The sequence below is a fragment of the Nonomuraea sp. B19D2 genome (assembly GCF_040137845.1).
Classification (GTDB): Bacteria; Actinomycetota; Actinomycetes; order Streptosporangiales; family Streptosporangiaceae; genus Nonomuraea.
This window is the reverse complement of the sequence record NZ_JBEFAK010000066.1, coordinates 1-42,671: the sequence shown is the minus strand read 5'-3', so window position 1 is coordinate 42,671 and position 42,671 is coordinate 1. Positions and strand designations below refer to the sequence as shown.

Annotated in this window: 37 protein-coding genes and 2 pseudogenes; 25 read left to right on the top strand and 14 right to left on the bottom strand. The window is 73.0% G+C overall.

Translation table 11 applies throughout. The annotated features are described in order from the left end of the window. Positions 1–1,201 (top strand): annotated as a pseudogene (locus ABN273_RS53935) (hypothetical protein); the annotation flags it as partial. Between the two features lie 5 nt (positions 1,202–1,206). On the opposite strand, the gene ABN273_RS53930 reads toward ABN273_RS53935, so the two are convergent. The 3 genes from ABN273_RS53930 to ABN273_RS53920 all read right to left on the bottom strand — a co-directional run bounded on the left by ABN273_RS53930 (position 1,207) and on the right by ABN273_RS53920 (position 3,842). Then, a complete protein-coding gene (locus ABN273_RS53930; protein ID WP_349457536.1) occupies positions 1,207–2,241 on the bottom strand; it encodes an aldo/keto reductase in 1,035 nt (344 codons plus the stop codon). 54 nt (positions 2,242–2,295) lie between these two features. Next, on the bottom strand, positions 2,296–2,763 hold the full coding sequence (locus ABN273_RS53925) for a hypothetical protein (RefSeq protein WP_349457535.1): 468 nt from the start codon (positions 2,761–2,763) through the stop codon (positions 2,296–2,298). 104 nt (positions 2,764–2,867) lie between these two features. Then, positions 2,868–3,842: an aldo/keto reductase gene (locus tag ABN273_RS53920; RefSeq protein WP_349457534.1), complete on the bottom strand. Its 975-nt coding sequence runs from the start codon at positions 3,840–3,842 to the stop codon at positions 2,868–2,870. 144 nt (positions 3,843–3,986) lie between these two features. Between ABN273_RS53920 and ABN273_RS53915 the strand changes: the two genes are divergently transcribed. The 4 genes and pseudogenes from ABN273_RS53915 to ABN273_RS60060 all read left to right on the top strand — a co-directional run. After that, entirely contained in the window at positions 3,987–4,538 is a 552-nt protein-coding gene (locus tag ABN273_RS53915) for a hypothetical protein (protein ID WP_349457533.1), read from the top strand. Positions 4,539–4,623: 85 nt separating this feature from the next. Beyond that, entirely contained in the window at positions 4,624–5,007 is a 384-nt protein-coding gene (locus ABN273_RS53910) for a hypothetical protein (protein ID WP_349457532.1), read from the top strand. Between the two features lie 42 nt (positions 5,008–5,049). Continuing rightward, positions 5,050–5,628: a TetR/AcrR family transcriptional regulator gene (locus ABN273_RS53905; protein WP_349457531.1), complete on the top strand. Its 579-nt coding sequence runs from the start codon at positions 5,050–5,052 to the stop codon at positions 5,626–5,628. Between the two features lie 83 nt (positions 5,629–5,711). Next, positions 5,712–6,674: pseudogene (locus ABN273_RS60060) on the top strand (MFS transporter); the annotation flags it as partial. Between the two features lie 130 nt (positions 6,675–6,804). Here ABN273_RS60060 and ABN273_RS53895 read toward each other — a convergent pair. Beyond that, complete coding sequence (locus ABN273_RS53895) at positions 6,805–7,245, bottom strand: MarR family winged helix-turn-helix transcriptional regulator (RefSeq protein WP_349457529.1); 441 nt, start codon at positions 7,243–7,245, stop codon at positions 6,805–6,807. Between the two features lie 123 nt (positions 7,246–7,368). On the opposite strand from ABN273_RS53895, the gene ABN273_RS53890 reads away from it, so the two are divergent. The 6 genes from ABN273_RS53890 to ABN273_RS53865 all read left to right on the top strand — a co-directional run bounded on the left by ABN273_RS53890 (position 7,369) and on the right by ABN273_RS53865 (position 13,125). After that, positions 7,369–8,109 (top strand): phytanoyl-CoA dioxygenase family protein, encoded by a 741-nt coding sequence (locus ABN273_RS53890; protein WP_349457528.1) that lies wholly within the window; start codon positions 7,369–7,371, stop codon positions 8,107–8,109. A 101-nt stretch (positions 8,110–8,210) separates the two neighbouring features. Then, positions 8,211–9,752, top strand: coding sequence for an ABC transporter substrate-binding protein (locus tag ABN273_RS53885; RefSeq protein ID WP_349457527.1), 1,542 nt, complete (start codon positions 8,211–8,213; stop codon positions 9,750–9,752). Beyond that, positions 9,749–10,726, top strand: coding sequence for an ABC transporter permease (locus ABN273_RS53880; RefSeq protein WP_349457526.1), 978 nt, complete (start codon positions 9,749–9,751; stop codon positions 10,724–10,726). The genes ABN273_RS53885 and ABN273_RS53880 overlap by 4 nt, the downstream gene beginning before the upstream one ends. Before the next feature lie 26 nt (positions 10,727–10,752). Continuing rightward, positions 10,753–11,598: an ABC transporter permease gene (locus ABN273_RS53875; RefSeq protein ID WP_349457525.1), complete on the top strand. Its 846-nt coding sequence runs from the start codon at positions 10,753–10,755 to the stop codon at positions 11,596–11,598. Continuing rightward, on the top strand, positions 11,595–12,491 hold the full coding sequence (locus ABN273_RS53870; RefSeq protein WP_349457524.1) for an ABC transporter ATP-binding protein: 897 nt from the start codon (positions 11,595–11,597) through the stop codon (positions 12,489–12,491). The genes ABN273_RS53875 and ABN273_RS53870 overlap by 4 nt, the downstream gene beginning before the upstream one ends. After that, positions 12,484–13,125: an ABC transporter ATP-binding protein gene (locus ABN273_RS53865; RefSeq protein ID WP_349457523.1), complete on the top strand. Its 642-nt coding sequence runs from the start codon at positions 12,484–12,486 to the stop codon at positions 13,123–13,125. Before ABN273_RS53870 ends, ABN273_RS53865 begins: the two co-directional genes overlap by 8 nt. A gap of 93 nt (positions 13,126–13,218) precedes the next feature. Here ABN273_RS53865 and ABN273_RS53860 read toward each other — a convergent pair whose 3' ends face one another. The 3 genes from ABN273_RS53860 to ABN273_RS53850 all read right to left on the bottom strand — a co-directional run bounded on the left by ABN273_RS53860 (position 13,219) and on the right by ABN273_RS53850 (position 15,619). Next, a complete protein-coding gene (locus ABN273_RS53860; RefSeq protein WP_349457522.1) occupies positions 13,219–13,662 on the bottom strand; it encodes an SPW repeat protein in 444 nt (147 codons plus the stop codon). A 150-nt stretch (positions 13,663–13,812) separates the two neighbouring features. Next, entirely contained in the window at positions 13,813–14,256 is a 444-nt protein-coding gene (locus tag ABN273_RS53855) for a CBS domain-containing protein (protein WP_349457521.1), read from the bottom strand. A 214-nt stretch (positions 14,257–14,470) separates the two neighbouring features. Continuing rightward, positions 14,471–15,619, bottom strand: a complete 1,149-nt coding sequence (locus tag ABN273_RS53850; protein ID WP_349457520.1) for an epoxide hydrolase family protein — start codon at positions 15,617–15,619, stop codon at positions 14,471–14,473. A gap of 63 nt (positions 15,620–15,682) precedes the next feature. Between ABN273_RS53850 and ABN273_RS53845 the strand changes: the two genes are divergently transcribed. Continuing rightward, positions 15,683–16,639, top strand: a complete 957-nt coding sequence (locus ABN273_RS53845) for a helix-turn-helix transcriptional regulator (protein ID WP_349457519.1) — start codon at positions 15,683–15,685, stop codon at positions 16,637–16,639. A 109-nt stretch (positions 16,640–16,748) separates the two neighbouring features. Here ABN273_RS53845 and ABN273_RS53840 read toward each other — a convergent pair whose 3' ends face one another. Beyond that, on the bottom strand, positions 16,749–17,720 hold the full coding sequence (locus tag ABN273_RS53840; RefSeq protein WP_349457518.1) for an ArsR/SmtB family transcription factor: 972 nt from the start codon (positions 17,718–17,720) through the stop codon (positions 16,749–16,751). A 64-nt stretch (positions 17,721–17,784) separates the two neighbouring features. Between ABN273_RS53840 and ABN273_RS53835 the strand changes: the two genes are divergently transcribed. The 7 genes from ABN273_RS53835 to mnhG all read left to right on the top strand — a co-directional run bounded on the left by ABN273_RS53835 (position 17,785) and on the right by mnhG (position 25,475). After that, positions 17,785–18,987 (top strand): MFS transporter, encoded by a 1,203-nt coding sequence (locus ABN273_RS53835; protein ID WP_349457517.1) that lies wholly within the window; start codon positions 17,785–17,787, stop codon positions 18,985–18,987. Positions 18,988–19,122: 135 nt separating this feature from the next. After that, positions 19,123–21,864: a Na+/H+ antiporter subunit A gene (locus tag ABN273_RS53830; protein WP_349457516.1), complete on the top strand. Its 2,742-nt coding sequence runs from the start codon at positions 19,123–19,125 to the stop codon at positions 21,862–21,864. Then, positions 21,861–22,667 carry a Na(+)/H(+) antiporter subunit C gene (locus ABN273_RS53825; protein ID WP_349457515.1) on the top strand — a complete coding sequence of 269 codons (807 nt, stop codon included), beginning with the start codon at positions 21,861–21,863 and terminating at the stop codon, positions 22,665–22,667. The genes ABN273_RS53830 and ABN273_RS53825 overlap by 4 nt, the downstream gene beginning before the upstream one ends. Before the next feature lie 122 nt (positions 22,668–22,789). Further along, positions 22,790–24,340: a Na+/H+ antiporter subunit D gene (locus tag ABN273_RS53820; RefSeq protein ID WP_349457514.1), complete on the top strand. Its 1,551-nt coding sequence runs from the start codon at positions 22,790–22,792 to the stop codon at positions 24,338–24,340. Next, positions 24,337–24,840: a Na+/H+ antiporter subunit E gene (locus ABN273_RS53815; protein WP_349457513.1), complete on the top strand. Its 504-nt coding sequence runs from the start codon at positions 24,337–24,339 to the stop codon at positions 24,838–24,840. Before ABN273_RS53820 ends, ABN273_RS53815 begins: the two co-directional genes overlap by 4 nt. Beyond that, a complete protein-coding gene (locus tag ABN273_RS53810) occupies positions 24,837–25,133 on the top strand; it encodes an MrpF/PhaF family protein (RefSeq protein WP_349457512.1) in 297 nt (98 codons plus the stop codon). The genes ABN273_RS53815 and ABN273_RS53810 overlap by 4 nt, the downstream gene beginning before the upstream one ends. A 24-nt stretch (positions 25,134–25,157) precedes the next feature. Beyond that, entirely contained in the window at positions 25,158–25,475 is a 318-nt protein-coding gene (mnhG, locus tag ABN273_RS53805) for a monovalent cation/H(+) antiporter subunit G (RefSeq protein WP_349457511.1), read from the top strand. Here the strand turns inward: mnhG and ABN273_RS53800 are convergent. The 4 genes from ABN273_RS53800 to ABN273_RS53785 are packed head-to-tail and all read right to left on the bottom strand — an operon-like array spanning position 25,424 to position 29,462. Continuing rightward, positions 25,424–25,930, bottom strand: coding sequence for a DUF6328 family protein (locus ABN273_RS53800; RefSeq protein ID WP_349457510.1), 507 nt, complete (start codon positions 25,928–25,930; stop codon positions 25,424–25,426). The two genes, mnhG and ABN273_RS53800, sit on opposite strands and share 52 nt — an antisense overlap. 51 nt (positions 25,931–25,981) lie before the next feature. Then, positions 25,982–28,012: a xanthine dehydrogenase family protein molybdopterin-binding subunit gene (locus ABN273_RS53795; RefSeq protein ID WP_349457509.1), complete on the bottom strand. Its 2,031-nt coding sequence runs from the start codon at positions 28,010–28,012 to the stop codon at positions 25,982–25,984. Then, the gene (locus ABN273_RS53790; protein ID WP_349457508.1) at positions 28,009–28,977 is read right to left on the bottom strand and encodes an FAD binding domain-containing protein; all 969 of its coding nucleotides are present in this window, start codon (positions 28,975–28,977) and stop codon (positions 28,009–28,011) included. Before ABN273_RS53790 ends, ABN273_RS53795 begins: the two co-directional genes overlap by 4 nt. Further along, positions 28,974–29,462, bottom strand: coding sequence for a (2Fe-2S)-binding protein (locus ABN273_RS53785; protein WP_349457507.1), 489 nt, complete (start codon positions 29,460–29,462; stop codon positions 28,974–28,976). The genes ABN273_RS53790 and ABN273_RS53785 overlap by 4 nt, the downstream gene beginning before the upstream one ends. 109 nt (positions 29,463–29,571) lie before the next feature. Between ABN273_RS53785 and ABN273_RS53780 the strand changes: the two genes are divergently transcribed. From ABN273_RS53780 to recD2, 3 genes are read left to right on the top strand one after another with little or no spacing between them, the layout of a single operon-like run. After that, positions 29,572–30,717 carry an acetate/propionate family kinase gene (locus ABN273_RS53780; RefSeq protein ID WP_349457506.1) on the top strand — a complete coding sequence of 382 codons (1,146 nt, stop codon included), beginning with the start codon at positions 29,572–29,574 and terminating at the stop codon, positions 30,715–30,717. After that, positions 30,714–31,997, top strand: a complete 1,284-nt coding sequence (locus ABN273_RS53775; RefSeq protein WP_349457505.1) for an erythromycin esterase family protein — start codon at positions 30,714–30,716, stop codon at positions 31,995–31,997. Before ABN273_RS53780 ends, ABN273_RS53775 begins: the two co-directional genes overlap by 4 nt. A 50-nt stretch (positions 31,998–32,047) precedes the next feature. Beyond that, a complete protein-coding gene (recD2, locus tag ABN273_RS53770) occupies positions 32,048–34,180 on the top strand; it encodes an SF1B family DNA helicase RecD2 (RefSeq protein WP_349457504.1) in 2,133 nt (710 codons plus the stop codon). A 45-nt stretch (positions 34,181–34,225) separates the two neighbouring features. Here the strand turns inward: recD2 and ABN273_RS53765 are convergent, their stop codons facing one another. Then, the gene (locus ABN273_RS53765; protein ID WP_349457503.1) at positions 34,226–34,639 is read right to left on the bottom strand and encodes an SRPBCC family protein; all 414 of its coding nucleotides are present in this window, start codon (positions 34,637–34,639) and stop codon (positions 34,226–34,228) included. A 123-nt stretch (positions 34,640–34,762) separates the two neighbouring features. Between ABN273_RS53765 and ABN273_RS53760 the strand changes: the two genes are divergently transcribed. From ABN273_RS53760 to ABN273_RS53750, 3 genes are read left to right on the top strand one after another with little or no spacing between them, the layout of a single operon-like run. Then, positions 34,763–36,325, top strand: coding sequence for a TIGR02677 family protein (locus ABN273_RS53760; protein WP_349457502.1), 1,563 nt, complete (start codon positions 34,763–34,765; stop codon positions 36,323–36,325). Then, positions 36,322–37,512: a TIGR02678 family protein gene (locus ABN273_RS53755; protein WP_349457501.1), complete on the top strand. Its 1,191-nt coding sequence runs from the start codon at positions 36,322–36,324 to the stop codon at positions 37,510–37,512. The genes ABN273_RS53760 and ABN273_RS53755 overlap by 4 nt, the downstream gene beginning before the upstream one ends. Beyond that, positions 37,509–41,735: a TIGR02680 family protein gene (locus ABN273_RS53750; RefSeq protein ID WP_349457500.1), complete on the top strand. Its 4,227-nt coding sequence runs from the start codon at positions 37,509–37,511 to the stop codon at positions 41,733–41,735. The genes ABN273_RS53755 and ABN273_RS53750 overlap by 4 nt, the downstream gene beginning before the upstream one ends. Positions 41,736–41,753: 18 nt before the next feature. On the opposite strand, the gene ABN273_RS53745 is transcribed toward ABN273_RS53750, so the two are convergent. Further along, positions 41,754–42,671: carbohydrate kinase family protein (locus ABN273_RS53745; protein WP_502911311.1), on the bottom strand; the 918-nt coding region annotated here is incomplete at its 5' end.

Below are 42,671 nucleotides of genomic sequence, written 5' to 3'. Positions count from 1 at the left end.
CGTCCCGGGCGTGTTCCTGGCCTGCGGGCAGGTGCGCGCGGGGGAGGAGGCGCGCTTCCGCAGCGTGCTCACCGTCCCGCGCACCGGCTGGCTGGCGGTCGGGGCCGGGGCGGCGAAGACCGTGTGGCTGGACGGCGAGGAGCTGCCGCTGGTCGACACCGGGTACGCCGCGGTCTCGCGCTCGCCGCTCGCGCCCGGCGAGCACCTGCTGGAGCTGCGGCTCGTCCCGGACGAGGAGCTCGACCTGCGTGCCTACGCCTGCGTGGTCGCCGACCCGTCCGACGCGGCGCGGCCCGAATGGATCGGCGGGCCGATGGAGACCACCGTGCGCGCCGGCGAGCCGCCGTACGAGGTGCTGCAGGTGGCCTCGACCGCGTACTGCCGGGTGCTGGTGAACGGGCAGGAGGCGGGCAGACAGGGCGGCTTCGACCCGTACGCGGAGGCGGACATCCCGCGCGTGCGCCGCTACGACGTGTCCCACCTGCTCCGGCCCGGTGACAACACGATCACGGTGGAGTCCGGCGGCTGGGTCCTGGTCGACGGCCTCGTGGTCTCCGGCCCCGGCTGGCGGTCGAGTCCGCGGGTGCGGCGGCGCCAGCACGGCGACCCGGCCGCGCTCCATCTGCGTCCCCGGCCGCATCCGCTGCCCGAGGCGGGCTGGCTCGATGGCCGCGTGACCGCGTTGCCCGCCACGTTCGCCATGCCAGGCAGCCGTCCGCGCACCGAGCGCTTCCTGCTCGATCCGCCGCCCGGCATGACCGGGGTCGAGGTGGACGCGGCGGGTCCCGTGCGGATCCACGGAACCGAGCTGGCGGTGACGGGGGCCCTGACCGGCCCCGTCCGCTTCACCTGTGGCCCCGGCCGGATGCGGCTCGGCGACTGGGAGGAGCGCGGGCTGTCCGGCTACAGCGGCGGCGTCCGCTACCGCACCACGATCAGCGCCGCCGCCGGGCCGGGCGTGGTCGATCTCGGCAGGGTCCGGGGCACGGCCGAGGTGACGGTGAACGGGCGGTCCTGCGGGATCAGGGTGTGCTCGCCCTACACCTTCGACGTGCGGCTGGACGAAGGCGAGAACACCGTGGAGGTCCTCGTCCTCGGCACCCTCGCCCCGTACCTGGACGAGATCAGCCCCACGCACTTCGTTTTCCCCGGCCAGCGCAGCACCGGCCTGTTCGGCCCCGTCCGCCTGCGCACGGCATAGCTCACTTACACGGCCGGCGGATTGAGCCGGGCGAAGCCCTCCTGGCGCCGGTACGGGAAGTACGGGTACGGCGCCGTCACCGTGCCGGCCGCGTCCAGCCGCGCCACCTGGTCGGGCGTCAGGTTCCAGCCGATCGCCCCCAGGTTCTCCCGGAGCTGCGACTCGTCGCGGGCGCCGACGATGACCGAGGAGACGGTCGGGCGCTGGAGCAGCCAGTTCAGTGCGACCTGCGGGATGGACCTGCCGGTCTCCGCGGCGATCTCGTCGAGGGCGTCCACCACCGTGTACAGGTGCTCGTCCGCCACCGGCGGCCCGAAGGCGGCCGTCTTGTGCAGGCGGCTGCCCGCGGGGAGGGGGTGGCCGCGGCGGATCCGGCCGGTGAGGCGGCCCCAGCCGAGCGGGCTCCACACCACCGCGCCGACGCCCTGGTCGAGGCCGAGCGGCATCAGCTCCCACTCGTAGTCCCGCCCGACCAGCGAGTAGTAGACCTGGTGCGCCACGTAACGCGGGTAGCCGTACCGCTCGGCGGTGGCGAGCGACTTCATGAGCTGCCAGCCGGAGAAGTTCGAGACGCCCACGTACCGCAGCTTGCCCGCCCTGACCAGGTCGTCGAGCGTGGACAGCACCTCCTCCACCGGGGTGAACGCGTCGAAGGCGTGCAACTGGAAGAGGTCGATGTGGCCGGTGCCGAGGCGGCGCAGCGCGTCGTCGACCGCCTTGACCAGCCGGGGCCGCGAGGTGCCCGCGTCACCGGGTCCGTCGCCTGTGGGCAGGCCCGCCTTGGTGGAGATGAGGGCCCGGTCCCGCCGCCCCTTGAGCGCCTGGCCCAGCACCTCCTCCGAGGCGCCGTCGGAGTAGACGTCGGCCGTGTCGAACATCGTGACCCCGGCGTCCAGCGAGATGTCCACCAGCCGCCGGGCCTCCGCCACGTCGGTGCTGCCCCAGGCGCCGAACAACTCGCCCTTCCCGGCGAAGGTGCCGGCGCCGAAGCTCAACGCCGGCACCTTCAGCCCGGACGCCCCCAACTGCCGATATTCCATGAAAAATCACTCCTTAATGGGATCAATGTTCCTTTAAGGAGTCAACGTAGCACACTAACGGGATATATGTTCCATTATGGCGGCGGCGTGCGGGACGGGGCGGCGGCGGTGGAAGGAGAGGGTGGCCAGGCAGAGCAGCACGGCCCACACCGCGCAGTAGCCGCCGAAGAGGGCGCCGCCCCGGTCGGTGAGCAGGGCGCCCCCGGTCATGCCGATCCCGCCCGCGGCGGCCACCGCCGTGCACAGCCAAAGCAGCGCGGCCATCGCCCGGCGGAGGAACGGCCGCCGGATCGGCACCAGGGAGGCCAGCACGAGGGCGGCCACGAACAGGCCGGAGGCGGCGTTGGCCCATTGGGCGCGCGCGACCTCGCCGGGCCCGTACTTCAGATAGCTCTCGGGGGCCACGTGCGGGCCGCCGGTCACACTGAGGCGGTCGGTGAGCGCGAAGTGAATCTTGGATGCGACGTACAGCAGGGTCCAGGAGGCCGCCGCCCAGGCAGTCCATCGTCCGGTCGTGGTCATGCCACGATCGTGCCGGTCGCCCGGGTGGCGGCGGTTCCCCGCCAGGAGCGAAGGTCCTAGCTCTTACGAGGGATATCCCCTATGCGCTCCCGCGGGGAGATGCTCTATGCCTCGATGCCCGCCTCCTTGGCGGCGCGGTCGATGGCGGCCAGCTCGTCGTCGCTGAAGTCGAGCCGGTCCACGGCGGCCACGTTCGCCTCCAGCTGCTCGGGGCTGGAGGCGCCGACCAGCACCGACGTGACGCGCGGGTCCCTGAGCGCCCAGGCCAGGGCGAGCTGCGCCACCGTCTGCCCGCGGGAGGAGGCCAGCTCGGCGAGCGTCCGCACGAACGTCAGCACCTGCGGCGTGACCCTGTCGGGGGTGAGGAAGCGCCCTTCCGCCGCCCGCGAGTCGGCGGGGATGCCGTCGAGGTAGCGGTCGGTGAGCAGGCCCTGGGCCAGCGGCGAGTAGACCACGCAGCCGACGCCCTCCTGCTCGAGCACGCCCAGCAGGTCCTGCTCGATCCACCGGTTGAGCAGCGAGTAGGACGGCTGGTGGATCAGCAGCGGGGTGCCGAGTTCGCGCAGCAGCCGGGCGGCCTGCGCGGTGCGCTCGGGCGAGAAGTTGGACACGCCCACGTACAGCGTGCGCCCGGTGCGGACCATGTGGTCGAGCGTGGCCACCTGCTCTTCGAGCGGGGTGTCCTCGTCGTCGCGGTGCAGGTAGAAGATGTCCACGTAGTCGAGGCCGAGCCGCTTCAGCGACCGGTCGAGCGTGGCCAGCAGATGCTTGCGCGAGTTGCCCTTGCCGTACGGGCCGTCCCACATGGGGTTGCTGCCCTTGGTGGTGACGACCACCTCGTCACGCAGCGACCGCGGCAGCAGCCGGTTGAACGTCTCCTCCGCGGCGCCGAACGGCGGGCCGTAGCGGTCGGCGATGTCGAAGTGCGTGATGCCGAGGTCGAGTGCCTTGTTGAAGATGGCGCGCTGGCTGTCGAGGGATTTGCCCCCGCCGAAGTTGTGCCACAGGCCGAGCGACACGGCGGGGAGGAGGAGACCGCTACGGCCGCACCTTCTGTACGGCTGGCGTTCGTAGTCCAACGATTACCTTCCTGCGATCGGAGATCTAGGGCGCGGACCCCTGCCTTCAGCTATGGGGGAAGCCCTTCTATCGAATCTATCGAATCTTTGAGCGGTCGCGCCTGCTGAGGCCCCGCCCGCTCCGGGAGCAGGTAGAACGGGTGGATGGGATTCGGCGTACGGGAGTTCGAGCTGTCCTTGATGCACCGGATGCGCGACCTCAACCCCGAGCGGGTGGAGGAGGCGCTGGACGCCATGGGCGCGTCCAGGGCCGAGCTGCGTGCCGCCCACGCCCAGTGGACGCGGATGCTCCACTCGCCGAGGCCCCCGAAGGGGCTGCGGAGGCTGCTCGGCCCTCCGTCGTACGCCGGCACGACCTCCATGGGCAGCCTGACCTGTGACGTGGCCCGCTGGGCCCTGCCCGCCTGGCCGGGGCTGGAGTTCGAGGTCCTGACCGGCCCCGGCGGCGAGGTGTGGAACCAGTGGTTCGTCCGCCCCGCGGGCCCGAGGGCGTTCTCCTTCGACGAGCTGGCTCCCTGGGGATGCGTCGTCGGCGACGTCAGCGCGAGCTTCCCCGGCGCCGTCCACCTCGAAGGCCAGGCCCCGCACCACTGGGCGGTCGATCTCACCCACGACGGCGCGAGTTACCGCGCCCGCTTCGTCCACGGCCTCTGCCAGCGCATCGACGTCCTCCAGACAGCTGGCAAGGCCGGATGATCGATCGCATGATGATGTTGCGACCTGTCGTCCCGGCCCCCCGGGGGCGGGACGCTTTCATGCCCCGGTCAGGAAGGTGACGAGCATGCCCCCCAAGCCAGAGTCCCGTCTTCCCCGCCGCCTCGCCGTCGTGGCGGCCGTGATCTCGGGAATCCTCGCGTTCGGGGGACTGTCCCCGGCCGCCTCCGCGCAGGAGGACCTCGTCTGCGCGCCCGAGGCGACGGTCTGCCAGGAGATCCGGGGAGTCCCCGCCGACTACCGCTACTGGTTCATGATCCGGCCCGCGCCGGTGACGGCCACCTTCTCCTTCACCGTCAACGACGTCCCCACCCCCGGCTCCCTGGACACCACCGTCGCCGGCACGGCGCTCGAAGGGGACTTCCGGCCCGCCGTGGTGCTGGTCAGCGGGGACCGGGTGTGCATGCGCCACAGCGGCGGCACCGGCGAGTACTGCGCCACCACGCCATAGCCGTTCTTTACTGAGCTGTACAAAATGAGCTAGCCTCCTGCCATGGGCAGGCCGCGTGAGTTCAGCGATGAGGCAGTCGTCGACGCAGCGATGGCGGTGTTCTGGGAGAAGGGTTACGAAGCGACCAGCACCCAGGACTTGTGTGAGCGCACCGGACTCGGGCGCGGCAGCCTCTACAACGCCTTCGGCAGCAAGCACCGCCTGTACGAGGCGGCGATCCGCCGCTACGCCGAGACCAAGGCCGAGGCGCAGCTGGCGATGCTGGCCGAGGCCGGGTCGGTGCGCGAGCGGCTCAGGGATCTCATGCTCGGCGTGATCGACGCCGACATGGCCGACCCCGGCCGGCGCGGGTGCCTGGCGCTCAACGCCGCCACCGAGTCCAGCGGGCGCACCACGGCCGTCGCTGGACTGGTGCGCCGCCAGTTCACCGACCTGGAGCAGGCGCTGTGCCGGCTGGTGGAGATCGGGCAGAGCACGGGCGAGCTGTCAGTCGAGCGCACGCCGCTCCAGGTGGCGCGCGCGTTCCAGAGCGCGTACTACGGCCTGCGCGTGCTCGCCAAGGTCACCGACGACAGGAACGCCCTCCTGGACGTCGTCGAGGGGGCCGTCGCCGCCCTGTAGAGATCCGGCCGCGGTCCGTCGAGCCGCGGCCATTTTTACGCCCTCATTTTGTACTGATCTGTAAAGAAGGAGAGCTGAGGCTGATGAGACCCACTGTGCCGTCCCTGATGGTGTGTGTTTTCGGGATCACGACCGGCGAGTTCGTCATCGCCGGGATCCTCCCGGACATCGCCGCCGACCTGGCCGTCTCCATCCCGGCCGCCGGGCTGCTGGTGACGGCGTACGCCATCGGGATGATCGTCGGCGGGCCCGTGCTGACGGCGCTCACCGCCCGCTTTCCGCGCAAGCCGCTCATCCTGGTCATGCTCGGGATCACCGTCGCCGGTAACCTCGCCTCCGCGCTCGCGCCCGCGTACGGCGTGCTCTTCGCGGCCCGGATCGTCACGTCGCTGGTGACGTCCACGTTCTTCGCGAACGCGATCGTCATCGCGGTGTCCACCGCCCCGCCCGGCAAGCAGGCCTCCACGGTCTCCAAGCTCGTCTTCGGGATGAACCTGTCGATGATCCTCGGCGCGCCCATCGGCACGTTCATCGGCGCCGACCATGGCTGGCGGGCCACGTTCCTGGCCGTCGCGGCGTGCTGCGCGGCCGGGTTCCTGCTGGTGTGGCGGGTGGTGCCGGACGTGCGCGACGAGGTGGCCGGGACGTCGGCCGTGGCCGAGCTGCGGGTGTTCCGCGCCCGTGACGTGCAGCTCGCCATCGCGGTCACGGCCGTGGGCAACGCGGGGCTGTTGATGGTGTTCACCTTCTTCGCGCCCCTGGTCACGGATGTCACGGGCTTCCCGGCCGCGGCGGTGGCCGTCCTGCTGCTGGTGTACGGGGTCGGCGCGGCCGCCGGCAATTTCGCCGGCGGCCGGCTGGCGGATCGGGCGCCGATGCGGTCGCAGCTCGGGCTGCTGGGTGCGCTCGCGGCGGCACTCGTCCTCATGTGGGCGGTCAGCGCCAGCATGGTGATCACCGCGGTGATGGTGTTCGTGCTCGGTGCGGTGGGATTCTCGGTCATCCCCGGCATGCAGGCGCGCGTCCTGTCCGCCGCCTCGGCGGCGCCGACCCTGGCCATGGCGGTGAACGCCTCCGCGTACCAGCTCGCCGCGGCCTTCGCCGCCTGGCTCGGCGCCCGCGCGGCACCGGCGGGGCGGCGCCGCCTGGCGGGCCGGGCGGCGCCCCCGCGCACGATCAAGGTGTGCGGAAGGCCGCCTGCACCGCGTCGGCGATCTGGCGCTGGATCGGGTCCGCGTCCGGGCCGAACAGCAGCTCGTCCACCCCGGCCACCGCCTGTTGCGCCGCCTCGAGCAGCCGCGCGCCCTCGGGCGTCACCTCGATCGTCGAGGCCGACCCGGCGCGGGCCGTGCTGTCGCGCACCAGCCCCGCGCCGGCGAGCGCCTTCACCGCGGTGTGCACGCTCTGCACCGTCGTCCCCGACATCCGCGCCAGCTCGCTGAACGACACCCCGGGCACGCCGGAGATGTGACCGAGCAGCGCCAGCCGGCTGACCGTGAGATCGAGCGGGGCCAGCGCGGCGCCCAGCTCGGTCTCGATCCGGCGTGCCAGCGTGAGCAGGATGATGGAAGTGCTGGTCACGGGCGGGCCGGGGCGATCGTCGTTCTCGATGGTCACCCCGCTAGTTTCCCGCACCGGCGGCTCGCGGCCACACCACCTGGTGTTTCCGGAAAAGGTGTCAAGGGCCGCCCGGCGGTGGGCATCACCGAGATGGGCCACGTACGCGGCGGGAGAACGCGAATGACCGATTCGGCAATGGTGCGGTACTACAGGGACAACGGTTACCTGCTGGTCAAAGGGCTGCTCAGCAAGGGTGAGGCGCGGACGTACCGGGAGGAGTGCCACGGGGTGCTCGCGCGGTTGCGCCCGACGGATCCGACCTGGGGGAGCGCGCGGCAGCTCGGCGGGGGCGCGACCGAGCTGCGGCACTGCCACGACGCGCAGTTCTACTCGGCCGCGTTCGCCCGGCTCATGGTCGATCCGCGCTTCACCGACGTGGCGGCGGCCCTGATGGGCTCGGAGAACGTCCAGCTCCACCACACCAAGATCTTCGTGAAGCCCGCCGAGAAGGGTTCGCCGTTCCCCATGCACCAGGACGCCGCCCATTTCCCGCACACGCGCCACACCATGGGCGCGGCCATCTTCCACTTCGACGACGCGCCCGAGGAGAAGGGGTGCGTGCGGGTGGTGCCGGGGAGCCACAGGAACGGGCCGCTGCCGCACATCGAGGAGGGCGGATGGCACCTGCCGCTGTCGCAATGGCCGCTGGAGTCGGCCGTCCCGGTCGAGGCCGAGGCGGGCGACGTGCTGTTCCTCAGCTACCTCACCGTGCACGGGTCGGGCGTCAACCGGGCGGACGAGGCCCGTACGACCCTGCTCATCCAGTACCGCGACCCGCGGGACCTGCCCGCCGGCGACGTGCACCGCTCCAGGGGGCAGGGGATGATGTTGCGCGGGGTCGATCCGGCACGCTACGCCTGAGCCCAGCGCGTGCCACGACGCCGCCTGGAAGCCCCGTTCGCGGGGGTGCAGCAATTGCGAGCTTCTTGCAATAGCGATATCTTCGCCTTAAGGTCGCCTGCATGAGGCGAAGATCGGCCCTGTTCGGGGTAATTGTCCTGGCGTTAACGGCGTGCTCGACTCCCTCGCAGCCCGTGGCGGCGCCCGCGCAGGGCACGGCCGTGCTGGGGCTGGGGTCCGAGCCCGACTCGCTCAACCCGGTGCTCGGTTACGCCCCGGACGGCGGGGCGCTGGTCTTCGACGGCCTGGTCCGCCGTACCCCCGGCCTGAAGCTGGAGCCCGCGCTGGCCGAGTCGCTGCCTCCGGTGGACGGCGAGAAGGTCACCTTCACGCTGCGCCAGGGTGTCACGTTCCACGACGGCAGAGCGCTGACCAGCGCCGACGTCGTCTACACGTACGAGCAGGTGCTGAAGCCCGCCAACAACTCGCCCATCAGGGGCGACTACGCCGCCATCGAGAAGGTGGCGGCGCCCGACCCGCGCACCGTCGTCTTCCACCTCAAACACCCGTACGCCCCCATCCTCCAGCGGGCCACACTCGGCATCGTCCCCGACGGCTCCGGCCTGTCCGGCACGCCCGTCGGCACCGGACCCTACGCGTTCGTGTCCTGGACCAAGGGCGACAAGATCACGCTCAAGGCCAACGAGGGCTACTGGGGCGACGCCCCGGCGATCAAGAACCTGGTCCTCGCGTACACCTCCGACGACAACGCGCGGGCGACCAGGATGGCGGCGGGCGAGTTCACCGCCACCGAGCTGCCGCCCAAGGCGGTCGCCCGGTTCAGGAATCAGCAGGGGATGACCGTTCACGAGGTGCCGACCGCCGACTACAGAGGGGTGATGTTCCCGCTCGAGCAGCCCGTGACCGGCGACCTGGCCATCCGCAAGGCGCTCGGCCTGGCCGTGGACCGCGCCGCGATGGTGTCGGCGATCCTGGCCGGCGCGGGCAGCCCGGCGTTCGGGCCCGTCGCGCCCGACACGAGCTGGCACAACCCCGCCGTGGCCGGCTCGCCCGCACCCGACCGGGCCACGGCCGTGGCCACGCTGGAGCAGGCCGGATGGAAGCCGGGCGCGGACGGCATCAGGGTGAAGGACGGCACGGCGGCCAGGTTCACGCTCATGTACCCGGCGGGCGACTCGCTGCGCAAGGAGCTCGCGCTGGCCGTGGCCTCGGACGCCAAGCAGGTCGGCATCGACGTGCGGCTCGCCGGGCTCGACTGGGACGCCATCGACCAGCGCCTGTCGAAGGACGCGCTGATCATGGGCTGGGGCAGCCCGTACGACCCCGACTACACCAACTACGAGCTGTTCCACTCGTCCTTCTCCGGCCAGGGCTACTTCAACCCCGGCCGCTACCAGAACCCCGACGTGGACCGCCTGCTCGACACGGGCCGCCGCTCGTCCGACCAGGCCGCCCGCAAGAAGGCCTACGACGAGGTGCAGAAGCGCATCAGCGACGACGCCGTCTGGCTGTACCTGGTCTACCTCAAGCACACCTACGTCGTACGCGGGAACTGGACCGGCCTCACACCAGGCGTCGAGGCGCACGAGCACGCCACCGGCGGCCTGCTCGGCACGGTCGTGAGCTGGAAGCCCGCCTCGTGACCTGGGTCAGGATCGTGGCCTGGCGGCTGGCGTTCGCCGTGCCGCTGCTGCTGGCGGTGACGTTCGGGATGTTCGCGCTGGCCAAGGCGTCCCCGTTCGACCCCGTACGGCAGTACCTGGGCGAGCGGGCGATGGTCACGAGCCCGCAGATCATGGCCGAGATCAGGGCGAACTGGGGCCTCGACCGGCCCCTCGTCGAGCAGTACGTCACCTGGCTCGGCAACCTGCTCGGCGGCGACCTCGGCGAGTCCCGGTCGCTGCGGCTGCCGGTCGCCCAGGTGATCGGCGAGCGGCTGGGCTGGACGCTGCTGGTCGTCGGCTGCGCGCTCGTGCTGATGCTGGCCGCCGGCCTGGCCGTGGGCACGCTGGCCGCCTGGCGGCGCGACTCGTGGCTGGACCGGCTCGTCACCGGGACGGCGTTCACCAACGAGGCGGCGCCGGTCTTCTGGGTCGGGCTGCTGGCGATCTGGGTGTTCTCCGTGACGCTGGGCTGGCTGCCCGCCGGCGGGCTCACCGATGCCGCCTCCGCCGCCGTCACCCTGCCGGACCTGCTGCGGCACATGGTGCTGCCGGTGGCCGTGCTGGCGTTCTCGCAGTCGTCGTGGCTGCTGCTGTTCGTGCGGGAGTCGGTCATCGGCGTGCTGCGGGAGGACTTCGTGACCGGGGCCAGGGCGCGTGGGCTGCGCGAGCGCACCGTGCTGCTGCGGCACGCGCTGCGCTCGGCTCTGCTGCCCTTCATCACGATCGTCGGGGCCCGGGTGCCCGAGCTGGTGACCGGGGCGATCCTGGTGGAGTCGGTGTTCTCCTGGCCGGGGGTGGCGGGGACCACGATCAAGGCGGCGCTGGCGGTGGACTTCCCGCTGCTGGCGGCGCTCACGCTGCTCGCCACGGTCGCGGTGGTGGCCGGGAACCTGCTGGCCGACCTGGCGTACACGGTGGCCGATCCGCGCGTACGCGTCCTCGGGGTGAGCTGATGCGTACGCGTGCTCGAGGTGGGCTGATGCGTGCGCGTGCTCGGGGCGGGCTGATGACGCCGGGTCGCCGTCTCGCCGTGGGGACGATCGCCGTGCTGGTCCTGGCCGTGGTGCTGGTGCCGCTCGCCGTACGGCTCGACCAGCAGCTGGTGGACCTGCGGGCCGCCGGGCTGCCGCCCACCCTCGCCCATCCCTTCGGCACCGACGAGGTCGGCAGGGACGTGCTGGTCCGCTCGATCTACGGGCTGCGGGTCTCGCTCCTGGTGGGGCTGGTGGCCGCCGTGGCGAGCGTGACGATCGGCGGGCTGGTCGGGCTGGTGGCGGGCGCGGCGGGCGGGTTCGCGGACCGCCTGCTGATGCGGGTGGTGGACGGGTTCAACTCGCTGCCGCACCTGCTGTTCGGAATCTTCATCGTGGCGCTGTTCGCGCCCAGCGCCACCGCGGTGGTCGTGTCCGTGGCCGTCACCCATTGGACGACGGCCGCCCGGATCGTCCGCTCCGAGGTGCTGTCGCTGCGCGGCCGGCCGTTCGTGGACGCGGCGATCTCCGGCGGGTCGAGCCGCCTGCGGATCGTGCTCCGGCACTTCCTGCCCAACCTGGCGCCGCAACTGCTGCTGGCGACCGTGCTGATGATCCCGCACGCGATCTGGCACGAGACGGCGCTCAGCTTCCTCGGACTGGGGCTGCCCGCCCACCTGGCCTCCCTCGGGAACATGATCAACGACGGCCGGCAGTCGCTGCTGGCGGGCGACTGGTGGTCCAGCCTCTTCCCCGGGCTGCTGATCCTGGTGCCCACGCTCGCGGTGTCCGGGCTGGCGCAGCACATACGGGACCGCGCGAACCCGCGCTGGAGATCGGAGCTGGCGCTGTGAAGCTGCGCGTGGACGGGCTGTCGGTACGTTTCCGCATCCCCGGCGCGGTCGTGCACGCCGTCACGGACGCCCGGTTCGAGCTGCGCGAGGGGCGCTGCCTGGCGGTGGTGGGCGAGTCCGGATGCGGCAAGTCCGTGATGGCGCACGCCCTGCTCGGCCTGCTCCCCGGCAACGTCACCGTCACGGGTCACGCCTGGCTCGACTCGCTGGACCTGGTGGCCGCGCCGGAGAAGGTGCTGGCCAGGCAGGTGCGCGGCCGGTTGATCGGGCTCGTCCCGCAGAGCCCGGCGGCCCACCTCACCCCGGTGCGCACGGCCCGCGCCCAGCTCGCCGAGACGCTGCGCGAGCTCGGCCGCGCCGAGACCCCGGACGCGCTCGCCGAACGCGCGGGCCTGCGCCCCCAGGACCTCGACCGCTACCCGCACCAGCTCTCGGGCGGCATGGCCCAGCGCGTCGCCAACGCCCTCGCGCTGGCCGGCGACCCGCCGCTCATCCTGGCCGACGAGCCCACCACCGGCCTGGACCGGCCGCTCGTGGACGCGACCATGGCCGAGCTGCGCCGCCTGTGCGACGAGGGCCGCGCGGTGCTGATCATCACGCACGATCTGCGCGCCGCCGAGCAGGTGGCCGACGACATCGCGGTCATGTACGCCAGCCGCATCGTCGAGCGGTCCGAGGCGGGCGCGTTCTTCGCCGGGCCCCGGCACCCGTACGCGAAAGGGCTGCTGGACGCGCTGCCGTCACGGCGGTTCGAGCCGATCCCCGGCCAGCCGCCCGAGCTCACCCGGCTCCCGGACGGTTGCGCCTTCCGGCCCCGCTGCCCGCAGGCCACGCCCGCGTGCGAGGACCGGCCGGACATGAACGAGAAGGGAGTGGCCTGCCACCATGCTTGACGCCACCGACATCACGGTCTCGTTCGGCCGCCGCCGGGTGCTCGACGGGGTGTCGCTGTCCGTACGCCCCGGCGAGGTCGTCGGCCTGGCGGGCCCCAGCGGGTGCGGCAAGTCGACCCTGGCCCGCGTGCTCGCCCTGCTGCTGCGCCCCTCGGCGGGCACGGTCACCGTCGACGGCGAGGCCGTGACCCGGTGGCGGCACCGCGCGCCCGCCCTCATCACCTCGATCGGCCTGATCTTCCAGCAGCCCCGGCTCGCCGTCGACCCGCGGTTCACGCTGCTGGACGTGATCGCCGAGCCGCTGCGCGCCGCGCGACGGCCGGTGGAAAGGGCGTACCGGCTGGCGGAGGAGATGGGATTGACGCCCGAGCTGTACGGCCGCCGCCCGCACGAGGTGTCGGACGGGCAGCTCCAGCGGGCCTGCGTGGCTCGGGCGCTGGCCCTCGAACCGCGCTACCTGATCTGCGACGAGATGACCACGATGCTCGACGCCTCCACCCAGGCCCACCTGGTCGCCCGGATCGAGGCATACCGGAAGGGCACAGGGGCAGGCGTGCTCGCCATCAGCCACGACGCCGAGCTGCTCGAACGCTGGGCAGGCGAGAACGCGCTGCTCGTCCCGTGCACCGCGTAACTCGTGCACCGCGTAACTCGTGCACCGTGTAACTCGTCATGGACCGGCGGAGGGCCGCCGTACACTGACGCGCCGCCCTCCGCCATCGCGCGCTCAGCGTCGTCGTGTGGACATGAAGCCGAGCGCGGCGCAGGCCAAGCCGGTTGCGAGGATGATCGCCCCCGTGATCACATTGCTGACGATGGAAGAGGTGCTGGCCCCGTGTGGAGGCAGCACCCATGGGGCGATGACGGTCCAGACGCCGATGATCGGCATGACCCAGGTGATGCCATGTATGCGGCCGTAAGCCGAGGCGATCCCGGCCCCCACCAGCGCCACCGCGATTCCGGTGACGAGGTTGTTGACGGTCAGGGTTGTGTGGCCGAACATGCCCACCACCCATGGCGAGATGGCCAGGTAGAGGCCGCTCAGGAAGGCGAGTCCGCTGACGGACTGCCCTGAAGGTCTTTGGGAAACCCAGTCGTAGCGAGCGCGGAGCGCGGCTATGTCAGGGTGCTGGTCCATGTCGAACGTCGGACGCGTCGGCTGGTCAGCCATGTCGCACACCACCTTTCTCGTCTCGAAGAGAGGTGTGGATATTGATCACCTGCCCGCTCCGTCACGCCAACACCCCTGGTCGGGTAACGTTTCTTTAAATCCTTACCCCACACCCGCGACCCCGGGCCGCGGCCCCGCTGGAGACCTTGATCAGAGCTCCAGCACGTGGTCCAGGAGCGACTGCAGCGTGACCGCCCCCACCAGCCGCTCGCCGTCCACCACGGCCACCAGCGGGCTCCGCGTACGGGCCATCAACGCGGCCAGCTCCAGCACGGTGGCCTTCATGTCGGCCACCGGCAGCTCCCGTGGCTGCTCGGGCAGGCACTCCCGCACCGTTTTGCCCCCGAGCCGCCGCAGGAAGAGGTCGGCGTGTGCCTCGTCCACCACCCGGGCCAGCGCCGGATCGTCCTGGCAGTAGGCAGGGACCGCGAGGCGCAGCACCTGGGTGCCGGGCAGGATGCTGAGAGGGCGGCCGTCCTGGTCGACCAGGATGAGCCCCGGCAGGTCCTGCTCGGCCAGCAGCTTGGCCGCCTCGAGCGCCGGGGTGTCGAGGGTGACCGTCGGGAACTCGACGGCGAGATCGCGTGCGCGCATCAGTGGCCTCCGCGATCCACCCTACTGCGCCGCTCTCTCCGGCCGGCTGGGGCTGCGGGCCAGGATCGCGGCGCAGGCGGAGACCAAGACGCTGAGCATGAGCGACGTGCGCCGCGTCGTGCGCAAGGTGGTCATGTTCAGCCTCGTCTGCGAGGCCGTCGCCGCCGGGCGGGCCGAGAAGGTCGAGCGCTTCGCCGAGTTGCCCTGAGCGCCGTCAGGTCAGGGACCGGAAGAACTCGCGCAGGTCGGCCACCAGCACGTCCGGCGTCTCCAGCGCCGCGAAGTGCCCGCCGTGGTCGAACTCGGACCAGCGCACCACGTTGTGCACCCGCTCGGCCAGCGGCCGCACCGAGAAGTCCGTGGGGAAGACGGCCGCCGCGGTGGGCACCGTGCCCCGCTCCCGCGGCCCCCACATGCTGAAGTCGTTGAACCGCTCGTAGTACGTGTGCGCCGTCGAGCCCGCCGTCTCCGTAAACCAGTAGATGCTGACGTCGGTGAGGATGCGGTCCCGGTCCACGGCGTCCTCGGGCAGCTTCGCCGCCGGATCCGTCCAGTCCTTGAACTTCTCCACGATCCAGGCGAGCTGCCCGGCCGGCGAGTCGTGCAGCGAGGCGGCGATGGTCTGCGGCCGGGTCCCGTGCACCTGCAGGTACGCCCCGAGCTTGTCCTGCCACTCCTTCATCCCGGCCAGCCGCGCCTGCTCGGCCTCCGTCAGCGACCCCATCACCGCCGGGTCCGGGAAGGTGAGCAGCCCGTTGACGTGCACGCCGATCACGTGGTCCGGCGCGGCCCGCCCCATGAGGGGCGCGATGAAGGCAGAGACGTCCCCGCCCTGGACGCCGTACCGGTCGTACCCCAGCCTGGACATCAGCTCGACGAGCGCGGCGGCCGTGCGGCCGTCCGTCCAGCCGGGGCCGGGCAGCGGGCTGGAGAAGCCGTAGCCGGGCAGCGACGGGATCACCAGGTGGAAGGCGTCGGCGGCGGAGCCGCCGTGCGCCGCCGGGTCGGTGAGCGGGCCGATCAGGTCGAGGAACTCGACGACCGAGCCGGGCCAGCCGTGCAGGAGCAGCAGCGGGGTGGCGTCCGGCTCGGCCGAGCGGACGTGCAGGAAGTGCAGGTCCGTGCCGTCTATCGCGGTGGTGAACTGCGGGTACGCGTTCAGCGCCGCCTCCTGGGCGCGCCAGTCGAAGCCGTCGGCCCAGTACTCGGCGAGGGCGCGCAGGTAGCCGGTGGGCACGCCGCGCTCCCAGCCGGTGCCGGGCAGCTCGGGAGCCCAGCGCGTGCGCCGGAGGCGGTCGCGCAGGTCGTCGAGGTCGGCCTGGGGGATGTCGATGCGGTACGGCGTGATGGCGGTGTTCGTCATGTCTGCGACAGTAGAAGGGATTGGTGACAGGTTCTGGCACCGATGGCGGGCAGAATGGCCTTCATGTTGGAGACTTCGGCGCGGCTGCTCCGCCTGCTGTCCCTGCTCCAGTCGCGCATGGACTGGACCGGCGCCGAGCTGGCCGAACGGCTCGAGGTCGGCCTGCGTACCGTGCGGCGTGACATCGACCGGCTGCGCGAGCTCGGCTATCCCGTCGACGCGACCCCCGGCGTGGCCGGCGGCTACCGGCTCGGCGTCGGAGCGGCGCTGCCGCCGCTGCTGCTCGACGACGAGGAGGCGGTGGCCGTGGCGATCAGCCTGCGGACGGCCGCGACCGGCAGCGTGGCAGGGCTGGGGGAGGGGGCGCTGCGGGCGCTGGCCAAGCTGCAGCAGGTGCTCCCGTCGCGGCTGCGGCATCGGGTGAGCGCGTTCCAGGAGGCCACGGTGCCGCTCGCCGGCGCCGCGGCCCCGCCGGTGAGCGCCGACGTGCTCACCGGTCTCGCCGCCGCCTGCCGGGACCACCGCCGCCTGCGGCTGCGCTACCGGGGCCGGGACGGGGTCGCGACGCGCGAGGTGGAGCCACACCGGCTCGTGCACACGCCCCGCCGCTGGTACCTGCTGGCCTGGGACGTGGCCAAGGAGGACTGGCGGACGTTCCGCGTGGACCGCGTCGAGGGCCCGCTGGGGGAGCAGGGCGCGCGGTTCACGCCGCGTCCGGTGCCGGAACAGGACGCGGCCTCGTACGTGTCGCGCGCCATCACCTCCGCGCCCTACCGCTACCAGGCCCGCATCCTCTTCCACGCGCCCCTGGAGGCGGTCGCCCCCCGCACGTCGCCGGGGGCGGGGCGGCTGGCGGCGGTGGACGCGGGGACGTGCCTGTTCCTCGCGGGGTCCAATTCGCTGGACGAGCTGGCGGTCTGGATCGCGGTCAAGGGCTTCGACTTCGAGGTGCTCGACCCGCCGGAGCTGCTGCCGGTGCTGCGCGAAATCTCCGAGCGCCTCGGGAGAGCCGCCTCGTAGGCCCCGGTTGCCTCAGCCAGTGGTGGCCGGTCGCCTTCACGGAGGACGGCCACACGTACGCCTCGGCCGAGCACTACATGATGGCGCACAAGCCATCATCCCGCCCCCGTCAACCGGTTTCCGCGGTCTGAGCCCGGACCAGCACGTCGCCGGTCTCCGTGCGGTAGTAGAGCACCGAGCGGCCCGAACGTCTGCGGCCCACGAGGCGGGCGTCCAGCAGGACCTTCAGATGGCGGCCGACCGAGCCCAGTCCCTGGCCGGTGAGGGCCACGAGCTGGGTCGTGCTCTTCGGGGAGTCCAGCAGCACGAGGACGCCGGCCCGGGCGTCGCCCAGCAGGCGGCCCAGCGCCTCGGGCGGCTCGGCCGGGACGCCGGCGAGCGTGCCCGAGCACGGGTACACCACCGCGGAGCGGTCCGAGTCGTCCCATGAGACCCAGCCCTGGCGGGGTGTGACTGGGACGAACATCAGGCGCGCACCCGAGAGGTCCCGCGGCGGATGGTCGTAGGCGTTGATGCGCAGCCGCCCGTCCCCCAGCCAGCGCATCCCCGGGCGCAGGCCGTCCAGGGCGGCCGCCCAGCCGCCCCGGCTCAGCCGCGCCGTGCGGGCGACGACGTCGGCCTCGATGACGCGGCGGCGCCGCGGCCAGTAGGGCAGCACCGACTCCCGCCACACCCACTCCACGTGGCCGGCGAGGCGTTCCGGCAGGTCGGACCGGTGCAGGGCGGGCGGGAGCGGGCCGCCGAGCGACACGGTCAGGTCCTCGCGGGCCTGGCCGGGTGGTGTCTCGCGGATGCTCGCCAGCTCCTCCTCGAAGGAGGAGTCCTCGCCGGTGGGCGTGGGGGTGAGGAAGTCGGCGTTCCAGGTGGGCCCCAGCGCGGCCCGTATGAGCAGGGCAGTGACCGGGTCGGCCGCCAGCCGCGCCCGGTAGGCCGGCAGGTGGGCGTCGAGCCACGCGCGCTCGCCCGGGTGCGCGGCCGTGCCCCGCTCCAGCGCCTTCAGGGTCGCGATGGCCTCCGCCAGCGGCGAGACGACGAAGCGCCCGTTCGCCAGCGTGTCCGCGCTGATCTGCCAGAAGCCCAACGATGTTTCGCCTCCCCGCGAAACATTACCGGCCCGGCCCTGCCGCCATCGAGACTCCCGGCCCATGCGCACATACCGGGAGTTATTCGGCACTCCGGAGTTCACGCCCCTCTTCGTCGGATCCGCGGCCCAGGTGGCGGCCCAGACGGTCAGCGGGCTCGCCCTCGGCACGCTCGTCTACGCCGCCACGGGGAACCCGCTGCTGTCCGGGCTGGCGATGTTCGGCCCTGCGCTGGCACAGGTGGCCGGGGCGGCGACGCTGCTGTCGGCCGCCGACCGGTTGCCACCGCGTGCCGCGCTGGCCGGGCTGGCGCTGGTCCTCGCGCTCGGCACCGCCGCACTGTCGATCCCCGGCCTGCCGGTGTGGGCGACGCTCGTGATCCTGCTGGCGCAGGGCGTACTCGCGTCGCTGGGCGGCGGCGTCCGGTACGGCCTGCTCAACGAGATCCTCGCCGGCGGCGGGTACCTGCTGGGCCGCTCCGCGCTCAACATGGCCAACGGAGCCATGCAGGTCGGCGGGTTCGCCGTCGGCGGCGTGCTGGTCTCCGTCCTGTCGCCGCGCGGCACGCTGCTGGCCGGCGCCGCCCTCTACCTGGTGGCGGCCGCCGCCATGGGCGGGCTCAGGAGACACCCGCCCCGCGCGACAGGACGGCCCTCGCCCGCCGAGACCTGGCGGAGCAACGCCCTGCTGTGGTCGTCCAGGCCGCGCCGCCGCGTCTACCTCGCCCTCTGGGTGCCGAACGGGCTGGTCGTCGGCTGCGAGTCGCTCTTCGTCCCGTACGCCCCCCAGCAGGCCGGCCTGCTCTTCGCCTGCGCGGCCGCCGGCATGCTGGCCGGCGACGTGCTGGCCGGGCGATTCATCCCGCCGGCGTGGCGGGCACGGCTCGTCATCCCGCTGCACCTGCTGCTCGCGGTCCCGTACCTGATCTTCGTCCTGAGCCCCGCGACCCCGGTCGCGGCGGCGGCCGTCACGCTCGCCTCGATCGGGTACGCGGCGACCCTGCTGCTCCAGCCCCGCCTCATGGAGCTGACCCCGGACGAGCTGAGCGGGCACGCGCTCGGCCTGCACTCCTCCGGCATGGTCGCCATGCAGGGCGTCGCCGCGGTCCTCGCGGGCGCGCTCGCCCAGCGGACCTCGCCCGCGGCGGCGATGGCCGTGCTCGCCGCGGCCTCCGTCGCCGTCACGGTGTTCCTTCCGGTGCACCCTGAGCCGTCCCCGGGTGTCGCATCCGGACCGCGACGCCGCTCAAGCGGGGCCAAGGGCTGAACACCCTGTACCCAGTCCCACACCACGGTGTGGGACTGGTGTCGTTCGGGTCAACCCTGGCCGTGCCTGCACCGTGGCGAAGCTCTGACGGGAGAGATTGGCGGACGTAGTCGGAAATACCCTCCCGAGGAGCCCATGGAGTCGCTGCTGGTCCTGCACGCGGTGGCGGCGGTCTGCGCTCCCTGGCTGGTCAGGCGCGCGTCCCTGGCCGTGCTGGCGCTCCCTCCCGCCGCCGCCTTCCTCGCCACGGCGCTGGGGCTGCCCGCGCGGGAGAGCCGGACCTGGGCGCCCTCGATCGGGCTGGAGCTGGCCTTCCGCGTCGACGCGCTGGCCGTGCTCATGATGTCGCTGGTCACCGGCGTGGGCGCACTGATCATGATCTACAGCGCCCGCTACTTCCCCCGGGGCGACGAGGGGCTCGGGCGCTACGGCGTCTTCATGTCGGGCTTCGCCGGGTCGATGCTGGGGCTGGTGGCCGCCGACAACCTGCTCCTGCTGTACGTCTTCTGGGAGCTGACCACCGTCTGCTCCTACCTGCTCATCGGGTACGACCCCAAGAGCAGGGCGAGCAGGCAGGCGGCGATGAAGGCGCTGTGGGTCACCACGTTCGGCGGGCTCGCCATGCTGGCCGGATTCGTCCTGCTCGGGCAGGCCGCGGGCACCTACCGGATCTCGGACATCGTCGCGCACCCGCCCCACGTGAACCCCGTCGCCGTCGTGCTCATCCTGGCCGGCGCGCTGTCGAAGTCGGCGATCTTCCCGTTCAGCATGTGGCTGCCGGCCGCCATGGCCGCCCCCACGCCCGTCTCCGCGTATCTGCACGCGGCCGCCATGGTGAAGGCGGGCGTGTACCTGCTGGCCAGGCTCGGGCCCGCGCTCGGAGATGTGGCGCCCTGGCGGGAGGTGGCCGTGCCGCTCGGCGTGGTCACCATGCTGCTGGGCGGGTGGCGGGCGCTGCGCGAGACGGATCTCAAGCGGCTGCTCGCCTACGGCACGGTCGGCCAGCTCGGCCTCCTCACGGTGCTGTTCGGCTCGGGGACCGGGGGCGCGGCGCTGGCCGGGGCGGCCATGCTGCTGGCGCACGCGCTGTTCAAGGCCGCCCTGTTCCTGGTGGTGGGCATCGTCGGCCACATGGCGGGCACCCGCGACCTGCGCGAGCTCAGCGGGGCCGGCCGGTCGATGCCGTGGGTGTGCGGGGTCGCGGTGCTGGCCGGGGCCTCGATGCTGGGGCTGCCGCCGCTGGCGGGGTTCGCGGGCAAGGAGGCCGCGCTGGAGACGCTCATGGACGCGCCGCTCGCGCTGGCGGGTGTGGTGGCCGGGTCGGCGTTGACGGCGGCGTACACGCTGCGGTTCCTGTGGGGGGCGTTCTGCGACAAGCCGGGGGTGGCGGCGCGGGAGACGCATCGCGTGCCCGTGGCCATGTTCGCCCCCGCCGCGCTGCTGTCGGTGCTCGGCCTGGCGCTGGCGCCGTTCGCGCCGTGGTACGGCCGCGCCCTGTCCGGATATATCGCGACTTTTCGTGAGGAGGGACACGTCGCGCATCTTGTGCTGTGGGGCGGCTTCTCCTGGCCGCTCCTGCTGTCGGCCGTGTCGGTCGCGGCCGGAGTGGTGCTGTTCCTGGCCAGGGAGCCCGTGGCCAGGGCAGGGGCGGCGCTGCACGTGCTCGACTCCGGGCAGGTCTTCTGGTCGCTCGTACGCCGGCTCGACCGCTTCGCCATCCAGCTCACCGGCTTCGTCCAGCGCGGATCCGTGCCCGACTACCTCATGCTCACCCTGTTCGCCGCGATCGGCGTCGGCGTGTTCTCCCTCGTGTCCGGCGGCCCGCCCCGCCTCGACGTGCCCGTCGTCGCCTGGCAGCGCCCCGAGCAGCCCGTCGTCGCCGTGCTCATCGTGGCCTCGGCCGCGCTGGCGCTGTTCGCCCGCCCGTACATACTCCTGGGCGTGGTCGTGGGCCTCATCGGGTACGGCACGGCGCTGCTGTTCCTCGTCCACGGCTCGCCCGACCTGGCGCTCACCCAGTTCCTGGCCGAGACGGTGAGCCTGGTCGTGTTCGCGCTGGTGCTGCGGCGGCTGCCGATCGGCCCACCGGTCAGGGGACGGCTGCCGTTCTGGTTCAGGATGGGGCTCGGGCTGGCCGTGGCCGTGGTGGTCACGGGCGCGGGCATGCTGGCGATGGGCGCGCGGAGCGCCCAGCCGATCGGCGCGCTCATGGGGCCGGCGGCCGAGCAGGCCGGGGCCAGGAACATCGTCAGCGCCCTCATCGTCGACATCCGCGCCTGGGACACCATGGGCGAGAGCACGGTGCTCATCGTGCTGACCCTGGGCGTGACGAGCCTGGTGTTCCTGCGGCGCAGGTCGTACCACATCGAGCCGAGCCCGCACGTGCCCACCGAGCGGACGCGCTGGTTGTCGGCCAGGCTCCCGCGCGGGCAGCGGGCGCTGGCCTTCGAGGTGGCGGCCAGACTGACGTTCCACACCGTGCTGGTGCTGTCGGTGTTCCTGCTGTTCACCGGGCACAGCGCGGTCGGCGGCGGGTTCGCGGGCGGCATCGTGGCCGGGATGGCGATCACCGTGCGCTACCTGGCGGGCGGGCGTAACGAGCTGGCCGCCGCCGTCCCGGTGCACGCGGGCGTGCTCATGGGCGTCGGGCTCACGCTGTCGACCGGCACGGCGCTGGCCGGGCTGCTGTTCGGCCGGGCGGCGCTGGACCTGCTGGCCACGGACGTGACCGTGCCGCTGGCGGGACACCTGCACCTGAGCACCGGACTGTTCTTCGACCTCGGCGTGTACGTGTCCGTCGTCGGCATGGTCCAGGACCTCCTGCGCGGCCTCGGCGCCGAGCTGGACCGGCAGATCGACGCCGAGGAGCGCACGTGACCGTCACCCTGCTGCCGTTCCTGGCCTGCTGCGCGATGATCGCCACCGGGGTCACGCTGCTGCTGGAGCGGAGCCTGGTACGCGTGCTGGCCGGCGTCATCGTCCTGGGCAACGGCGTGAACCTGCTGATCGTCACCGCGGGCGGCGGCGCGGGCGGCCCGCCCTACGTGGGCGCGCGCGGGATCGCAGACCCGCTGCCGCAGGCCATGGTGCTGACCGCCATCGTGATCACCCTGGGGGTGACCGCGTTCCTGCTGGCCCTGGTGCACCGGTCGTGGCAGCTGTGCGGGAGCGACGAGGTCCAGGACGACACCGAGGACCGGCGCGTGCGCCTGCGCGCCCGCCGCGGCGAGCTGAGCGACGCCGTACGCGCCAGGCAGAACGCCTACCGGCGGCTACTCGCCGAGCAGCGGGCCGAGCTGGCCCGGCTGGAGGCCGAGCAGGCGGAGCGGGAACGGCTGCAGGAGGCCGACCTGGAACGGCGCATCGACAGGGTGCACATCGAGCTCGAGCAGTGGATGCGCGACCGCCGGCAGGAGGGGCTGTCGGAGGAGGACCTGCACCGGCGCTTCGAGGAGGCCGGGCTCCGGGACGACACGGTCATGGACAACCTCGAGCGCATCGAGGAGCTGCGGGAGCAGTACACGCGGGGGCGGGAGGAGCAGGCGGCCAGTGAGCGGGCGCTGCGGAGGAGGCTCAAGGCGCGCCAGCGGGATGCGCGCAGGCAGATGAGGGCGGCCATCAGGGAGGAGCGGGAGCGCCAGGCCCTCGCCCAGGACCCCGAGCTGGAAGGCGAGGACTGACCCATGCACCGGCCGGTCCCGCACTGCCCGCTCTCCCAAGGACCGCGACCCGCGACGGCGGGCGAGCGCGCATCCCGCCGTGAGGGGCCCGGTTGCTCTGGAGGGCCGGTGGGGTGCGGGTGATGGAGAGCCTGGTGTGCGTGCCCGTGCTGCTGCCGCTCCTGGCCGCCGGCGTGAAGCTGGCGATCGGCGGGCGGCTGCGCCGGTTGCAGTCGCTCATCAGCCTGGCCACCCTGGCCGTCTCGGTCGTCGTGTCGGCGCTGCTGCTGGCCGCGGCCGAGGCACGCGGGCCGCTGGTCACCGACCTGGGCGGGTGGCCGGCGCCGATCGGCATCTGCCTGGTGGCCGACCGCCTGTCCACGCTCGTGCTGCTGGTGTCGTCGGCGGTGACGTTCTGCGTCATGGTCTACTCGGTCGCGAACGCCTACGCCGAGCAGGAGCACGACGCCCCCATGGCGATCTTCCACCCGGCCTTCCTGGTCATGGTGGCCGGGGTGGCGGACGCGTTCCTGTCTGGCGACCTGTTCAACCTGTTCGTGGCCTTCGAGCTGCTGCTGAGCGGCTCGTACGTGCTGCTCACGTTCGGCGGCACCGAGTCGCGGATCCGGGCGGGCGCGACGTACACGCTGATGGCCCTCGCCTCGTCGATGCTGTTCCTGATCGCGCTGGCCATCACGTACGCCGCCACAGGGACCCTGTCGATGGCGCAGCTCGCCGAACGGTTCGCCAGGCTGCCCGGCCAGGTGGCGATCCTGGTGGAGCTGATGCTGCTGCTGGCCTTCGCGATCAAGGCGGCGATCTTCCCGATGTCGGCCTGGTTGCCCGACTCCTACCCCACCGCGCCCGCCCCGGCCACGGCCGTGTTCGCCGGGCTGCTCACCAAGGTCGGCGTCTATTCGATCATCCGGCTGGAGGCGCTGCTGTTCCCGGGCGGGCCGGTGTCCACACTGCTCATGTGGGTGGCGCTGGCCACGATGCTGGCGGGCGTGCTGGGCGCGGTCGCGCAGACCGACCTCAAGCGGATGCTCTCGTTCACCCTGGTCAGCCACATCGGCTACATGGTGTTCGGCGTGGGCCTGTCCACGGTGGCCGGGCTGGCGGGGGCGATCTTCTACATGCTCCACCACATCACCGTGCAGACGAGCCTGTTCCTGGTGACCGGGCTGGTCGAGCGGCGCACCGGCACCACGTCGGTGTCCAGAATGGGCGGTCTGATGACGACCGCGCCGCTGCTCGCCCTGCTGTTCTTCGTGCCTGCCATGAACCTGTCGGGCATCCCGCCCATGTCGGGCTTCCTCGGCAAGCTGCTGCTGGTGCAGGCGAGCCTGGCCGACGGCCGCGCCCTGCCCGTCGTGTTCGTGGTGGCGGGCCTGATGACCAGCCTGCTCACCCTGTACGCCGTCGCCAAGACGTGGGGCAAGGCGTTCTGGCGCGGCCCGCGGGCCGAACGGGTGGGCACGGTCGTGGAGAGCGAGGAGTACACCGGCGAGGACGCGACCGTCACGACGACCGCGCTTCCGGTGGCGCTGTCGGCGGCGGTGGCGGCGCTGGTCGCGATCGGGCTGTCGTTCACGGTGCTGGCTGGGCCGCTGACGGCGCTGACGCACCGGGCGGCCGTCGAGCTGTCGGCGCGCGAGCCGTACATCGCGGCCGTGCTCGGGAGGCGGCCGTGAAGCCCCGGCTGGCGCTGGTCGCCTGGCTGGCGGTGGTGTGGGTGACGCTGTGGGGCGACCTGACGGCCGGCAACGTGCTCGGCGGGCTGGTGGCCGGGCTGGTGGTGACGTCGCTGCTGCCGCTGCCCGTCCTCGACCCGGGCATCAGGATCCACCCGGTGGCGCTGGTGGGTTTCCTGCTCTGGTTCGGCCGGGATCTGGTGGTCTCGACCGCGCGCGTGGTGCTCTGGGTGGTGCGGCCCGGCGTGCCGCCCGCCCAGATCGTCCGGGTACGGCTGCGCACATCGTCGGAGTCCATGACCGTGGTGATCATGATCGCGCTGTCCACCGTGCCGGGCAGCCTCGTGGTGGAGGCCTACCCCGCGGAGCGCGAGCTGGTCCTGCACGTGCTGGGCCGCCCGGGCGACGTCACCGAGGCCGTGCGGGCGGACGTGGCCGGGCTGGAGTCGCGCGTCGTGGCGGCCTTCGGCACCTGGCGCGACAGGCAGGAGCTGCCATGACGGCGGCGTACGCGGGACAGGCGGGAGCGGCCATGACGACGGTGTACCTGGTGACGCTCGGGCTGCTCGGGTGCGCGGCGCTCGCCACGCTCTACCGGGTGGGGCGCGGGCCCACGATGCTGGACCGGGCGGTGGCGTTCGACGTGCTGACCTCGCTGTCGATGTGCGTCGTCGGGGCGTTCGCCGTGGTCATGGACGACTATTCGGACCTGCCGATCCTGCTGGTGCTGTCGCTGCTGGGCTTCGTCGGGTCCGTGTCGCTGGCCAGGTTCTTCTCGGGCCGGTCACGATGAGGCAGGAACGATGAGGCAGGCACGATGAGCGCGCTCGACGTGGCGGCGGCGGCCTGCCTGCTGCTGGGCGCGGCGCTGGCGCTGTCGGCCGGGGTGGGGCTCGTCCGCTTCCGTACCACCTTGGACCGGATGCACGCGGGCACCAAACCGCAGGTGCTCGGCGTGCTCCTGGTGCTGCTGGCCATGTGGCTGCACCGGCCCACCTGGGCGAACGCCGGGCCGCTGCTGCTGGCGGGCGTCTCGCAGGTGATCACCGTGTCGGTGGCGGCGTACGTGGTGGCGCGGGCGGCCTACTCGCGCGAGCGGGCCGACGACGACACCGAGCTCCCGCCCGAGGACTGATCCCCTCCGTCCGACCGGTTGAGCGCCGCCTGGCCGAACCAGGTCCACAGGGCCAGCGCCGCCAGGATCCCCGCGGTGGTCCAGGCCAGCGCCGGGCCGAACAGGTAGTCGATCACGAGCATGGTGGCCGTGGTCATAGAGATCGCCAGCGCGAGCGCGCCCACGATGCCGTAGAAGTTGGAGCGCCGTACCAGCGTCTCCTTGCGCCCCTGCCTGAACAGCACGCGGTGCTGCGCGGTCGGCGCGATGTAGCAGATCGACGCGACAGCGGCGCTGACCAGCGCCACGTAGAACAGCCAGCGGTCGGTCAGGTCCAGCTTGGTGAATCCGGGCGAGAAGGGCACGGTCAGCAGGAATGCGAACAGCACCTGCACCCCGGTCACCGCCACGCGCGCGCCCTGCAGGAGCTCCACGAAGTTCCGGTCCGCACGCTCCTGGTCCGACTCGTTCTGCACGCCGCCTCCCACCTCTGGAACGAGGGAATCCTCCTTCCTTGGTAAGGCGGGCTAAAACATCAGATTGAGGACCTTGGCCGGGGTGATCGGGAGGTCGCGCACGCGATGGCCGGTGGCGTGGTACACGGCGTTGCCGATGGCGGCGGCCGTGCCGACGATGCCGATCTCGCCGATGCCCTTGCTGCCCATGGGGTTGAGCCCGGCGTCCTGCTCATCCAGCCAGACCGCCTCGATGTCCGGCACGTCCGCGCAGGCCGGGACGTGGTACTGGGCCAGGTCGCGCCGGAGGAATCCGCCGAACTCCTCGTCGGTGAACGTCTCCTCCATCAGCGCCATCCCCATGCCCATCGTCATGCCCCCGATGAACTGGGACCTGGCCAGCTTGGGGTTCACGATGTGCCCCGCCGCGAACACGCCGAGCAGGCGCGAGAGGCGTACCTCGCCGGTCACGGAGTTCACCCGCACCTCGGCGAACTGGGCGCCGAACGCGTGCCTGGCCAGCTCCGCGTCCCGCTTGATCTCCTCGGTGGTGTCCGCGCGGCCCTCCGTGCCGTTGACCTTGAGCGCCTCGCAGGCGCGCACGATCGCCGTGCCCCACGAAGCCGTGCCCATGGAGCCGCCCGCGAGCGGCGCGTCCGGCAGGTCGCTGTCGCCCAGCTCGACGTGCACGCGTTCGGGCGCGACGCCCAGCGCTTCGGCCGCGATCCCGGTCAGCGCGGTACGCGCGCCGGTCCCGATGTCGGCGGCGGCCAGCTGGACCAGGAAGTCGCCCTCCCGCATGGTGACGCGGGCCCTCGACGGCTGGCGCAGGGCCGGGTAGGTGGAGGAGGCCACACCGGTGCCGATCATCCACTCGCCGTCCCGCCGCAGCGCGGGCCCCGGGTCGCGCCGGTCCCAGCCGAAGCGGCGGGCCCCCTCGCGCAGGCAGGCGACCAGGCTGCGGGAGCTGAACGGCAGGCCGCTGTCCGGCTCCGTCTCCGGCTCGTTGATGACGCGCAGCTCGATCGGGTCGAGGCCGGCGGCGTAGGCCAGCTCGTCCATGGCGGACTCCAGCGCGTACATGCCGGGGCACTCGCCCGGGGCGCGCATCCACGACGGGGTGGCGACGTCCAGCCGGACGAGCCGGTGCGCGGTGCGCAGCGCGGGCGTGGCGTACATGACGCGGGCCGGGGTCGCGGTCTGCTCGGCGAACTCCACCAGCGTCGAGCTCTGCTCGTAGGCCACGTGCTCCACCGCCGTCAGGCGGCCCTGCGCGTCGGCGCCCAGCCGCAGCCGCTGGATCGTCGGCGTACGGTAGCCGGTCACGTCGTACATCTGCTGCCTGGTCAGCACGATCTTGACCGGGCGGCCGACGTCCCTGGCGGCCAGGGCGGCCAGCACGGCCTGCGGCCTGGTCGTGCCCTTCGAGCCGAAGCCGCCGCCGACGTGCCTGGACACCACGCGGACCTGCTCCCTGGGCAGGCCGAGCGTCTTCGCGATGAGGTCGCGACTCGAGGACGTGCCCTGCGCGGTGTCGTACACCAGCAGCCGGCCCTCGGCGTCCCACACCGCCAGGGCGGCGTGCGGCTCCATCGGGTTGTTGTGCAGGACGGGGGTCGTGTAGATCACGTCGATGCTGGTCTCGGCCGCGTCGAGCCCGGACTCGACGTCGCCTTTCACCGTGTCGCACGGGAAACCGGGGTTGACGGTCTCCGGCTGGTACAGGTTGGGGTGGTCGGCGCGCAGGGTCACGTCGTGGAGGTCCTGCTCGTACTCGACGACGATCGCGTCCGCGGCGGCGCGGGCGTTCTCGTACGTGTCTGCCACCGCGGCGGCCACGAACTGGCCCCGATAGGCGACGTCGCGGCTCTGGAACAGCGCCAGCTCGCCCGCTGCCTCGCGGGCCAGCCGGGGCGGGTCCTCGCTGGACAGCACGGCCAGCACGCCGGGCATGGCCAGCGCGTCCCGGCCGTCGATGCGCTTGATCCTGCCCTTGGCGATCCGCGACTGCACGGGACAGGCGTAGGTGACGCCCTCGACCGGGTATTCGGCCGCGTACGTGGCCAGCCCGGTGACCTTGACGCGGCCCTCGATGCGGTTCACTGTGCCAGCTCCTCGAGCGTGCGGACGATCAGGTTGCGGGCCAGAGGCACCTTGAACGCGTTGCGCGGGAGCGGCCGGGCCTGCTCCAGCTCCGCCTCGGCCGCGGTGAGGAAGGCCTCACCCGTCGGGGGGCCGCCGATCAGCACCTGCTCGGCACGCTCGGCCCGCCACGGCACGTGGGCCACGCCGCCGAGCGCGAGGCGGCACCCGGCGACCACGCCGTCGCGCACGTCGAGCACGGCGGCGATCGACACGAGGGCGAACGCGAACGACGCCCGCTCGCGTACCTTCCGGTAGATCGAGGCGCCCGCCGGCGGCGCGGGCAGCTCCACGGCGGTGATCAGGTCGCCCGGCTCCAGCACGGTGTCCCGCTCGGGCGCGTCTCCCGGCAGCCGGTGCAGCCCCGGGATCGGGATGATCCGGTCACCGCCCGGGCCGGTGACGTGCACCTCGGCCCCCAGCGCGGCCAGCGCGACGGCCATGTCCGACGGGTGGGTGGCCACGCAGGCGTGCGAGGTGCCGAGGACGGCCAGGTTCGTGTGGTCGCCCTCGATGGCCGGGCAGCCGGAGCCGGGCTCGCGCTTGTTGCACGGCCTGGTCACGTCCTGGAAGTACGGGCAGCGGGTGCGCTGCAGCAGGTTGCCGGCGACCGTCGCCATGTTGCGCACCTGGCCGGACGCGCCGCTCAGCACCGCCCGCGCCAGCATCGGGTAGCGGGAGCGCACCAGGGGATCGGCCGCCAGATCGCTGTTGCGGACGGCGGCGCCGACGCGGACCCGGTCGCCGACCTCCTCGACCGTGTCGAGCGGCAGCTTGCTGACATCCACCAGGTGGTCCGGCTGTGCCACTCCCAGTCGCATGAGGTCCACCAGGTTGGTGCCGCCGCCCAGATACATGGCGCCCGGCCCGAACCTGCGTACCGCGTCCGACGGGCTCTCGGCGCGGGCGTACTCGAACGTCTTCACGGCGCGACCTCGGCGATCGCGCTGACGATGTTGACGTAGGCGCCGCACCGGCACAGGTTTCCGCTCATCCGCTCTCTGATCTCCTCCGGGGTCAGGCCGGGGTCGGCGAGCATGTCGTCGGTGACGGCGCTCGGGCCCGGCTCGCCCAGCATCCCGGCCGCCGAGCAGAGCTGCCCCGGCGTGCAGTAGCCACACTGGAACGCGTCGTGCTCGATGAACGCGGCCTGCAGGGGGTGCAGGTCGTCCTCGTGGCCCAGCCCCTCGACAGTGGTGATCTCCGAGCCGTCCACGGCGACGGCCAGCGCCAGGCAGGAGTTGGCGCGCCGCCCGTCGATCAGGACCGTGCAGGCCCCGCACTGCCCGTGGTCGCAGCCCTTCTTGGCGCCGATCAGGGCCAGCCGTTCGCGCAGCAGGTCGAGCAGCGACATCCGGGGGTCCACGTCCACCGCGCGGGACACGCCGTTCACCTGCAGGGTGATGTCCATGGCGCACGCCTACCCGAGGTCCAGACGGGACAACCCCTGACGGGAGTAAAGCGGGCGCCCCAGAGTTTCGTCCCGTTTTGTGGCTTCGTCGGCGGGTAGCCGAGCGGGCATGAGCCGGGCGATCGACGAGCAGGTGACGGAGTCGGCGGCGGTGCTCACCGTCAATGCCGGCTCGTCGAGCCTACGCCTCGACCTCGTGGAGGGCGGTTGCGTGCTGGACAGCGCGCACGCCGAGCGTGCCATCGACCCGGGCTCGGCCCGGGAGGAGCTGTCGGGGTTCCTCGGCGGGCATTTCGGCCGCGACATCCGTGCCGTGGCGCACCGCCTCGTGCACGGCGGCGACCTCGTACGCGCTCCGGTCGTGGCCGACGACGAGACGGCTGTGGCGCTGCGCGGCCTGACCAGCCTGGCGCCGCTGCACCTGCCGCCGGCGCTGGCCCTGCTGGAGGCGGCCCGCGAGGAGCTGCCGGCCGTGCCGCACGTGCTCTGCCCGGACACCGCCTTCCACGCCGGGCTGCCGGAGGAGGCCGCGGTCTACGCGCTGCCGCTCTCCTGGCGGGAGCGGTTCGGCCTGCGCCGCTACGGCTTCCACGGCCTGTCGTATGCGTGGGCGGCCGACCGGGCGGCCGAGCTGATCGGCAAGCCGCTGACCGAGCTGGACCTGGTGCTGACGCACCTGGGTGGCGGATGCTCGGTGTGCGCGGTGTCGGGCGGGCGCAGCCTGGACACCTCCATGGGCTTCACGCCGCTGGACGGGCTGCCCATGAGCAAGCGCTCGGGCAGCGTGGACCCGGGGATGCTGCTGTGGCTGCTGTCCGCGGGCCATCTGACGCTGGAGGAGCTGGGCGAGGGGCTGGAGCGGCGCTCCGGCCTGCTCGGGCTGTCGGGCGGCCTCTCGGGCGACACGCGCGACCTGGTGGCGGCCGCGCAGCAGGGCAACGCCGCGGCCGAGCTGGCGCTGGGCGTGTTCAGCCACCGGGTGAGCAGGGAGATCGCCGCCGCGGCCACCGCGCTGGGGCGGATCGACGCGCTGGTCTTCACAGGGGAGATCGGCTGGGACCAGCCTGAAGTACGCGAGGCCGTCTGCGGCCGGCTGGGCCTGCTCGGCATCGAGCCTCCCGCCATGGGCAACCGCCACGACGACGGGCCGGTCAGCGCGTTCGGCGCGGCCGTCCCCGTCATGGTGATCCAGGTGCGGGAGGAGCTGCAGCTGGCCCGCGAATGCCTGCGGATGCTCGCGGAGGAGGACGAATGACGGTTCTCGACGAGGTGCGCCGGTCGGCGGTGCCGCTGATCGGCCCGGGGGACCTCGACCCGCTGCTGGAGCGCGTGGGCGAGGCCAGATTCGTGCTGATCGGTGAGGCCAGCCACGGCACGCACGAGTTCTATGCCTGGCGGGTGGAGTTGACCCGCCGCTTGATCGCCGAGAAGGGATTCGGGTTCGTCGGGGTCGAGGGCGACTGGCCCGACTGCGAACAGGTGCATCGGGCCGTAACCGGCGACACCGATCCTTTCGAGGCGCTCTACGCGTTCCAGCGCTGGCCGACGTTCATGTGGGCCAACCACGAGGTCGTGGAGTTCTGCCGGTGGCTGCGGCGCTGGAACGCCGGTTTCCCGCTGGACGAACGCTGCGGCTTCCACGGCCTGGACGTCTACAGCCTGTGGGAGTCACTGCGCGCCGTGCACCGCTACGCCGCCGCCCACCTGCCGGACGAGATGGAGTCCGTCATGGACGCGCTGTACTGCTTCGAGGCGTACGGCCACGACCCGCAGCAGTACGGCCTGGCCACCCGGCTGATCCCGGAGACCTGCGAGGACGAGGTGGTGACCCTGCTCAAGTCCGTGATCCGGGCGGCTCCCGAGGACGAGCGGGGATTCAGCGCCCGGCAGAACGCCGAGATCGTGGCCGGGGCCGAGCGCTACTACCGGACCATGGTGCGTGGCGGCCCCAAGTCCTGGAACGTCAGGGACGTCCACATGGCCGACACCATGGAAAGGATCGCGGACTTCCACGACGCCAAGGGCGTGGTGTGGGCGCACAACACGCACATCGGCGACGCCCGCGCCACCGACATGGCCGCCGCGGGCATGACCAACCTCGGGCAGCTCGCCCGGGAGCGGTACGGCGAGGACGCCGTGCTGGTGGGGTTCGGCACCCATCACGGGTCCGTGGTGGCCGCCGACCGGTGGGGCGCCCAGCACCACGTCATGCGGGTGCCGCCCGCGCGGCCCGCGTCCCTGGAGGCGCTGCTGCACGAGGCCGCCGCCGCGCCGGAGGCCCTGTTCGTGGTGCCGCCCGAAGGATCCAGGGCCGATTTCTACGACGAGCCGATGGCGCACCGGGCGATCGGCGTCGTGTACCACCCCGAGCGGGAGCGCTGGGGCAACTACCTGCCCACGGTCGTCGGCCGCCGCTACGACGCCTTCATCTGGCTGGACGCGACCAAGGCGCTGCACCCGCTGCACGGCGAGCCATGGGGCGACACCGAACCGGAGATCTATGGTGAGCCGCGTCCAGCGGCTCACCACAGGTAGCGGGGCTGCTGTTTGGCCGTTTGTCGGTGGTGGGTGGTTGGATCTCTCGTGTGGAGGCGTCGGTCGAGCAGCTCGTCTACGTCCGGGAGGACGAATACACCGTCGCGCGCATGAGCGCCGACGGCGAGCCCGACTTCGTGGCCACCGGCCGGGCGCTGGCCGGCGTGCAGCCGGGCGAGACGCTGCGGCTGTTCGGCGAGTGGGGCAGGCATCCGCGTTACGGCCGCCGGTTCGCGGTGAGCGGGTGCGAGCGGGTGGCGCCCTCGTCGGTGCGGGCCATCCGGATCTACCTGGGGTCGGGGCTGATCAGGGGGATCGGGCCGCGGCTGGCGTACGCGATCGTCGACCACTTCGGCGAGGCCACGCTCAAGGTGATCGACAGCGAGCCCGGGCGGCTCACCGAGGTCGTCAACATCGGGCCGCAGCGGCAGGGCCAGATCGTCCAGGCGTGGCAGGAGCAGAAGGCGATCGCCGCGCTGATGGTGACGCTCCAGGGGCTCGGGGTCAGCCCGCTGCTGGCGGCCAAGATCTACCAGGCGTTCGGGCAGGACGCCGACGAGGTCCTGGCCACCGACCCCTACCGGCTGATCGGGCGGGTGCGCGGGATCGCGTTCCGCATCGCCGACAAGATCGCGCTGCAGGCGGGGGTGCCCGAGCGCAGCCCGCAGCGGGTCAAGGCGGCACTGCTCGACCGGCTGGAGGCGGCCGGCAGCCGCGACGGCCACTGCTACGTGCCGGTGTCCACGCTGGTCAGGGAGACGGCGGAGCTGATCGAGCAGGACCAGGCCCTCATGCACCCGGTGATCGACGCGCTGGTCGCCGACCGCAGGGTGGTCGTGGAGGCCGGCCCCGACCCGGCGGGCACGCCGGTGGTGTACGCCAAGCACGTGCACAGCCGTGAGGTGGCGCTGACCGAGCAGATCACCCGGCTCATGCGGGCCCGCTCGACCCTGCCCCTGCGCTCCTTCCGCGACGACCCCGGGCTCCACGACGACCAGCGTGCCGCCGTCAACATGGCGTTGACCAGCACCGTCTCCGTCATCACCGGCGGCCCGGGGTGCGGCAAGAGCCACACGGTGAAGGCCATCGCGACCACGGTCAGGGCCGCGGGCGGCACGGTGACGCTCACGGCGCCCACGGGCAAGGCGGCCAAGCGCCTGTCCGAGCTGACCGGGCTGCCCGCGATGACCATCCACCGGATGCTCGCCCAGCAGCCCGATCCCGACCCCGAGACGCTGTTCGACGAGAGGCCGTCGCAGGCCGACCTGGTCGTGGTCGACGAGGCGTCCATGCTCGACCTGCACCTGGCCACCCGGCTGGCCGCGGCCGTGCCCTCCGGGAGCCACCTGCTGCTCATCGGCGACAGCGACCAGCTGCCGAGCATCGGGCCCGGCGACGTGCTCGCCGACCTGCTGCGGGCCGAGGCGATCCCGCGGGTGCGGCTCACCCACGTCTTCCGGCAGGCGGGCGGCAGCGGCATCATCGACGCCGCCCACCGCATCCGCGCCGGCCGGCTGCCGGTCCGCACGGCGGGCGGCGGGTTCTGGTTCGAGGAGCTCGACGATCCCGCCCAGGTCGCGCGGCGCGTGGCCCACCTGGCGATGGTGGCGATCCCGCGCAAGCAGCACGTCGAGCCCGGCCAGGTGCAGGTGCTGTGCCCGATGCGCAAGGGCGAGACGGGCGCCACGGCGCTCGGCCGGCTGATCCAGGACCAGCTCAACCCGGCGGCCGACGACAAGCCGGAGCACTGGTCGGGCGCGTCGGTCTTCCGGGTGGGCGACCGGGTCATGCCGATCCGCAACAACTACGACAAAGGAGTCTTCAACGGGGAGACCGGCACGGTCACGGCGGTCGTGCTGGAGGAGCGCGTGATCGAGATCCTGACCGATGACGGCGAGAGCGTGCGTTACGGCTTCGACGAGCTGGACGACCTGACCCACGCCTACGCGATCAGCGTGCACCGGTCGCAGGGCAGCGAATACCCGTTCGTGGTGGCGCCGATCGTCGCCGAGTCCGGCGGGATCATGCTGCGCCGCAAGCTGCTTTACACGCTGGTGACCCGGGCCAAGGCGTGGGTGGTGCTGGTGGGCCAGCGGGAGGCGCTGGAGATGGCGGTCCACCGGCTGGGCCACCGCAGGAACACCGGCCTGGCCCGCCGCCTCACGCTGGCTCTCGACGACTAGCCCGGCGCAGGCCCAAGAGCTCGGCGGGTCTCCGCAAAGGCGGGCTCAAGCCGAAAGGCGCCTGGCCACCTCGTCGGCCAGGCGGTCGAGTGAGCGGTCGAGCAGCTCGCGCACCTCGTCGGCCCGTGCCCCCGAGTCGGGCTCGTCGAGGAGCGAGATGTGCACGGTCACCTCGCTCGTGCCGCCGGCCGCGTCGGACACCTGGAGCCAGCCCGCGTAGTCAGGGTGGTCGCGGCCGCCCCACTCCACCCGGAGCTGCTCCTCGGAGGCGCGGAACAGCCCCTCGTGCGGCCCCGGTCCTGGCACCAGGTCGCCGGCGGCCTCCAGGGTGCCGGGGCCGGCGTCGGCGACCGAAAGGCCCTGTGGGAGCCATCTGTCCATGATGTCCACATCGGACGCGACGCCGTACACGATTGTGCTGTTCGCGGGCATGCCACGCGTCGCCTCGAACTCCGCCACCCCGGGCCCCCTTCCAATGCCACCGCAGTACCCGTGTGATCTGCTCGCAAACCGTGGCCGTTGCGCGGGGGCTTCCCGCTATGGTGCCCCGCGTGGCAATCGTGCGGCGAGGGGAGCGGGGCGATGGCTGAGCAGCCACGGGTGCCGCCGGAGATGTTCCGGTTCGCCACCACCGAGCGGGCCGACCTGCACACGGCGGTGCTCTACGCCTTCGGCGAGGCCGGCGAGCGGCTCGAGACGGCGCTGACGATGGACGAGGTGCGGGACCGGCTGCGGACGGTCGGGTGGTACGCGCCGGTCGGCGAGCAGGAGCTGGCCGGGACGCTCAAGCAGCTCGCGGGGTGGGGGCTGCTCGACGTCATCTTCAACCACGCGGGCAGCTTTGCCACCGCAGAGGAGTACGAGCGCAAGAACCTGCAGTACGCGCTGACCAGGCGGGGCGAGGCGGCCTTCGCCGGAGCGCGGCACGCGATGGCGGTGCTGACCTCGTCCGGAGCGCTGCAGACCGCGGTGCTCGACGCGATCGCCGACCGGCTGGGGGAGCTGGACGGGCTGCTGCGCGATCCCGATCCCCGGCGCAACCGGCGCATTTTCGCCGCCCTGCAGGAGCTGGAGTGCCACCTCGACGGGCTGCGGGACAACACCAAGTGGTTCAACGGCGAGCTGCAGCGGCTGCTGCGCGTCGAGGCGGCGGAGCTGAGCACGTACCACGAGGTCAAGGGCGCCACGGTGGCCTACCTGCAGGAGTTCGCCGGCAATCTGGAGCAGCGCGGCGACACCATCGCCGCCGCCCTGGGCGCGGTGGCCGGGCACGGCGTCGACGTGCTGCACGCGCGGGCGCTCGACGGTGCCGATCTGCCGGAGGCGCCCGGCACGGACCACGCCACGGCGTGGCTCGCGGCCCGGGCGGCCAGGTGGGAGGGGCTGCGGCAGTGGTTCGCGCCCGACGACGGCGGGGTCCCGCGGGTGCGGCTGCTCCATGACGTGGCGCGGCGGGCCATCGTGTCGCTGCTGCAGGTGCTCGACCGGATCACCGACTCCCGCCGCCGCTCCTCCAGCGCCGCGGCCGACTTCCGTACGCTGGCCCGCTGGTTCGCGGGCGCGCCGAGCGAGGACGACGCGCACCGGCTGTGGGACGCGGCGTTCGGGCTGGGCTCGTCCCGGCACGCCCACCTGGGGCACGCGGACGCCGAGCTGATCCCGGCCGGGGTGCCGTGGTCGGAGGCCGAGCCCGTGGAGGTGTCGGCGCTGCTGCGCGCACGCGGGCGCAACGAGCGGATGGGACGCACGGGGAGGGTGCGCGACGTCGACTGCTTGCGGGCCGAGCGCCGGGCACGGGCCGAGAAGGAGCGGGCGGAGCTGGAGGCCGCCTGGTCGGCGCTGGCCACCACCGGGGCCATGCGGCTGTCGCAGATGGGGGAGATCGATCACGACACGTTCGGGCGGCTGCTCGATCTGCTCGGGAGGGCCCTGGCCGAGCGGCCCGACTCGACCGGGTTCCGGCGGGCGGTGACCTCCGACGGGCGGGTGGAGATCGTGCTGCGGGCTCCCGACGACGGGGCGGTGGCGGTGTTGCGCACCTCGGCGGGCTGGTTCCGGGGACCCGACTACCTCATCGACGTACGCTCGCTCGAGGGGTCCCGCGGCCGGATGTCCGAGGAGCGCAGACGGGCGGCGGGCGCATGAGCAGCCTGGCCAACCAGCTCGTCAGGGCCGAGAAGGAGGAGATCGCCCGGGCGATCAGAACCCTGCTCCGCCGGCCCCTCGTGTCCCAGCACGACGACCCCGCCGCCTTCGACCTGATCACGAAGCGGCGGCAGCCGCTGATCCAGTGGTTCGACTACTTCTGCGGCTGGCGGCTGGTCGTGGAGCCGCGCCAGGGGTACGCCCGCCTGGTCAAGGTCAGGTCCGAGGCCGACGCCACCCGGCCCGCCCGGCGCCACCGCGCCACCAGGGCCCCGTTCGACCGCCGCCGCTACACGCTGCTCTGCCTGTGCGCGGCCGAGCTGCTCACCTCGCCGGTCACCACGATCGGCATGCTGGCCCAGCGCGTCGTCCAGGCGGCCGCGGTGGAGGCGGAGGTGCCCGCCTTCGACCCGGTCAGGGGCGAGGAGCGGGCCGCGTTCGCGGACGCGCTCAAACTGCTCGAACACTACGGCGCGATCATCGCCATGGACGGCGCGACCGACGCCTACCTCGACGACGAGGGGGCCAAGGTGCTCTACCGCGTCGACACCACCCGCGTGATCAGGCTCCTCGCCGCCCCGGTGCCTCCCACCAGGATCGCCTCCGGGGAGGGGGACCGCTGCGGCGCGCTCACCACCGAGGCGCGGTACGGTGGCGAGGAGCCGACGGAGACCCAGCGCAACCTGTGGGCCAGGCACTCGCTCATCCGCCGCCTGCTCGACGAGCCAGTCGTCTACCGCGACGAGCTGACCCCCGATCAGGCGGCCTACGCGGCCTCGCTCACCGGCCGCCGGCTCATCCGCCGCGCCGCGGAGGAGGCCGGCTTCGTGCTGGAGGAACGTGCCGAGGGCCTCCTGCTCATCGACACCGACGCCACCGCCACGGACACCAGGTTCCCCGACGACGGCAGCCACGCCAAGGTGGCCGCCCTGCTCATGCTCGACCTGCTCGTCTCCGCCGGCCCCGTCACCGCCGCCCGCCTCGACGCCGAGGCCACGGAGCTGCTGCGCCGCTTCCCGCTGTGGGCCAGGGCGTACCAGTCCGACGAGGGCGGGCCGCGGCTGGCCGCGGACGCGCTGGAGGTGCTCACGATGTTCGGGCTGGCCCGCCGTACGGGCGACTGGATCGCCGCCCTGCCCGCCGCGGCCCGCTACCGGGTCGACACGGCCGTCCAGGAGGATTCATGACAGTCACCGAGCTCACCGCCGCCGCCCGCGCCGCGCACGGAATGGACGCCCGCTGGGTCCCTGTACGCGCCGGCATCCTCAACGTGTGGCGCTACTACGACGAGGTGTTCGAGTTCCACCGGGGCCGGCTGCTGCTGCGCGGGCCCAACGGCAGCGGCAAGTCCAAGGTGCTCGAGCTGCTGTTCCCGTACGTGCTCGACGCCAGCCTCAAGCCGAGCCGGCTGTCCACGTTCGGCGGCACCGAGCGCACCATGCACTGGAACCTGATGGGCGACGGCGCCGGCGGCACCACCCGCGTCGGCTACGTGTGGCTGGAGTTCCGGCACGCCGACGGCCGCTGGTTCACCTGCGGCGCCCGGCTTCAGGCCACCATCCACACCAAGAACGTCACCGCCGTCTACTTCACGGCCGAGGCCCGCGTCGACGCCCCCGACGGCATCAGGCTCACCGGCGAAGGCGGTCAGCCCCTGACCAAGGCCCAGCTCATCGAGGAGCTCGGCACGTCGGGCACCGTCCACGAGTCCGCCGACGCCTACCGCGCCGTCGTGCGGCAGACGCTCTACCCGGCGCTCAACGAGCAGCGCTACGACTCGCTCCTTACCGCGCTGCGCCAGCTGCGCACTCCCAAGCTGTCCGAACGCCTCGATCCCGGCCTGCTGTCCGACCTGCTGTCCAGCGCCCTGCCGCCGCTCGGCGAAGGGGAGATCCACGAGATCGCCGAAGGGTTCGAGCGGCTCGACCGGCAGCGCGAGGAGCTGCGGCTGCTCGACCGCGACGTGGCGGAGGCCGACCGGCTCGCCACCCGGCAGCGCGGCTACGCCCAGCGCGTCCTGCGGGCCGCCGCCGCGGCGGTGACGTCGGCAGGAGACGCCCTGGACTCGCTAGCCGCCGAGGCGGAGGCCAGGCGGGAAACGCTCGAGGAGGTCGAAGGCGAGCTGGCCGCCACGACCGCGCGGCTGGGCGAGGAGGAGGCGCAGGAACTGGCGCTGGCCGCGCAGATCGACGGGCTCAAGGAGAGCGAGGCGTACCGGGCGGGCTCCGAGCTGCACCGGCTCCGTACGGAGGCGCAGGCCGCCCACGAGACGGCCGCTCGCCTCCGCGACCAGGCGGGCGCGGCGGCCCGCGCCGCCGCCGCCAAGCAGGAGCACGCTTCCGCGGCCGACGCCGCGGCCCGCGCCGCCGCCGCCCTCGCTGACCGCGCCAGAACGGAGGCCCGCCACGCGGCCGAACGCGCGGGTCTTCTCGCCGCCCACGAGGAGTCCGAGCGAGCGGGCTCCATCTGGACGACCGGCGATCCCGGCGGAGGCCAGCCCGAGGGTCTCCCGGACGCGCCCCGGCCCGGCGTCACGCAGGCCGGACCTGGTGGCGCGCAAGCCGGTGCCGCCGCGCCGGACGTCGGCCGCGCGTCCGATGGGGGGCGCGCGCCGGGAAGCGGGCCTGCATCCGGCAGGGGAGGCGTACCCGAGGGCGGGCGTGTTTTCGACGGCGAGGATGCCGTGCATCGGGCGCGGGAGTTGTTGCGGGCCGCCGTTACCAGCCGGGCCGCCCAGATCCGCGAGGTACGGGCCGGCGCCGTCGAGCACCACGAGGCGATCAAGCGCCGCACCGCCGCCGAGCAGGACCGCGACCGCGCCCGAGACGCCCACGCCGCCGCTCAGACGGCCCACGAACAGGCGGAACGCCTGCGCGACGAGCGAGCCCGCGACCTGGCTGCCGCCCTGGCCGACTGGGCGGGCGGTTGCACGCAGCTCAAGCTCGACCCGGAAGAGCTGGCGGGCACGGCCGAACTGCTTGAGCAGGCCGACGAGCTGGTGGCCGCCGCCCGCACGGCGGCGGCGGTCCGGCTGGCCGCCCGCGAGCAGCATCTGATCGGCCTGCGCGACAAGCTGCTGGCCGAGCGCACCGAGCTGACCCGCGACCGCGAACGGCTCAACGACCAGGGCGTCGTCCAGCCGCCGACGTCGCACATCCGGGACACCGCCGCCAGGGAGGGCCGGCCCGGAGCGCCGCTGTGGCGGGCCGTGGCGTTCAGATCGGGCCTCGACCCGGTCGCGCAGGCGGGCGTGGAGGCGGCGCTGGAGGCGGCGGGCCTGCTGGACCTGTGGCTGCGCCCGGACGGCGGGTTCGACCCGGGGGAGCACGACGCGTTCGCCGTGTCGGCGCTGGCCAAGCCCGCACCCGGCTACAGCTTGGCCCACGTGCTGCTCACCGAGGCGGACTCGCCGGTGCGGGCCGACACGGTGCTGGCGGGCATCGCGTTCGCGCCCAGCGCGATCGGCGTCGACCATCCCGCGGTCGTCGGCGCCGACGGCACCTGGCGGCTCGGGCCGGCGGCGGGCCGGTGGGTCAAGCCCGAGCCCTCCTACATCGGCGCCACCGCCCGGGAGCGCGCCAGGCGCCGCCGCATCGCGGAGCTGGACGACCGGCTCGGCGATCTCGCGGGCACGATCGCCGAGTGCGACCACCTGCTCGCCGTGGTCGACGCCGACCGCGACACGCTCTCCGCCGAGCTGCGGCGCAGGCCCGACAGGCGGCCGTACGCCGGCGCGGTCGAGGCCCTCGACGGCGCGGTGAAGAAGGCCGCGCTGCTCGAGGACCAGCTGCGGGCGTACGAGCAGCGCCTGCACGAGTGCGAGAAGGAGGCCGGCCGGTCGCTGCGGCGGCTCACCGAGCTGGCGGCGAGCCACGCCCTGCCCACCGCGCCGGCCGCGCTCGACAACCTGGACGAGGCCCTGCGCGCCGCCGAGACGGCCGGCGCCGCCTGGCACGACCGCCGGGCCGACGCCCGCGCCGCCGGGGAACGCGCCCGGCACACCGCCGGCACCGCCGCCGAATACCAGGACCTCGCCGTCAGAGCCGTCGAGCGCGCCGAGAGCGCCGCGGCCGCCGCCGTGGTGGTGGCGGAGAAGCTCGCGGCCGTCGAGTCCGCGGTCGACGCCGAGGACGCGCGCGTGCTGGACCAGCTCCAGGAGACGCAGCTCGCGTACCAGGCCTGCCGCCGCCTCATCCGCTCCCTCAACGACGACCTGGCCCGGCTCAACGCCCGGCTCGGCCGCCTGAGGGGCGAGCTCGGCACGGTCGCGGAGAAGCACGCCGAGGCGGGCCGCGTGCGGGAGGAGGTGTCGCAGCGGTTCCGCCGCCTGATGGCCGGGCACCTGCCGGCGGACGCGCGGGTGACTGCCGGGCCGGTGCGCGACACCGGGGTGCGGGCCGTGCTGGAGTCGGCCAGGGCAGTGGCGGGGCAGCTCGCGGCGGTGCCGTACGAGCACAAGAACGTCAAGGAGGCCGAGGCGCGGCTGCAGGACGCCTTCCACCACGCCAGGGAGGTCCTCGCCGGCCGGGCGGACCTGGAGCTGGCGCCCGACGAGGACGTGCAGGTGCTGACCGCCACCGTCGGCGGCGTCCGGGCGGGGGCGGCGACGCTCAGCGAGGCGCTGCGGAAGGAGCGCGACGAGCGGCGTTCTGACATCACGGAGGCGGAGCGGGACCTGTTCGACCGGACGCTGGCCGGTGACACGCGGCGGCACCTCGCCGACCGGATCAGGCAGGCGACCGCTCTGGTGGAGAGCATGAACCAGCGCCTGGAACGCGTCCGCACCGCCTCCCGGGTCGCCGTCCGCCTGGTCTGGCAGGTCGATCCCACCCAGCCGTCCGGCACGCGGGCCGCCCGCGACCTGCTCCTGCGCGACCCGGCGGGGCTGAGCGAGGCCGACAAGGAGGCGCTCTACGCCTTCTTCAGGGACCGGGTGGAGGAGGCCCGGGCCGGCAACTGGTCGGCCGGCTGGGAGGACCAGCTCATGAAGGTGCTCGACTACACGGCCTGGCACCGCTTCGTGGTCAAGCTCGACCGCGGCGACGGGCAGGGCTGGCAGGAGCTCACGAGAAAGCTGCACGGGGCGCTGTCCGGCGGGGAGAAGGCGATCGCGCTGCACCTGCCGCTGTTCGCCGCCGTGGCCGCGCACTACCAGACCGATCCCGCGTGCCCGCGGTTCATCCTGCTGGACGAGGTGTTCGTGGGGGTGGACAAGGCGAACCGGGGGCAGGTGTTCGACCTGCTGGTGGACCTGGGGCTGGACCTCGTGCTCACGTCCGACCACGAGTGGTGCGAGTACCGCGAGCTCGACGGGATCGCGATCCACCAGCTCATCACGGGCGACGGGGACGACGCGGTGACAACCGCCCGTTTCGTCTGGAACGGCTACCGAACGGTCCCGACGGAATGACGGGATCCGGGAGCCGGGTCACAGCGCGGCGGCCCAGGGTGGGTTGGCGCCCGCGACCGAGCAGGTCAGGGCCGCCACTCTGGCCGCGAACTCCGCCGCCTCCACCGCCGTCTCCAGGTCCAGGTCGTCCAGGCGGCCGCCCAGGAGGCCCCTGGCGGAGAGGCTGTGCAGGAGGCCGGCGGTGAAGGAGTCGCCCGCGCCGACCGTGTCCACGACGTTCACCTTGGGCGCCCGTACCGGGGCTCTCTTCCCGTCCAGGGACACGAGCGCGCCCGCCGCGCCCCTGGTGATGACGATCAGGCGGGCGCCGGCGGCGTGCCAGGTGTCGCAGGCACGTTCCATCGGCACACCCGGCAGCAGGAAGTCCAGGTCGTCGTCGCTGAGCTTGAGGATGTCGGCCCACTCGCACCAGCGGGAGACCGGGTAGTCCTCCCGGGTGGCGAGGCTGGGGCGGACGTTCGGGTCGATGGAGATCGTGACGTGCCCGGCGGCCTCCCTCACGAACGCCTCCACCGCCGTCCGGCCCGGCTCCCTGACCAGGGCGAGCGAGCCGGTGTGCAGGCAGGCGACCGGGCCGAGCCGCGTCAGGTCCAGCTCGTACGGGCTCCACTGCCAGTCGGCGGTGCCGTCGGCGTAGAAGGTGTACTCGGCCTGGCCGCCGGGGTCGAGGGCGGCGACGGCGAGCGTGCTGGGCTCCTTGGCGTCGACGGACGCCGAGAGGTCCACGCCTGACGAGGTGAGGTGCCGGCGGAACAGCTCGCCGAACACGTCACCGGAGATGCGGCCGAGGAACCGGGTGGGGGTGCCGAGCCGCGCCAGCGCCACTGCCGTGTTCGCGGGCCCGCCGCCCGGCAGCACCTGCAACGCCAACCCCGTCGTGCCGCTGGACGAAATCGAGGAGCCGGGGGTGCGGACGGGGGGAGCGCCGGGGGTGGT

Excerpts from the sequence above, each read along its gene's own strand:
- ABN273_RS53785 (WP_349457507.1), bottom strand. The coding sequence starts at position 29,462 with ATGGACATCACCCTGCAGGTGAACGGCGTGTCCCGCGCGGTGGACGTG.
- ABN273_RS53915 (WP_349457533.1), top strand. The coding sequence starts at position 3,987 with ATGGGATTCGGCGTACGGGAGTTCGAGCTGTCCTTGATGCACCGGATG.
- ABN273_RS53845 (WP_349457519.1), top strand. The coding sequence starts at position 15,683 with ATGTTGGAGACTTCGGCGCGGCTGCTCCGCCTGCTGTCCCTGCTCCAG.
- ABN273_RS53750 (WP_349457500.1), top strand. The coding sequence starts at position 37,509 with ATGACAGTCACCGAGCTCACCGCCGCCGCCCGCGCCGCGCACGGAATG.
- ABN273_RS53865 (WP_349457523.1), top strand. The coding sequence starts at position 12,484 with ATGCTTGACGCCACCGACATCACGGTCTCGTTCGGCCGCCGCCGGGTG.
- ABN273_RS53925 (WP_349457535.1), bottom strand. The coding sequence starts at position 2,763 with ATGACCACGACCGGACGATGGACTGCCTGGGCGGCGGCCTCCTGGACC.
- ABN273_RS53810 (WP_349457512.1), top strand. The coding sequence starts at position 24,837 with ATGACGGCGGCGTACGCGGGACAGGCGGGAGCGGCCATGACGACGGTG.
- ABN273_RS53755 (WP_349457501.1), top strand. The coding sequence starts at position 36,322 with ATGAGCAGCCTGGCCAACCAGCTCGTCAGGGCCGAGAAGGAGGAGATC.
- ABN273_RS53820 (WP_349457514.1), top strand. The coding sequence starts at position 22,790 with ATGGAGAGCCTGGTGTGCGTGCCCGTGCTGCTGCCGCTCCTGGCCGCC.
- mnhG (WP_349457511.1), top strand. The coding sequence starts at position 25,158 with ATGAGCGCGCTCGACGTGGCGGCGGCGGCCTGCCTGCTGCTGGGCGCG.
- ABN273_RS53850 (WP_349457520.1), bottom strand. The coding sequence starts at position 15,619 with ATGACGAACACCGCCATCACGCCGTACCGCATCGACATCCCCCAGGCC.
- ABN273_RS53855 (WP_349457521.1), bottom strand. The coding sequence starts at position 14,256 with ATGCGCGCACGCGATCTCGCCGTCGAGTTCCCGACGGTCACCCTCGAC.
- ABN273_RS53830 (WP_349457516.1), top strand. The coding sequence starts at position 19,123 with ATGGAGTCGCTGCTGGTCCTGCACGCGGTGGCGGCGGTCTGCGCTCCC.
- ABN273_RS53885 (WP_349457527.1), top strand. The coding sequence starts at position 8,211 with ATGAGGCGAAGATCGGCCCTGTTCGGGGTAATTGTCCTGGCGTTAACG.
- ABN273_RS53780 (WP_349457506.1), top strand. The coding sequence starts at position 29,572 with ATGAGCCGGGCGATCGACGAGCAGGTGACGGAGTCGGCGGCGGTGCTC.
- ABN273_RS53835 (WP_349457517.1), top strand. The coding sequence starts at position 17,785 with ATGCGCACATACCGGGAGTTATTCGGCACTCCGGAGTTCACGCCCCTC.
- ABN273_RS53910 (WP_349457532.1), top strand. The coding sequence starts at position 4,624 with ATGCCCCCCAAGCCAGAGTCCCGTCTTCCCCGCCGCCTCGCCGTCGTG.
- ABN273_RS53930 (WP_349457536.1), bottom strand. The coding sequence starts at position 2,241 with ATGGAATATCGGCAGTTGGGGGCGTCCGGGCTGAAGGTGCCGGCGTTG.
- ABN273_RS53875 (WP_349457525.1), top strand. The coding sequence starts at position 10,753 with ATGCGTGCGCGTGCTCGGGGCGGGCTGATGACGCCGGGTCGCCGTCTC.
- ABN273_RS53890 (WP_349457528.1), top strand. The coding sequence starts at position 7,369 with ATGACCGATTCGGCAATGGTGCGGTACTACAGGGACAACGGTTACCTG.
- ABN273_RS53860 (WP_349457522.1), bottom strand. The coding sequence starts at position 13,662 with ATGGCTGACCAGCCGACGCGTCCGACGTTCGACATGGACCAGCACCCT.
- ABN273_RS53905 (WP_349457531.1), top strand. The coding sequence starts at position 5,050 with ATGGGCAGGCCGCGTGAGTTCAGCGATGAGGCAGTCGTCGACGCAGCG.
- ABN273_RS53760 (WP_349457502.1), top strand. The coding sequence starts at position 34,763 with ATGGCTGAGCAGCCACGGGTGCCGCCGGAGATGTTCCGGTTCGCCACC.
- ABN273_RS53775 (WP_349457505.1), top strand. The coding sequence starts at position 30,714 with ATGACGGTTCTCGACGAGGTGCGCCGGTCGGCGGTGCCGCTGATCGGC.